This window comes from Kitasatospora sp. NPDC032757 (assembly GCF_055579305.1).
Genome location: NZ_JBVINN010000016.1, coordinates 32,354 through 88,717, shown reverse-complemented (window position 1 = coordinate 88,717; position 56,364 = coordinate 32,354). Strand labels below are relative to the sequence as shown.

Annotated in this window: 50 protein-coding genes, 1 tRNA gene and 1 pseudogene (1 of these 52 running past the window's edge); 29 read left to right on the top strand and 23 right to left on the bottom strand. The window is 73.3% G+C overall.

Annotated features, from left to right (window positions below; translation table 11 throughout):
- Both ACZ5WK_RS19625 and ACZ5WK_RS19620 read left to right on the top strand, forming a co-directional pair.
- Positions 1-944, top strand: partial view of a PP2C family protein-serine/threonine phosphatase gene (locus ACZ5WK_RS19625; RefSeq protein ID WP_465548647.1) — the 3' portion only. The gene continues 544 nt to the left of window position 1, outside the view; only the last 944 of its 1,488 coding nucleotides appear in the window; its start codon lies off the left edge, out of view; its stop codon occupies positions 942-944.
- A 130-nt stretch (positions 945-1,074) separates the two neighbouring features.
- Complete coding sequence (locus ACZ5WK_RS19620) at positions 1,075-2,577, top strand: aminopeptidase P family protein (protein ID WP_465548646.1); 1,503 nt, start codon at positions 1,075-1,077, stop codon at positions 2,575-2,577.
- A 188-nt stretch (positions 2,578-2,765) separates the two neighbouring features.
- On the opposite strand, the gene ACZ5WK_RS19615 is transcribed toward ACZ5WK_RS19620, so the two are convergent.
- Positions 2,766-4,196 carry a hypothetical protein gene (locus ACZ5WK_RS19615; protein WP_465548645.1) on the bottom strand — a complete coding sequence of 477 codons (1,431 nt, stop codon included), beginning with the start codon at positions 4,194-4,196 and terminating at the stop codon, positions 2,766-2,768.
- A complete protein-coding gene (locus tag ACZ5WK_RS19610; protein WP_465548644.1) occupies positions 4,193-4,876 on the bottom strand; it encodes an RNA polymerase sigma factor in 684 nt (227 codons plus the stop codon). Before ACZ5WK_RS19610 ends, ACZ5WK_RS19615 begins: the two co-directional genes overlap by 4 nt.
- 236 nt (positions 4,877-5,112) lie before the next feature.
- On the opposite strand from ACZ5WK_RS19610, the gene ACZ5WK_RS19605 reads away from it, so the two are divergent.
- Positions 5,113-6,165: a helix-turn-helix domain-containing protein gene (locus tag ACZ5WK_RS19605; RefSeq protein ID WP_465548643.1), complete on the top strand. Its 1,053-nt coding sequence runs from the start codon at positions 5,113-5,115 to the stop codon at positions 6,163-6,165.
- Positions 6,166-6,176: 11 nt separating this feature from the next.
- On the opposite strand, the gene ACZ5WK_RS19600 is transcribed toward ACZ5WK_RS19605, so the two are convergent.
- Positions 6,177-6,953, bottom strand: a complete 777-nt coding sequence (locus tag ACZ5WK_RS19600; RefSeq protein ID WP_465548642.1) for a MerR family transcriptional regulator — start codon at positions 6,951-6,953, stop codon at positions 6,177-6,179.
- A 274-nt stretch (positions 6,954-7,227) separates the two neighbouring features.
- On the opposite strand from ACZ5WK_RS19600, the gene ACZ5WK_RS19595 reads away from it, so the two are divergent.
- Positions 7,228-7,974 (top strand): aquaporin, encoded by a 747-nt coding sequence (locus ACZ5WK_RS19595; RefSeq protein ID WP_465548641.1) that lies wholly within the window; start codon positions 7,228-7,230, stop codon positions 7,972-7,974.
- 20 nt (positions 7,975-7,994) lie between these two features.
- Here the strand turns inward: ACZ5WK_RS19595 and ACZ5WK_RS19590 are convergent, their stop codons facing one another.
- The 8 genes from ACZ5WK_RS19590 to ACZ5WK_RS19555 all read right to left on the bottom strand — a co-directional run bounded on the left by ACZ5WK_RS19590 (position 7,995) and on the right by ACZ5WK_RS19555 (position 15,080).
- Entirely contained in the window at positions 7,995-9,221 is a 1,227-nt protein-coding gene (locus ACZ5WK_RS19590; RefSeq protein ID WP_465548640.1) for a hypothetical protein, read from the bottom strand.
- A gap of 194 nt (positions 9,222-9,415) precedes the next feature.
- Positions 9,416-10,621, bottom strand: a complete 1,206-nt coding sequence (locus ACZ5WK_RS19585; protein ID WP_465548639.1) for an LPXTG cell wall anchor domain-containing protein — start codon at positions 10,619-10,621, stop codon at positions 9,416-9,418.
- Positions 10,622-10,914: 293 nt separating this feature from the next.
- A complete protein-coding gene (locus tag ACZ5WK_RS19580; RefSeq protein WP_465548702.1) occupies positions 10,915-11,466 on the bottom strand; it encodes a flavodoxin family protein in 552 nt (183 codons plus the stop codon).
- A gap of 68 nt (positions 11,467-11,534) precedes the next feature.
- Positions 11,535-12,092 carry a GNAT family N-acetyltransferase gene (locus tag ACZ5WK_RS19575; RefSeq protein WP_465548638.1) on the bottom strand — a complete coding sequence of 186 codons (558 nt, stop codon included), beginning with the start codon at positions 12,090-12,092 and terminating at the stop codon, positions 11,535-11,537.
- A gap of 169 nt (positions 12,093-12,261) precedes the next feature.
- Complete coding sequence (locus ACZ5WK_RS19570) at positions 12,262-13,146, bottom strand: NAD(P)-dependent oxidoreductase (RefSeq protein WP_465548637.1); 885 nt, start codon at positions 13,144-13,146, stop codon at positions 12,262-12,264.
- Between the two features lie 177 nt (positions 13,147-13,323).
- Positions 13,324-13,746 (bottom strand): YunG family protein, encoded by a 423-nt coding sequence (locus tag ACZ5WK_RS19565; protein ID WP_465548636.1) that lies wholly within the window; start codon positions 13,744-13,746, stop codon positions 13,324-13,326.
- 44 nt (positions 13,747-13,790) lie between these two features.
- Positions 13,791-14,207 (bottom strand): PPOX class F420-dependent oxidoreductase, encoded by a 417-nt coding sequence (locus tag ACZ5WK_RS19560; protein ID WP_396324130.1) that lies wholly within the window; start codon positions 14,205-14,207, stop codon positions 13,791-13,793.
- A gap of 312 nt (positions 14,208-14,519) precedes the next feature.
- Positions 14,520-15,080, bottom strand: coding sequence for a GlcG/HbpS family heme-binding protein (locus ACZ5WK_RS19555; protein ID WP_465548635.1), 561 nt, complete (start codon positions 15,078-15,080; stop codon positions 14,520-14,522).
- Between the two features lie 386 nt (positions 15,081-15,466).
- Here ACZ5WK_RS19555 and ACZ5WK_RS19550 point away from each other — a divergent pair, with 386 nt between their 5' ends.
- Together ACZ5WK_RS19550 and ACZ5WK_RS19545 are read left to right on the top strand one after the other, a co-directional pair.
- Positions 15,467-16,726 carry a sensor histidine kinase gene (locus ACZ5WK_RS19550; protein ID WP_465548634.1) on the top strand — a complete coding sequence of 420 codons (1,260 nt, stop codon included), beginning with the start codon at positions 15,467-15,469 and terminating at the stop codon, positions 16,724-16,726.
- Between the two features lie 25 nt (positions 16,727-16,751).
- Positions 16,752-17,396 carry a response regulator gene (locus ACZ5WK_RS19545; RefSeq protein ID WP_396324121.1) on the top strand — a complete coding sequence of 215 codons (645 nt, stop codon included), beginning with the start codon at positions 16,752-16,754 and terminating at the stop codon, positions 17,394-17,396.
- 444 nt (positions 17,397-17,840) lie between these two features.
- Here ACZ5WK_RS19545 and ACZ5WK_RS19540 read toward each other — a convergent pair whose 3' ends face one another.
- The gene (locus ACZ5WK_RS19540; RefSeq protein ID WP_465548633.1) at positions 17,841-18,410 is read right to left on the bottom strand and encodes a hypothetical protein; all 570 of its coding nucleotides are present in this window, start codon (positions 18,408-18,410) and stop codon (positions 17,841-17,843) included.
- Between the two features lie 197 nt (positions 18,411-18,607).
- On the opposite strand from ACZ5WK_RS19540, the gene ACZ5WK_RS19535 reads away from it, so the two are divergent.
- The 5 genes from ACZ5WK_RS19535 (at position 18,608) to ACZ5WK_RS19515 (ending at position 23,520) form a co-directional block, all read left to right on the top strand.
- Positions 18,608-19,270 (top strand): TetR/AcrR family transcriptional regulator, encoded by a 663-nt coding sequence (locus tag ACZ5WK_RS19535; RefSeq protein ID WP_465548632.1) that lies wholly within the window; start codon positions 18,608-18,610, stop codon positions 19,268-19,270.
- Positions 19,271-19,467: 197 nt separating this feature from the next.
- Positions 19,468-20,247: an alpha/beta fold hydrolase gene (locus tag ACZ5WK_RS19530; protein ID WP_465548631.1), complete on the top strand. Its 780-nt coding sequence runs from the start codon at positions 19,468-19,470 to the stop codon at positions 20,245-20,247.
- Between the two features lie 203 nt (positions 20,248-20,450).
- A complete protein-coding gene (locus ACZ5WK_RS19525) occupies positions 20,451-21,143 on the top strand; it encodes an NAD(P)-dependent oxidoreductase (RefSeq protein ID WP_465548630.1) in 693 nt (230 codons plus the stop codon).
- A 96-nt stretch (positions 21,144-21,239) separates the two neighbouring features.
- The gene (sigJ, locus tag ACZ5WK_RS19520; RefSeq protein ID WP_465548629.1) at positions 21,240-22,118 is read left to right on the top strand and encodes an RNA polymerase sigma factor SigJ; all 879 of its coding nucleotides are present in this window, start codon (positions 21,240-21,242) and stop codon (positions 22,116-22,118) included.
- Positions 22,119-22,392: 274 nt separating this feature from the next.
- Positions 22,393-23,520, top strand: a complete 1,128-nt coding sequence (locus ACZ5WK_RS19515) for a glycosyltransferase (RefSeq protein ID WP_465548628.1) — start codon at positions 22,393-22,395, stop codon at positions 23,518-23,520.
- 73 nt (positions 23,521-23,593) lie between these two features.
- On the opposite strand, the gene ACZ5WK_RS19510 is transcribed toward ACZ5WK_RS19515, so the two are convergent.
- Entirely contained in the window at positions 23,594-24,247 is a 654-nt protein-coding gene (locus ACZ5WK_RS19510) for a TetR/AcrR family transcriptional regulator (RefSeq protein ID WP_465548627.1), read from the bottom strand.
- A gap of 123 nt (positions 24,248-24,370) precedes the next feature.
- Between ACZ5WK_RS19510 and ACZ5WK_RS19505 the strand changes: the two genes are divergently transcribed.
- Together ACZ5WK_RS19505 and ACZ5WK_RS19500 are read left to right on the top strand one after the other, a co-directional pair.
- The gene (locus tag ACZ5WK_RS19505; RefSeq protein WP_465548626.1) at positions 24,371-25,402 is read left to right on the top strand and encodes a medium chain dehydrogenase/reductase family protein; all 1,032 of its coding nucleotides are present in this window, start codon (positions 24,371-24,373) and stop codon (positions 25,400-25,402) included.
- 65 nt (positions 25,403-25,467) lie between these two features.
- Complete coding sequence (locus ACZ5WK_RS19500; RefSeq protein WP_465548625.1) at positions 25,468-25,974, top strand: nuclear transport factor 2 family protein; 507 nt, start codon at positions 25,468-25,470, stop codon at positions 25,972-25,974.
- A gap of 273 nt (positions 25,975-26,247) precedes the next feature.
- Here the strand turns inward: ACZ5WK_RS19500 and ACZ5WK_RS19495 are convergent.
- Positions 26,248-26,321: transfer RNA gene (locus ACZ5WK_RS19495), tRNA-Gly, on the bottom strand.
- Positions 26,322-26,603: 282 nt separating this feature from the next.
- Between ACZ5WK_RS19495 and ACZ5WK_RS19490 the strand changes: the two genes are divergently transcribed.
- Positions 26,604-26,825, top strand: coding sequence for a hypothetical protein (locus ACZ5WK_RS19490; protein ID WP_153461495.1), 222 nt, complete (start codon positions 26,604-26,606; stop codon positions 26,823-26,825).
- Positions 26,826-26,918: 93 nt separating this feature from the next.
- Positions 26,919-27,494 carry a dCTP deaminase gene (gene dcd / locus ACZ5WK_RS19485; protein ID WP_396324261.1) on the top strand — a complete coding sequence of 192 codons (576 nt, stop codon included), beginning with the start codon at positions 26,919-26,921 and terminating at the stop codon, positions 27,492-27,494.
- Positions 27,495-27,664: 170 nt separating this feature from the next.
- On the opposite strand, the gene ACZ5WK_RS19480 is transcribed toward dcd, so the two are convergent.
- The 4 genes and pseudogenes from ACZ5WK_RS19480 to ACZ5WK_RS19465 form a co-directional block, all read right to left on the bottom strand.
- Complete coding sequence (locus ACZ5WK_RS19480; protein ID WP_465548624.1) at positions 27,665-28,555, bottom strand: alanyl-tRNA editing protein; 891 nt, start codon at positions 28,553-28,555, stop codon at positions 27,665-27,667.
- Between the two features lie 120 nt (positions 28,556-28,675).
- The gene (locus ACZ5WK_RS19475; protein ID WP_465548623.1) at positions 28,676-29,722 is read right to left on the bottom strand and encodes a Yip1 family protein; all 1,047 of its coding nucleotides are present in this window, start codon (positions 29,720-29,722) and stop codon (positions 28,676-28,678) included.
- Positions 29,723-29,896: 174 nt separating this feature from the next.
- Positions 29,897-30,970 (bottom strand): annotated as a pseudogene (gene manB / locus ACZ5WK_RS19470) (mannose-1-phosphate guanylyltransferase); the annotation flags it as partial.
- Between the two features lie 481 nt (positions 30,971-31,451).
- Complete coding sequence (locus tag ACZ5WK_RS19465; RefSeq protein WP_465548622.1) at positions 31,452-33,671, bottom strand: (Fe-S)-binding protein; 2,220 nt, start codon at positions 33,669-33,671, stop codon at positions 31,452-31,454.
- 329 nt (positions 33,672-34,000) lie between these two features.
- Between ACZ5WK_RS19465 and dnaK the strand changes: the two genes are divergently transcribed.
- The 5 genes from dnaK (at position 34,001) to ACZ5WK_RS19440 (ending at position 39,643) form a co-directional block, all read left to right on the top strand.
- The gene (gene dnaK, locus ACZ5WK_RS19460) at positions 34,001-35,839 is read left to right on the top strand and encodes a molecular chaperone DnaK (RefSeq protein WP_396324265.1); all 1,839 of its coding nucleotides are present in this window, start codon (positions 34,001-34,003) and stop codon (positions 35,837-35,839) included.
- The gene (grpE, locus tag ACZ5WK_RS19455; protein ID WP_465548621.1) at positions 35,836-36,456 is read left to right on the top strand and encodes a nucleotide exchange factor GrpE; all 621 of its coding nucleotides are present in this window, start codon (positions 35,836-35,838) and stop codon (positions 36,454-36,456) included. The genes dnaK and grpE overlap by 4 nt, the downstream gene beginning before the upstream one ends.
- 286 nt (positions 36,457-36,742) lie before the next feature.
- Positions 36,743-37,900, top strand: a complete 1,158-nt coding sequence (gene dnaJ / locus ACZ5WK_RS19450; protein ID WP_465548620.1) for a molecular chaperone DnaJ — start codon at positions 36,743-36,745, stop codon at positions 37,898-37,900.
- Between the two features lie 7 nt (positions 37,901-37,907).
- Positions 37,908-38,441 (top strand): heat shock protein transcriptional repressor HspR, encoded by a 534-nt coding sequence (locus ACZ5WK_RS19445; protein ID WP_396324268.1) that lies wholly within the window; start codon positions 37,908-37,910, stop codon positions 38,439-38,441.
- Positions 38,442-38,644: 203 nt separating this feature from the next.
- Positions 38,645-39,643 (top strand): helix-turn-helix domain-containing protein, encoded by a 999-nt coding sequence (locus ACZ5WK_RS19440; RefSeq protein ID WP_396324269.1) that lies wholly within the window; start codon positions 38,645-38,647, stop codon positions 39,641-39,643.
- Between the two features lie 132 nt (positions 39,644-39,775).
- On the opposite strand, the gene ACZ5WK_RS19435 is transcribed toward ACZ5WK_RS19440, so the two are convergent.
- The gene (locus ACZ5WK_RS19435) at positions 39,776-39,976 is read right to left on the bottom strand and encodes a hypothetical protein (RefSeq protein ID WP_396324270.1); all 201 of its coding nucleotides are present in this window, start codon (positions 39,974-39,976) and stop codon (positions 39,776-39,778) included.
- 350 nt (positions 39,977-40,326) lie between these two features.
- Between ACZ5WK_RS19435 and ACZ5WK_RS19430 the strand changes: the two genes are divergently transcribed.
- Entirely contained in the window at positions 40,327-40,953 is a 627-nt protein-coding gene (locus ACZ5WK_RS19430) for a hypothetical protein (protein WP_396324271.1), read from the top strand.
- A gap of 22 nt (positions 40,954-40,975) precedes the next feature.
- Here the strand turns inward: ACZ5WK_RS19430 and ACZ5WK_RS19425 are convergent, their stop codons facing one another.
- The 4 genes from ACZ5WK_RS19425 to ACZ5WK_RS19410 all read right to left on the bottom strand — a co-directional run bounded on the left by ACZ5WK_RS19425 (position 40,976) and on the right by ACZ5WK_RS19410 (position 45,679).
- Positions 40,976-41,974, bottom strand: a complete 999-nt coding sequence (locus tag ACZ5WK_RS19425) for a LuxR C-terminal-related transcriptional regulator (protein ID WP_465548619.1) — start codon at positions 41,972-41,974, stop codon at positions 40,976-40,978.
- Positions 41,967-42,902, bottom strand: a complete 936-nt coding sequence (locus ACZ5WK_RS19420; RefSeq protein WP_465548618.1) for a LuxR C-terminal-related transcriptional regulator — start codon at positions 42,900-42,902, stop codon at positions 41,967-41,969. The genes ACZ5WK_RS19425 and ACZ5WK_RS19420 overlap by 8 nt, the downstream gene beginning before the upstream one ends.
- Positions 42,892-43,884 (bottom strand): helix-turn-helix transcriptional regulator, encoded by a 993-nt coding sequence (locus tag ACZ5WK_RS19415; protein ID WP_465548617.1) that lies wholly within the window; start codon positions 43,882-43,884, stop codon positions 42,892-42,894. Before ACZ5WK_RS19415 ends, ACZ5WK_RS19420 begins: the two co-directional genes overlap by 11 nt.
- A 679-nt stretch (positions 43,885-44,563) precedes the next feature.
- Complete coding sequence (locus ACZ5WK_RS19410) at positions 44,564-45,679, bottom strand: TDT family transporter (RefSeq protein WP_465548616.1); 1,116 nt, start codon at positions 45,677-45,679, stop codon at positions 44,564-44,566.
- A 71-nt stretch (positions 45,680-45,750) separates the two neighbouring features.
- Between ACZ5WK_RS19410 and ACZ5WK_RS19405 the strand changes: the two genes are divergently transcribed.
- From ACZ5WK_RS19405 to pyrE, 8 genes are all read left to right on the top strand, one after another.
- Entirely contained in the window at positions 45,751-46,698 is a 948-nt protein-coding gene (locus ACZ5WK_RS19405; RefSeq protein WP_465548615.1) for a LysR family transcriptional regulator, read from the top strand.
- Positions 46,699-46,825: 127 nt separating this feature from the next.
- Positions 46,826-49,447 carry an ATP-dependent chaperone ClpB gene (clpB, locus tag ACZ5WK_RS19400; protein WP_465548614.1) on the top strand — a complete coding sequence of 874 codons (2,622 nt, stop codon included), beginning with the start codon at positions 46,826-46,828 and terminating at the stop codon, positions 49,445-49,447.
- A gap of 227 nt (positions 49,448-49,674) precedes the next feature.
- Entirely contained in the window at positions 49,675-50,241 is a 567-nt protein-coding gene (locus ACZ5WK_RS19395) for a type III secretion system chaperone family protein (RefSeq protein WP_396324277.1), read from the top strand.
- Between the two features lie 117 nt (positions 50,242-50,358).
- Positions 50,359-51,519, top strand: a complete 1,161-nt coding sequence (locus ACZ5WK_RS19390; RefSeq protein ID WP_465548613.1) for a pyridoxal phosphate-dependent aminotransferase — start codon at positions 50,359-50,361, stop codon at positions 51,517-51,519.
- A gap of 476 nt (positions 51,520-51,995) precedes the next feature.
- Positions 51,996-52,523 (top strand): DUF2617 family protein, encoded by a 528-nt coding sequence (locus ACZ5WK_RS19385; RefSeq protein ID WP_465548612.1) that lies wholly within the window; start codon positions 51,996-51,998, stop codon positions 52,521-52,523.
- 223 nt (positions 52,524-52,746) lie between these two features.
- On the top strand, positions 52,747-54,318 hold the full coding sequence (locus ACZ5WK_RS19380) for a polyamine aminopropyltransferase (protein WP_465548701.1): 1,572 nt from the start codon (positions 52,747-52,749) through the stop codon (positions 54,316-54,318).
- Positions 54,319-54,470: 152 nt separating this feature from the next.
- On the top strand, positions 54,471-55,571 hold the full coding sequence (locus ACZ5WK_RS19375) for an SRPBCC family protein (RefSeq protein ID WP_465548611.1): 1,101 nt from the start codon (positions 54,471-54,473) through the stop codon (positions 55,569-55,571).
- Between the two features lie 99 nt (positions 55,572-55,670).
- Positions 55,671-56,207, top strand: a complete 537-nt coding sequence (gene pyrE, locus ACZ5WK_RS19370) for an orotate phosphoribosyltransferase (protein ID WP_465548610.1) — start codon at positions 55,671-55,673, stop codon at positions 56,205-56,207.
- Positions 56,208-56,364 lie beyond the last annotated feature (157 nt).

The window sequence follows — 56,364 nt, the reverse complement described above, 5'->3', positions numbered from 1 at the left end:
GCGAGCTCGCCGCCCACCTCGGCCTCGGCGGCTGCTACGGCCTGCCGCTCGCCACCGAGGAGGAGGGCCCGCTGGCCGCCGCCCTCTGGTTCTACGACGAACCCGCCGGGCCCACCGAGCGCCAGCGCGAGCTGGCCCGCCGGTACTGCGAGGTCGCCGCCCCGCTGCTGGCCAAGCAGCTGGACGCGGAGAAGGTCCGGCGCACCACCGAGGCGCTGCGCCGCGGGCTGCTGCCCGACCGCCTCCCGCAGCCCGCCGGGCTCAGGCTGGCCGCCCGGCTGGTCCCGGCCGGCCTGGACCACTCGTCCGGCAGCGACTGGTACGACGCCATCCCGCTGCCGGACGGCACCGTCGGCCTGACCGTGGGCAGCGTCTCCGGCGACGGCCCCGGCGCCGGACCGGGCTCCGCCCCCGGCGCGGCCGCCGCGATGGGCCGGATCCGGGCGGCGCTGCGGGCGTACGCGGTGCTGGAGGGCGAGGACCCGGTCTCCGTCCTCGGGGACCTCGAGCTGCTGCTCAAGACCACCGAACCGGCCCGCAGCGCCACCGCCGTCTACGCCTGGGTGGAGCCGGAGGACCGCCGGATCACCCTGGCCGGCGCCGGGCACTGCCCACCGGTGCTGGTCACCCGGTACGGCGCCGAGTTCGTGGAGACCTCGCTCTCCGCGCCGCTCGGCATGCTCTCCTGCTGGGAGGCGCCGGGCGTCGAGCTGACCGCCGAGCGCGGCGACACCCTGCTGCTCTACACCGAGGGCCTGGCCCGCCGCTGCGGCCCGACCCTGCACGCCGGGCAGGCCAACCTGCGCCGGGCCGCCGCCGACGCCCCGCGCGACGTGCGGATCGACCCGGACCGGCTCTGTGCCCACCTGCTGGCCGTCTGCCCCGACCCGGGCGCCGGGCCCGCCACCGACGACCTGATGCTGCTGGCCGCCCGCTTCACGTAGGCACCGGCGCCCGCTGTCATGACCCCGGACAGGCGAGCGGCCGGGCGTCCGTACCATGGACGCACGGCCGCCCACGCGCGTCGCGATCCGACGCGGCCCGGGCGGCACCACGCGCAAGGAGGCGACGTACGTGACCGAGGACCGCACCCCGGCGGTGGCCGAGAACCCCGAGGCCGCCGACGGCGACGAGACGCCGAAGTTCAAGGGTGGCCGCAAGAACGGCCTCTACTCGGAGGTCTCCGACGAGCTGGCCGCCTCGATGAAGTCCGGCTGGGCCGACACCGAGCTGCACGGCCTCACCCCGGTCGCCCAGGCCCCGTACGCCGCCGAGCGCCGTGCCCGGCTCTCCGCCGCCTACCCCGGCGAGCGCCTCGTCGTCCCGGCCGGCAACCTGCGGGTGCGCGCCAACGACACCGACTACGGCTTCCGCGCCGCCAGCGAGTACGTGCACCTCACCGGTGACCAGACCGAGGACGCGGTGCTGGTCGCCGAGCCCACCGGCGACGCCGGCCACGAGTTCGGGCTCTACCTGCTGCCCCGCTCGAACAGGGAGAACGGTGAGTTCTGGCTGGACGGGTACGGCGAGCTCTGGGTCGGCCGCCGGCACAGCCTCACCGAGCAGCGGCAGCTGCTCGGCCTGCCCGCCCGCGACGTCCGCAAGGCCGCCGACGAGCTGGCCGAGCGGGCCAAGGGCGGCTCCGTCCCGACCCGCATCGTGCGCGGCTACGACGCCGGGCTGGAGGCCGCGCTCGCCGAGGTGCTGGACGCCGACAAGGACGCCGAGCTCAAGGAGTTCCTGAGCGGCCTGCGGCTGGTCAAGGACGAGTGGGAGGTCGGCGAGCTGCGCGCCGCCTGCACCGCCACCGTCAACGGCTTCACCGACGTGGTCCGCGAGCTGGGCCAGGCCGTCGCCACCTCGGAGCGCTGGATCGAGGGCACCTTCTGGCGCCGCGCCCGGGTCGAGGGCAACGACGTCGGCTACGGCTCCATCTGCGCCGCCGGCGCGCACGCCACCACCCTGCACTGGGTCCGCAACGACGGCGAGGTCCGCCCGGGCGAGCTGCTGCTGCTGGACGCCGGCGTGGAGACGCACACCCTCTACACCGCCGACGTCACCCGCACGCTGCCGATCGACGGCCGGTTCAACGAGCTCCAGCGCAAGATCTACGACGCGGTCTACGACGCGCAGGAGGCCGGCATCGCGGCCGTGAAGCCGGGCGCCCGGTTCCGCGACTTCCACGACGCCTCCCAGCGCGTGCTCGCCGAGCGCCTGCTCGCCTGGGGCCTGCTGGACGCCTCGGCGTACGACGTCGAGAAGGTCCTGGAGCTGGGCCTCCAGCGCCGCTGGACCCTGCACGGCACCGGCCACATGCTCGGCCTGGACGTCCACGACTGCGCGCACTCCCGCACCGAGGAGCACGTCGACGCGCTGCTGGTGCCCGGCATGGTGCTCACCGTCGAGCCCGGCCTGTACTTCCAGCAGGACGACCTGACGGTGCCCGAGGAGTACCGCGGCATCGGCGTCCGGATCGAGGACGACATCCTGGTCACCGCCGACGGCAACGAGAACCTCTCGGCCGGCCTCCCCCGGCGCGCCGAGGACGTCGAGGCGTGGATGGCCTCGCTCGCCTGAGCCCGTGGCGACGGTGACGGCCCGGCTCCCCCGCGTCACGGGGAGCCGGGCCGCGCCGTCGTGGTCAGGACTTCACGGCGGGGTGCAGGACGACCGGCTCGGCGTACGGAGGTATCCCACGGCACGCGAGAGGCGCCGCGGCCGGGGCGAACCCTGCTCGCGGCGCCTCACCGGGCCGAACGGGCGCGCTACTTGACGGCCACCCGGACCGGGATGCTGCGGGTGCCGAGCGTGGTGAACGGGCCCTGATCCGGGATCATCAGCGCGTTCGCGGTCACCGGCATCACCCCGGCGCCGTCCTCGCCGGTCAGCTTCATCCGGTACTTCACCGTCACGCTCTGCCCGGGAGCCAGTGCGAAGGCACCGGCCGTGGTCGGCTTGCCCGCCGCCGGCTGGGCGATGTCCAGCGGGCTCCAGGTGGCACCGTCCTGGCGCTCCATCGCCCCGTGCACGGCCGGCTGGCTGCCGGCGTAGGCCTCCGCGTACACCTGGGGAACGACGGAGCTGAGGTTGGTCTGGCCGGTGTTCTTGAAGGTGACCGAGAAGGCCACCGGGTTGCCGTCGTTCAGCACCTGCTGGCCCGTTCCGAGACCGTCGACGGTGACCGCGACGGCCTGGCCCGTTGCCGCCGGCGGGGCCTGGCGGCCGCTGAGGTCGATGGTGTCGAGGATCGACACCAGGGCCGACTGGTACTCCGGCTTGAGACCGTTCGCGGCGATGAAGACCTGATCGGTCTTCAGCCCCCACAGCTGTGCGGTGAACTCGTCCCCGGGCTTGCAGGTGACCTGCCACTGCGTCTTGTTGATCGGCCGCCCGGCCACGATGTCGCGGCTGCGCACCGGCGTGCCGATCTTCATGGGGCCGTCGGGGACGTACGGGTGGCCCCAGACCGGGCAGTAGGGCTGGTGGCTGAAGCCGTCCGGCGCGTCCAGGTCGGACGCGGTGGGCCAGGTCGCGTGTTCGACCTCGTCCGCGGTGAGGTAGGACGCGATCAGCACGCCGTAGGGCGCGCACGTCTGCTCGGCGCCCGCGGGCGCCCCCGGGCTCAGGACGCACACCGAGGTCTGCGACGGGCCGGGCGGCACCACCTTCCACCCCGCCGGCACCTTGAACTTGACGCCACGGAAGGTGTACGGGACGGAGGCCGACTGCGGCGGCGCGCTGCTGGTCGGGGCGGCGGGCGACGTGGCGGCGCCGGCCGGCTTCGCGGGCTCGTCCCCCTCCCCCGGATCGGCCGCCGGGGGCGAGGCGGAGGTCGGGGTCGCGGTCGGGCTCTGCGAGGGCGTCGGCTCCGCCGTCGGGCTCGGGCTCGCCGTGACCGTTTCGGTGGCGGTGGCGCTGGCGGCCGGTCCCGGGTCCTGCTGCCCGGCGACGGAGTCGCCGCGGAATCCGAGCACGCCGAACGCCATCGCGGCGGCCAGGCCGAACAGCGGCACGGCGGCGATGTACGCCGGCCGCAGCCGGCGCACCCGGTTCTTCGGCGGCGCGGACGGGCGGAGGCTGTGCGCGGTGATCTGCGTCGCGCGGGCGTTCATCGCCTCGCGGAGCAGCAGTTCCATCGGGGTTTCGTCCGGCCCGCCACTGTCGCCGCCGGATAGGCGGGGAAGCTTGTCGGTCATCGAACCTTCTCCAGATGCTTTTCCAAGGCGTCCAATGCCCGGCTGGCGGTGGACTTCACGGCGCCCCGGGAGAGCCCCAGGGTCTCGGCTATCTGCGCCTCCGACAGGTCCGACCAGTAGCGCAGCACGAGTACCTCGCGCTGGCGTGGGGTCAGTTCCTGCAGGGCGACCAGGACCCGCCGGTGCTCGTCGTTGAGCACGGCGTGGTCCTCGGCCGACGGCGCATCGGCCTCGTGCGGAGGTACGTATTCGCGGGCCGTCTTCCGGCGCCGCAGCATCGACCGGGCACCGTTGACCACGGAGGTCCGCAGGTACCCGAGCGCGTTGTCCAAGTCCTCCAGCTGCTCCCCGTAGCGCTGGTAGAGCTGGGTGAAGGCCTCCTGGACCACGTCCTCGGCCAGGTCCTGATGGTCGACCAGGAGGACCGCCATCCGTACCAGGCCCAGCCGGTGCGCGTGGTAGAGGTCGGTCAGGGTCGGCCGCTCCTCCTCGGCCGCCTGCTTGCGCCCCCCGCGAAGCAGTCGGAAGCCCGAACGGCGCTGCGCCGCCTCCTGCTCCGGGCCCGCGCCGACCGTCGCACCGGCGGCCTCCTGAGCTCCGAAGAAGAGAACGGCCAGCCCGGCGAAGGAGAAGCCGCGGCCCCTCCCGGGTCCCACAATCGGCCCGATGGCCATGGACATGTACGTTCTGCTTTCCCCCAGGACGGCATCCGGCACCGGCCGGCCCGTCAGGACCTGTGATCAAGATCGTGATCTGCGGGAATCCTGCCAGTACCGCTCTTCCGGCTCCGGATGCCCCCCCATATCGATGGACGCGCGGGGGCGCCCGAGGTTGCAGTCGTCCTCGGAGAAATTCCGCACTGGCCGGAACAGCTACACTCACCGCCATCCCGCCACCCGTCAGCAGGGGGTCCCCCATGGCCGAGCAGCAGCAGCCCGACCGGCAGACGACCGGGCCGGTGGCCGTCGCGATCGGGCGGCGGCCGGAGCCGGTCCACGATGTCGCGGTGTACGCCTTCGACGGCATGACACCGTTCGAACTCGGCGTGGTGGTCGAGGTGTTCGGGCTGGCCAGGCCGGAGCTCAGCGGACTGCTGGCGGCCCCCTGGTACGGGCTGAAGGTCTGCGCCGACCGGCCGGGCACCGCCCTGCGGGCCGTCGGCGGCTTCTCGCTCACCGCCCATCACGGCCTCGACGACCTCGCCGCCGCCGACACCGTGGTGATCCCCGGGGTGCCGAACGCCTTCAGCGGCGAGGTCTCCCCCGGCCTGGTCGCCGCGCTGCGCACGGCGCACGAACGCGGCGCCCGGATCGTCTCGATCTGCTCGGGCGCCTTCGCGCTGGCCGCCGCCGGCCTGCTGGACGGCCACGAGGCCACCACGCACTGGCGGTACGCCGAACTGCTCCAGCAGCGCCACCCGTCGGTGCGCGTCAACCCGGACGTCCTCTACGTGGACGGCGGCTCCGTGCTGACGAGCGCCGGCAGCGCCGCCGGCATCGACCTCTGCCTCCACCTGGTCCGCCGCGACCACGGCGCCAAGGTGGCCAACAGCGTCGCCCGCCGCTTCGTGGTGCCGCCCCACCGGGACGGCGGCCAGGCCCAGTTCATCGAGGCCGCGGTCCGGCCGGTCGAGGGGGAGGACGACGGCATCGCCCGCTCCATGCAGTGGGCGATGGACCACCTCTCCTCCCCGCTGACCATCTCCCTGCTGGCCCGCGCCGCCCGGATGTCGGACCGCTCCTACCTGCGCCACTTCACCGCCCGCAACGGCACCAGCCCGATGCGCTGGGTCGTCACCCAGCGCATCGCGGCCAGCCTGCCGCTGCTCGAATCCCCGGACGGCTCGGTGGAGGAGATCGCCACCGCCGTCGGCTTCGAGAGCGCCGCGACCTTCCGTCACCACTTCGGCCGCGTGATGCGCACCTCCCCCACGGCCTACCGCCGCAGCTTCGGCCGTGGGGTGGCCTGAGCGCCGGGACGTTACGCCGACTCGCCGGTGCGGAAGGCCGCGTTGGCGAGCATGGCGTCGTGCAGCCACTGGGCGAGGCCCGGGGCGAGCTGCTCGTAGGTGGCGGTGAACCGCGGGTCGGCGACGTACATCCCGGCGATGCCGCGGTGGATCTCGAAGGTGCAGTCGTAGAAGTTGTCGCAGATGTGCTGCCGGTGGACCTCGGCGAGGTCCATGGCCGGGCCGCCGTCGGCGGGCTCGCCGGCGGTGAAGACCTCGACCAGGCGGGCGTTGAGCGCGTCCGTCTCGGCCTTGATCCGCTCCCAGTCGGCCTTGCCGTAGCCACCGGTGCGCCGCTGGGACTGCGCCCAGGCCGCGGTGTCGCCCCAGCGCTGCTCGGCCTCGGTCTCCCACTCCTCCTTGTAGGACTCACCGAAGAGCTCGAACTTCTCCTCCGGGGTCAGCTGAATACCCATCTTCTCTGCCTCCATGGCGTGTTCGACGGCCGCGGCCAGTTCCTGGAGGTGGGCGATGCGGTCGGTCAGCAGCCGGTGCTGGCGCCGCAGGTGTTCGCTCGGGGTGACCGAGTGGTCGTCCAGGATGGCCGCGATCTCCTCGAGGGGGAACCCGAGTTCGCGGTAGAACAGGATCCGCTGCAGCCGGTCGAGGTCGGCGTCCTGGTACCGGCGGTAGCCGGCCGGGGTCCGGCCCCGGGGGGACAGCAGTCCGATCTCGTCGTAGTGGTGCAGGGCGCGGACGGTGACCCTGGCGATCTTCGCCACCTCACCGACCGAGTATCCGCCGCTCATGCGCCCACCTCTCTGCGCCCGGCAGCCGGTTCGCGAGACGCGTGCCGTCCACCGGCCCGCTCGTTGCGCCCGCTCATACGAGTTGCTCCCTTCTTGCTGACCACGACCCTCCCGCCTCCCGTTGCGTGAGGGTCAAGCCCAGTGTCACGGGCCCCGCGCGCACCGGGGGCCGTCAGCCCCGTGCGACTCTCCGAGCCGAGGGCCGCGACCCGGCCCCAGGTTGGACGAAGCCGCCTATTGCCGGGCCGGGGCGGCGGCCGGAACCATGGGCGCCATGACCACCACCCCTGCGCCCCTGGTACGACGGCTGGCCGCGGAGGCGGTCGGCACGACGGCGCTGGCCGCCGTGGTGGTCGGCTCGGGCATCCAGGCCGCCGCACTCAGCTCCGACGGCGCCGTGCGCTTCCTCGCCAACGTCGGCGCCTCCGCGTTCGCCCTGGCGGTGCTGATCGAACTGCTCGGCCCGGTCTCCGGCGGGCACTTCAACCCGCTGGTGACGGCGGGTGCGTGGTGGACCGGCCGGCGCGACGGCAGCGGGCCGGCGCCGACGCTGCGCGAGCTGGGCGCGTACGCGGCGGCGCAGACGGCCGGCGCGGTGGCCGGGACGGGCCTGGCCAACGTGATGTTCGGGCGGCCGTTCGCCGAGCCGTCCGGGCACGGCCGGGACGGGACGGCCCTCTGGCTGGGCGAGGTGGTGGCCACCGGAACGCTGATGCTGGTGGTCGCCGGGCTGGCCGGCAGCGGGCGCGGGCGGCTGGTGCCGGCGGCGGTCGGCCTCTGGGTCGGGGCGGCCTGCTGGGCCACCTCCTCGGGCGGGTTCGCCAACCCGGCGGTCACCCTCGGGCGGACGCTGACCGACAGCTACACCGGGATAGCGTTCGGCTCCGTGCCGGGCTTCGTGCTGGCCCAACTGACCGGGGCCGCGGTCGGCGTGGCGCTGGCGGCGGTGCTGTTCGACCGGTCCCGGGCGGCCCGGCCCACCGCGGTGCCGGACGACGCGCGCCGCCTCGTCGCGGGCTGAGGAGGGCGCCGGACTCCGGCCTACGGAGCCGTCCCCACCAGCGTCCGTTCACGCCGCCGGGCCCCTCGGCCGCGGGCCGCCCCGCCGTCACCGCGGTGCGGACGGCGGCCCCGCCGGGTGGGCCAGAGCAGCACGTACCCGGCCGAGACCACCACGAACGCGAGCCGGACGAGGCCGCGCGCCGCGTCCGACGGGATCAGCAGCGTGCCCCCGTACAGCGCTGCCAGGGCGATCCAGCTCCACCAGGGCACCAGCCGCTTCTGTCCGACCGCGTCCCAGAGCAGGGTGCCGAGCAGGATCGAGGCGGTGTAGTAGGTGTAGACGCTGGGGTCGAGCAGGATCCGGGCGTCCGCCCCCAGCAGCACCACGGCCGGCCAGCGGCCGCGCCAGACGGCGATGGTACCCAGCCCCAGGCCCAGCGCGAACTGGGTGGGCCGGTCCCACCACGGGGTGGCCGGGTCGGTGACCCCGAACCAGCGCAGCGCCGAGGCCGGCTGGTTGGGGATGGTGAACTTGGCGGCGGCCACCGTGTCCAGATTGCCCAGGTAGAACGGCAGCCAGGCGACGGCCACGAGACCGGCGAACCAGAGCGCGGTCCGCAGCCAGGCCGGCCGCGGCAGGGCGAGGACCAGCGGGGCGAAGGCCAGCGCCCACGGCTTGGAGTCCACCGCCAGCGCCAGGTAGACCGCCACCTGGACGGCCCTGCCGCGGCTCAGCGCGTGCGCGGCGAGCGTGGTGAAGAAGAGCGCCAGCACGTCGTCGAGGTGCGCGAAGCGGACCGAGACCTCCACCCACATCGGGATGAACGCCAGACCGGCTATCAGCAGCCGCTGCTGGAGCCGGCGGTGGTTGGTACCGGTGCCGAGGTAGTACCAGGCGGCGGTGCGGCCCACCAGGACCAGCATCACCAGGCCCAGCCCGGACATCGCGGCCTCGGCCAGCACCTGGCCGGTGTGCGCGGCGAACGGGTCGAAGAGCCGGGCCACGGCCAGGCTGACCGGGCCGATCTGCAGCTCGGGGTGGTGGGCGTAGAGCGAGAGCCCGCCGTCGGCCTGACCGCTGAAGAGCAGTTCCTCGCCCTGGCGCAGGTAGTGCCAGGAGAAGCCGCCGCTGGGCTCGACCAGCAGGAACCAGAGCACCGTCCAGGCGACCAGCAGGACGTGGTGTCTGCGGAGCGGCAGGCCCGCGATCCGCCCGGTGGCGGCCTCGTAGTCGGTCCTGACCCGTGCCGAACGTGCTCCCCGCACCCCTGTACCTCTCCGCGCCGCTCCGCCCCCCTCCGGCCGGTCATCCTATGCGACCCACCGGAAGCGGAAACGCCCCTCGGGTGTCCGGCGGACGGACACCCGAGGGGCGCTTGAGCAGTTCGCCCGGGCCCTGCCCGGTCAGACCAGCCCGGTCAGCCCAGCCCGGTCAGAGCAGCCCGGTCAGAGCAGCCCGGTCAGCCCTGCGAGGCGGACTTGCGGCGGCGCAGCACCACGAGGGTGCCGGCACCGGCCGCGAGGACGGCACCGCCGGCGATCGCGATGGCGGTGGTGTCGTCGCCGCCACCGGTCTGGGCCAGCGCCTTGTCCGCGTTGTCGGCGGCGGCCTTGGCCTTGGTGACGGCGGCCGGGGTGAGCTTCGGCGCGGTCACGGCCGGAACCGCCACGGGGAAGTCGATCGGCTGCTGCACGTCGCTGCTGCTCGCGGCCGGGGCCGGGGCGGAGCTGGTGGCGGCCTCGGTCGGCGTGGTGGTGGCCGACGGCGAGGCGGTGGCGGTCGACGTGGCCGTCGCCGACGGCGAGGCGGTGGCGGTGGTGGTCGCGGACGGCGAGGCGGTCGCGGTCGTCGTCGCGGACGCCGACGCGGTGGTGGTCGCGGTCGCGGTGGCCGTCGCGGAGGCCGTCGCGGAGGGCGAGGCGGTGGCGGTCGCGGACGGCGAGTGGGTGGCCGTCGGGCTCGGCTTGCCGGTGGTCGGCTTCGCCGTGGTGGGCTTGCCGGTCGGGCTCGGCTTGGTGCCACCGGCCTTGATGGTGAAGCCGGCGCCGCGGATGCCGTCGCAGCTGAAGTGCCCCTCGCCGACCGGCTCGTGGGTCTTGTCGTCGAGCTGGGCGGAGAACACCACCGGGACCACGCCGGCCTTGCCGAGCGGGGCGTCCTTGGTGAAGGAGACCCGGACCTTGATGGTGAGGTTCTTGCCCTGGTTGACGACCTGGAGGGCGTCGTCGGCGACGTTCCCGTCCTGGCCCACGCCGCCGAGCAGGGTGAGCACCGCGTCGTCGTCGGAGTCCCCGCCGCCGGGGGCGACCGAGCCGGGCAGCCACTGGCCGCCGGGCAGCTGGTACTCGACCTTGAGGTCGCCCGCCTCCAGGCTGCCCTCGCGGTTCTTGAACTTGAGCAGCGGGATGAGGGCGAAGTCGTGCTTGGTCGAGTTGTCGATCTTGAACGTGAACTCGCGGGCGTCACCACCCGCGATGAAGGTGTCCGGCACACCGTGCACGGACAGGTCGACGCTCTGGTGCCCGGCCTTGTCGGCCTGCGGCACGGCCGCGGCGGACGGGGAGCCGGTGGTTCCGACGGCGGCGGCACCCTGGGCACCGGCCAGCACCATCGAGGACGCGAGCGCGGCGGCGCCGGCGAGGGCAAGACTGCGACGTATGGACATGGGCAAGGAAGACCTCACGAGAGTGTCCGGGCGCGGCCCGGGGGCGCGGCAGGGTGGGCTGTCCGAACAGCGGTCCCCCCGCGAAGCTGAAAGTCCGACGGAGACTACCGAAGGACCGACCCGCCCCGGAAGGCGGGTGCCACGCTTCGTACACGCCTCCGGCCTCACCCTGTCCGATGGGCCCAACTCCGTCACCTGACATGGCTTCTGCACCGCCCTGTGGAATGACCCCAGCGTGACCGGTACACGCCCGGAGGGGCCGTCCCGAACGGCCGCCGGGCCGGGCGCGCGGCTCAGCCGGCGAAGAACGACTCGGCGGCGACCAGCGCCTGCTCGTCCTTCAGCACGTCCCCCGGGCGGGTGCCGTTGCCGAGCAGCGCGCCGCCCCAGCGCATGCCCATGTAGTCCGCGCAGAGCCGCAGGGTGCCGATCAGCGGGTCGGCCTTGTCGGGCTCGGTCGCGAGGGCGGTGACGGACCAGACGGTGCCGCCGGCCATCCGGGCACGGAAGTCCGCGCCGGGCACCCGCAGCCAGGCCGACCAGTGGTCGAGGTAGAGCTTGGCGTTGGTCGGCAGCGAGTACCAGTACAGCGGCGCGACGAAGACGAGGTCGGTCGCGGCCAGCGTGGCGTCCAGCAGGGTGCGCTCGTGCCCCGCCGGCTCGCGGAAGCCGCCGTCGCCGGTGTGCCGGCGGTCCTCGAACGGCGGCAGCGGGTGGTCGCTCAGCCGCAGCCAGCGCTGCTCCGCGCCGGCCGGCAGGCTCGCCTCGGCGGCGAGCCGGGCGAGCTGCTCGGAGTTGCCGCCCGCCCGCGAGCCCGCGACCAGGAAGAGGAAGCTGCGCGGCACCTCGGCAGCGGCGTGCTGCTCGGACATCGGGACCCCCGTGGCTGTGTCGGCCGGCAAAGGGTTCGAGTCTACGACCCGGCCGGCGGCACCTGCCGGTCGGTGTACAGGTGCAGCAGTTCCCCGAGCGTCGGGTCCCGGCGCAGGCCCTGGTCGGTCAGGCCGAGCCGGGCGGCGACCCCGCGGGAGCCGGCGTTGTGGCTGTGGATCCAGGCCGCCACCGGCACCTCCGGCGCGTGCCGGTGGGCGGCGTCGATCGCGGCCCGGGACAGCTCGGTGGCGTAGCCACGGCCCCAGTGCGCCGGGTCCAGCCGGTAGTAGAGGTTCCAGAAACCGGAGTCGGGCTGGAAGGCGACGCCGCCGACGCCGACCACCGTGCCGTCGGCGGGCAGCCGGGCCGTCCAGTAGCCGAGTCCGCCCGACTCCCAGCGCCCGACGGCCCGTTCGATCCAGGCCCGGGTGGTCTCCTCGTCCCGGTGCCGGCCCTCGGGCACGTGGCTCCAGGTCCGGGGGTCGGTGTTGATCCGGAACAGCGCGGCGAGGTCGTCGGCGCAGACCGCGCGCAGCTCCAGCCGGCCGGTGCGGACCAGCCACGGCTCCTCGGAGCGGGGTTCGTGTGTGAGCGTCACGCCGCGATCGTAGGCAGCCGGTACGGCGGCGGGCACCGGGGTTTCGCACCGGGTCCGGGCGCGGGGTCCTGGCGCGGGGTCCTGGCGCCGGGTTGTCGCCCCGGGTCCTGGCACCGGCTTCGCACCGGCTCTTCGCACCGGGTCTTCGCCTTGTGGCCGATGAGGTCCGCTACTCCGGGAGCCCGGCCCGGCGGCGGGCGACGGCCGCGACGGCGGCCCAGTCCTTCTCGCCGTCCCCGTGCGCGAGCGCGTCGAGGAAGGCGTCCCGCAGGATGCTGCCGAAGGGCAGCGGTACGTGGGCGTCGGCACCCGCGGTGAGCGCGAGGTTGACGTCCTTGAGGCCGAGCGGCAGCCGGAAGCCGGCCGGTTCGTAGCGGCGCTCGGCGACCATCGCGCCGTAGCCGGAGTAGACCGGGCCGGGGAAGAGCGTGCCGCTGAGCATCTCGATCAGGTCGGCCGGCCGGACGCCGTTGGCCTCGGCCAGGCTGCACGCCTCGGCCATCGACTCGATCGCGCAGGCCAGCAGGAAGTTGGCGCTGATCTTGGCGGTGTTGGCCTGCGGCGGGCGCTCGCCGAAGTACCACGTCCGCCGGCCCATCGCGGCGAGCAGCGGCTCCGCGGCGGCGAGCGCCGCGGTGCTCCCGGCGGCCAGGACGTTGAGCTCGCCGGCCGCCGCCACCGGGGGCCGGCCGAGCACGGGTGCGGCGACGTAGCCGAGGCCGTGCTCGGCGTGCAGGGCCGCGGCGCGCTCGGCGAGCGCCACCGAGACCGTGGCCATGTTGACGTGGACGGACGCCGCGGCGCCGGCCAGCAGGGCCGGGTCGAGCAGCAGCCGCTCGACCGCCTCGTCGTTGGCGAGCATGGAGACCACCGCCTCGGCGGCGAAGGCGTCTGCCGGACCGTCGGCGGCCTCCGCGCCCTGGGCCACCAGCGCGGCCACCGGCCCGGGCGAACGGTTCCAGACCCGGACCACGTGGCCGGCCCGCAGCAGGCTGGCGGCCATGCCCTGCCCCATCGCGCCGAGCCCCACGAACCCGACCGTCATCCCGGACATCGCACACTCCCGTCATCGCCACGGCGCCCTGCCGCCTGTCGCCTGCCGCCTGCCGCCCGTCGCCCGTCGCCCGTCGCCCGTCGCCCGTCGCCCGTCCACGATCCGGCGCGCCCGACTGTACGTCAGGCCGGCCCGGCGCCGGGGTTCATGCGCGCCCGGGCGGGACGCACCGCCCGCTCAGGCGACCGCCCGCGCCGGCAGCACGGAGACCGGGGACAGGCCCGCCTCCAGCTCGGCGATCACCCGGTGGCGCAGCAGCTCGTACTGGGCCTGGAGCCGGCCGGGGCGCTGCGGTCGGGCGACCGGCCGGCCAGGGCCGACCCGCTCGTCCGGGCCGAACTGCTCGCGGGTGAGGTCGATCTCGACGCCGGTGGCGAACCTGTTCCACCAGTGGAGGTCCGTCCGGACCCCGCCGACGTGCACCTCGCCCATCATCAGCTCGCCGCCCAGCAGGTCGTGCAGCACCATCGCCGTCACCCCGCACTGGCCGCGGGCGGGATTGTCGGGACGCCAGTGGGCCAAGTCCTCGGGCGCACAGGTGTCGACACCCCAGGAGGAGCGGATCGCACGTTCGATGTCGTTGAGGGTCCACGCCGTCATACCGGGAAGCCTGCCACGGGCCACTGACAGCGGCACCCGGCTTTTCAGTCGGCCACCCCCTGTTCTGCGCCGACTTTCTCGATCTTCACCCGTACGAGCAGTTCGCCCGGCACGCCGTTGCGGGCCCCGTACTGCTCGGCACGGTGCTCGCCCATGTACCGGGCGGCGATCCGGGTGGCCCAGCTGCGCACCTCGGCCAGGTCGTCGCTGAGCCGGGCGGTGCCCTGGACCAGGACGCGGGCGAACGGGGGCCGCTCGTCGTCCACGCAGATCATCACCCGGCCGTCGCGGGCCAGGGTCCGGCCCTTGACGGTGTCGGCGCCGGTGTTGAAGAGGATCTCGTCGCCCTCCAGCAGGAACCAGACCGGCGCGACGTGCGGGCGGCCGTCGGCCCGGGTGGTGGCGATCTTGGCGGTTCGGGTGCCGGCGGAGAGGAAGGCGCGCCACTCGGCCTCGGTCATGTGTGCCATGCGGACATCCTGACCGCTCCGGTACGACGCCGCACCGGTTTCCGGGCGGGGTCCCGTGTACTCGGGGTCCCACGTACGCGGGGTTCCCCACTCGGGTTCCCCACTCGGGGTCCCCGCTACGGGGAGCTCCCGGTACCCGGGTGGCGGGCGAGGGGCGCAGGCGGGCGACGACGCGGTGGCCGGTGCGCCGGGACGGTCGGGGGCCCGCCCCGGCGCACCGCCGGCTGCTCACCGGCCTCGCACCGGCCACCCGCGCCGCCCGCGCCGCCCGCGCCGCCCGCCGTAGCCCGCCGTAGCCCGCTGCTACTTGGCGAGCTCGGCCACGCCCGCCTGGGCGAACTGCTCGTCGAGGTCGCCGCTGGGCGCGCCCGCGACACCGATCGCCGCGATCGGCGCGCCCTTGGCCTGGACGGGGGCGCCGCCGGCCAGGAACAGCGTGCCGGGGATGTCCTTGAGGTTCGGCGCCTGGGCGAGGCGCTTGGCCAGCTCGGAGGTCGGCGCGTTCCAGGAGACGGCCGTGAACGCCTTGCGCTCGGCGGACTCCGGCGACTGCGGGCCGGCCCCGTCGCCCTTGAGCAGCACCCGGGTGACGCCGTCGCGGTCCACCACGGCGACGGAGACGTGCTGGCCGGCCTTGGTGGCCGCGTTCAGGGCGGCCTCGGCGGCCTTGGTGGCGGCCTCGATGGTCAGACCGGTGGTCTGGGTGAGGTTCTTGTCCTGGGTGTCGGCCTTCACCGCGGTGGCGGCGGCCGGGGCCTCGGTGGTCTCGGCGCTGGCCGAGACGGCGCCGACGGTGGCGGCCGCCAGCGCGGCGGCGGCGACGGTACCGGTCAGCACGCGGGTGCGCACGGAGGTCTTCTTCATGGTCCAGCTCCTCGTCGGATCGCTCGGGGGGCCACGGCCGGAACCAGGGGACCGGATCGGGCTCGGCGGCTTCGGTACCGATCCTCCGGCCGCGGACCCCCTCCCCACATCGACGGTCCGGCCGCCGCCCGCGCGCATGATGGATGACGGACCCGTCAACCGATCGGCTGATGCGCGCCCCGCCCGGACGGGTCACCATCGAGGGATCGGCGCAGGTCAGCCCGGTCCGTACGCGGCCCGGGGAGGTCCCGGCCGACCCTGGGGCGGTCCCGGGCGGGGAAGGTCCCGCCGGCCCTGGGAAGGTCCCGCCGGCCCTGGGGAGGTCCCCGGCCGGCCCGGGTGGCGCGGCAACCGCCGCGTTCGGAAGCGGAGTGAGGAGCGAGCACGTGGAGCAGCCCGAGCCCGCCGCCGCGCCCGGAGCCGCCGCCGGTGATCCGGACGCCGGCCGGCTGGCCGTCCTGCTCGACTCCGCCTTCCTGCTGCTGCTCGCCACCTCGCTCGGCCGCTACCTCGGCCACCACCCCGGCAGCCCGCGCATCCCCTGGGTGATCGGCCTCGGCCTCGCCCTGGCCGTCGCCCAGCCGGCCGGCTCCTGGCTGGCGCACCGCCACCCGCCCGCCCCGGGGCAGCGCCGCCGGCTCTGGCCGCTGGCGCTGGTGGTGGCGCTCTGGGCGGTGCTGGTGCTGCTGGCGCCGAGCTTCGCCTGGTGCGCCGTCCCGCTCGTCTACACGGCCCTGCGCACCCTGCCCGCCCGGGCGGCGATCCCGCTGGTCGCCGCGCTCACGCTGCTGGTGGTGGTCGGCGAGGTCCGGCTGGGCGGTGTGGACGCCAACCTGATCCTGCTGCCGCCCGCCGTGGCCGCGCTGGCCACCGGCGTCTTCCTCTTCATGGAGCGGCAGGCCGAGCGGCAGCGCGCGCTGATCCGCGACCTGCGCCGCACCCGGCGCGAACTCGCCGCCACCGAGCGGCGGGAGGGCACCCTGGCCGAGCGCGAGCGGCTGGCCATGGAGATCCACGACACCCTGGCACAGGGCCTCTCCAGCCAGCAGATGCTGCTCCAGGCCGCCGACCGCACCTGGGACGCCGACCCGGTGACGGCCCGCACCCACGTCCGGACCGCCGCCGAGGTGGCGGCCCGCAACCTCGCCGAGGCCCGCCGCTTCGTCCACGACCTCGCGCCCGCCGAACTCGCCGACGGCCGCACGCTGGACCAGGCGCTGCGCGCGCTCGCCGAGCGGGAGTCCGCCGAGAGCGGCCTGCCGGTCCGCTTCCACCTGGACGGCGCCGCGGTGCCGCTGCCGGCCGCCGCCCAGTCCGCGCTGCTGCGGATCGCCCAGGGCGCGCTGGCCAACGTCCGTGAGCACGCGGGCGCCTCGGCCGCCGCGCTGACCCTCTCCTTCCTCGGCGACCAGGCCGTCCTGGACATCGCCGACAACGGCCGGGGCTTCCGGGCCGACGGGCCGGCCGGCGGTGCCCGGGCCGTCGCCCGGCCCGACAGCGGGCGCGGCCACGGACTTCCCGCGATGCGGGCCCGGCTGCGCCAGCTCGGTGGCACCCTGACCGTCGAGAGCACACCCGGCGAGGGCACCGTCGTCTCGGCCGCCATCCCGCTGGAGCCCCGACGAGCACCCCTGGAGCCCCGATGAACGAGCGAACGACCGGGAGGCGGCCATGAGTACCGCCCCCGCGACACCGCCGGTCCGCCTGCTGGTCTGCGACGACCACGCCGTGGTCCGGGCCGGCCTGCTGGCACTGCTGGCCAGCGCCGGGGACATCGAGGTGGTCGGCGAGGCGAGCGACGGGGAGGAGGCGGTCGCGCTGGCGGCCCGCCTCGCGCCGCAGGTCGTGCTGATGGACCTCCAGCTCGGCGAGGGCATCGACGGTGTGGAGGCCACCCGCCGGATCACCGCCGCGCCCGGCGCCCCGCACGTCCTCGTCCTGACCACGTACGACACCGACGCCGACATCACCCGGGCGATCGGCGCGGGCGCCACCGGCTACCTGCTGAAGGCGGAGCGGCCGGAGGAGCTGTTCGCCGCGGTGCACGCGGCGGCGCGCGGCCGTACCGTCCTCTCCCCGCCGGTCGCCTCCCGGGTGATGGCCCAGATGCGGGCCCCGGCGCCGCAGCTCACCGAGCGGGAGCAGGAGATCCTGGCCCAGCTGGCGCAGGGCCTGGGCAACCGGGAGATCGCCCGCGCGCTGTTCATCAGCGAGGCGACAGTGAAGACCCATCTGGGCCGGATCTACGACAAGTTGGGCGTGGACACCCGGGCCGGAGCGGTGGCCGTGGCCAAGGAGCGCCGGCTGCTGCGCTGAGCCCGCGCACTCTCCTGCGCGCCGACCCGAACGAGCGATCGGAATGTCGGATTCCGGTCACTCGAACGAGTGCGGGCGGATGCGCCGCGACACACCCCCGGTGCACTGTCGAGGCCTCCCGACGGGCCGGTGACGGCCGGTCAGACGGCTGCGCCCCGACCCGGATCCCCGGCCCGCAGATGTGGATGTTTCGTGGATCCCGATATTGACAAACCAACCACTCGGTTTGTTAGCGTGGAGATCAACGACGCCTCCGCCGACAGGGGGCTCGCCGAGGCCTGTGCGGACGACCCTCGCCGGAGGGTGGAGCCAGGGGGGACGGCGAGAGGCCGGGGAGTCGGGGGGAGCGACGCGCGTCGAAGCCGTGCGACGAGGCGGTGCGGAGCGTGTCTGGGGGGACTCGCTCCGCGCCTCCCCTATCCCACCCCGCACCGTCGCCCCGCCTCACCCCATGGCACTCCAGAACGGGCAGCACACCTCCGGCAGCCGGGTCGAGCAGCCCGAGGATCCCGGCACTTCGACCCCGCCGTCCGCCCACGGTTCCGAGCGGGCCACCCCCGGCGACAGCGCCGTCAGCCGGGCCTCGCCCAGTTCGCCGAACTCCAGCGCGAGCCGGTAGCCGTCCGGCGTGGTCGCGGCGAGGCCGGGCCGCTCGCGCCCGGCGTTCACCGAGGTGACGGTCCATCCGCGCCGCCGCCACCGCGTCTCGACCATGCCCGGCAGCGCCGCCCGGCGGGCCGCCGAGACGATGGTGACGATGTCCCGGCTACGGCCGACGTACCAGTGCACGGCCGCGTCGTCCGGGCCGGACCCGGGCACCGGAAGCCGCGCGCCCGCCCGGGCGGCCCCGTGCCGCCAGGTGAGCTGCGGCCGGACGGCGTCCAGCGAGTCCTGCAGCAGGAGTTCGCAGCGCACGGCCGCCGCCGCCTGGTCCACCGCCCCGGCGTGCGCGGACGGGGCGGACGACGGGGCGACCGCCGCCGGCCGCGGCTCGGCGGGAGTCTCGACGTTCACTTCGGTACCACCTGGCTGCACCGGGACCTCCGCCTTCTCCCGGGGTTCAACCCGGGACGGGATTTCGTTCCTCCGCACTCCCCTGGACGGCCGCCGCGCCGCGTCAGTTCCACGGCCGGCGCACCGGCCGCACAGCACGCCCCCCAGGCGTAAACTGCACCGAGTAGTGCAATCTTCAGCGAAGGAGAGACCGCCCGATGACCCCTGGGACCTCAGCGACCTCCGGAGCGCCCGCGCCGGCCACGGGCTCGCGCCGGATGCCCGAGAAGCGGCAGGCCATCGCCCGCGCCGCGAGCACGGTGTTCGGCCGCGAGGGCTACACCCGGGCCAGCGTGGACGCGATCGCCGCCGAGGCCGGCGTGTCCAAGCGCACCATTTACAACCACTTCGGCGACAAGGAGAAGCTGTTCCTCTCCGTCGCCCTGGAGACCGCCGGCGAGCTGACCGAGATCATCGCCGGCCTGGCCGACCGGCACCTGCACAAGATCGTCGACCTGGAGGCCGACCTCACCGCCTTCGCCCTCGACCGCGCCCGCGCCGTCCTCGGAGCGGGCGACCACTACGCACTCGGCCGGACGATCCGCGCCGAGGCCGGCAACATCCCGGCCGAGGTCCTGAACGCCTGGCTGGACGCCGGCCCGCTCGCCTCCCAGCGTGACCTCGCCGCGCACTTCGGCCGCCTCGCCGACCAGGGGCTGCTGCACGTCGAGGACACCGAGCTGGCCGCCACCCAGTTCACCCTGCTGACGTTCAGCGGCGCCGCCGACGCCACCTTCTACGGCGCGATCCACCTCCCCGAGGCCGAGCTGACGGCCGGCGTCACCGCCGGCATCCGGGCGTTCCTGCGCCTCTACGGCTGACGCGGCGCCACCGTCACGGCGAGGGCCGGTCCCACCCCGGGGCCGGCCCTCGCCCCACTCCCAGCCTTCGAGGTCGCGCAGCCGGGGCGAGGCCACTCCTCACATTGCACTGCACGGTGTAGTTGAATCCATCGCCTACACCGTGTAGTTTACTTTTTGCCAGCGCAGCACCCCGCCCGCCGAAGGGACCACCCGCCATGCCCAGCGTCACCGTCGACACCGCCCGCATCCCCTACCGCATCGTGGGCGACGGCCCCGAGACCCTGATCCTCGTCCACGGCACCGGCCCCGGCTCCGCCATGTGGGACCAGCTGCTGGACGCCTTCACCGACCGCTACACCCTGCTCCTCCCCGACCTGTCGGGCAGCGAGGCCGCCGAGGACGACGGCGCCGAGCTGACCATCGACACCCTCGCCGCCCAGGTCAACGCCGTCATCGAGGACGCCGGCCGCGGCCCCGTCCACATGGTCGGCTTCTCGCTCGGCGCCGTCGTCGCCACCGCCGCCGCGGCCCGACGCCCCGAGCAGGTGCGCTGCCTGGTCGCCACCGCGGGCTGGATCAACGCGGACGACGAGTACGTGCGCAACATGATGACCGTCTGGCTCGCCCTCGCCGGCGACGCCGCCGCCTTCGGCCGCTACGCCACCCTGACCGCCTTCAGCCGCGGCTTCCTCAACCGGATCGGCCGCGAGGGCGTCGAGGCCAGCGCCGGCTTCATGCAGCCGACCCCCGGCACACTGCGGCACATCGCACTCGACCTCCACCTCGACATCACCACCCTGCTCCCCCTCGTCCAGGCCCCGACCCTGGTGATCGGCTGCGCCCAGGACGCCACCATTCCGGTGGAGAACGCACGCCGCCTGCACGCGGCCATCGCCGGCAGCGAGTACGCCGAGTTCGACACCGGCCACGTCGTGATCGCCGAGCAGCCGGAGGCCTTCACCAAGACCGTCCGCGACTTCCTCGCCGCCGCCTGACCCGCCGCGGACCGGTGCGCCGTACAGGCCGGGGATCCGTACGGCCCGGGCGCCGTACGGCCCGGCCCCGCGACCCGGCCCCGCGACCCTGAATCATGTGACCTGCGTCACATTCACCGCCCCCGTCGTCACACTCCTGCCGTCCGATCCGCTCATAGGGTGTCGCCGCCGCACGCCACCCCTCGCAGACAGGAGGCAGCCCGATGAAACTCACCATCCTCGCCGCCACCGGCGGTATCGGACGGCAGCTCCTCGACCAGGCCCTCGCCGCCGGCCACGACGTCACCGCCGTGGTCCGCAACCCGGCCGGGCTGTCCGACACCGCCGGCCACGCCCCGGCCCCACAGACCGTCCGGGTCGTCCAGGCCGACCTGGCCTCCGCCGAACCGGCCGCCCTGCGCACCGCGATCACCGGTGCGGACGCCGTCCTCTCGACCCTCGGCCCCCGCTCCGGCGCCGAGGCCGGGGTCGCCTGGCGCGGCACCCGGTCGGTGGCCGCCGCGATGCGCGAGGTCGGCGTCCGGCGCCTGATCGTGGTCAGCGCGGCCCCGATCGGCGCCGTCCCCTCCCCCGCCCGCCCGCGACCGCCCCGGCACGACCCGGGCGACGGGTTCTTCATGCGCCACCTCGCCGCGCCGCTCACCCGGGCCGCGCTGCGCCGGCACTACGCCGACCTGGCCCACATGGAGGACGTGGTCCGCGACAGCGGACTCGACTGGACGATCGTCCGCCCGCCCCGCCTCACCGACAAGCCGGTCACCCGCGACTACCGGACGGCGTACGGGCGCAACGTGCGCCGCGGCCTCTCGGTCGCCCGCGCCGACGTCGCCCACTGCATGCTCGCCCTGCTGGAGCGGCCGGAGTCGGTCCACCGGACCGTCGGCGTCGCCACCTGACGCCCGCGCCGCCATGGCCGACCTATCGTCACATGTCAGACAGAGTCCAGCCCGTCACGACCGGACGGCCCCGACGACCGATTGCGACGGCGCCCGATGAACGAAATCGACTCCCTGGCCCGGCAGTTCGAGCAGCAGCGCCCCCGGCTCCGGGCGGTGGCCTACCGGATGCTCGGCTCACTGAGCGAGGCCGAGGACGCCGTCCAGGAGGCCTGGTTCCGGCTCAGCCGCGCCGACGCGTCCCGGGTCGACAACCTGGCCGGCTGGCTGACCACCGTCGTCGGCCGGGTCTGCCTGGACCAGCTCCGCTCCCGCGCCGCCCGGCGCGAGGAGCCGCTGGACACCCATGTGCCCGACCCGGTGATCGGCCGCCTCGACGCCGCCGACCCCGAGCAGGCCGCGCTGCTGGCCGACTCGCTCGGGCTGGCCATGATGGTCGTCCTGGACACCCTGCCGCCGGCCGAACGGCTCGCCTTCGTGCTGCACGACATGTTCGCCGTGCCCTTCGACGACCTCGCCCCGATCGTGGACCGCACCCCCACCGCCACCCGGCAGCTGGCCAGCCGCGCCCGCCGCCGGGTCCGGGGCGCGGCCACCCCGGAGAGCGACCTCACCCGCCAGCGCGTCGTCGTGGACGCCTTCCTCGCCGCCTCCCGCACCGGCGACTTCGAGGCCCTGGTCACCCTGCTCGACCCGGACGTCACCCTCCGCGCCGACGTCGGCGCCACCCGCTTCGGCACCCTGCCCCGCCTCGTCCACGGCGCCCCGGCCGTCGCCCAGCAGGCCCTGCTCTTCCGCGGCCTCGCCCCGCTCGCCCGCCCGGTCCTGATCAACGGCACCCTCGGCCTGGCCACGGCCCCCGACGGCAGGCTGTTCTCCGTCCTGTCGCTCACCGCCGTCAACGGCCTGATCACCGAGATCAACCTCCTCGCCGACCCCGACCGGCTCCGGACCCTCCCCCTCCCACCGCTCTGAGCGGCCACCCCGAACCGCCGCTCCGAACCGCCGCTCCCTCCGGCCGCTCCCACCGCCGCCCGCCCCACCGCGGAGCACACCGCCTCCCGGCCGGCAAGGCCGGCGGCAGAACGTCCGATTATCGATCCCCCGGGGAACAGGACTTGACCATTCGTCAGTTCCGATAGGGAGGAGGTGCGGGCGCATCCGAACGACCCGCACCAGTCCGGCGACCGCCCGACCGGCCGACGGACCGGCCCGCCCGGCCCGACTGCCGAATGATCAGGAGACACCCGTGCGCATACTCTTCACCGGCCCGCCCGCGGCCGGCCACCTCTTCCCGATGATCCCGACCGCCCAGGCCCTGCGGGCCGCCGGGCACGAGGTCCTCTTCGCCGGATCGAGGCCCCTGGAACCGCTCCGGGCGGCGGGCTTCCCGATCATCGAGATCGGCGACGGCCGCAGCATCCGGGAGACCATCGAGCAGTCCACCGGCGAGAAGATCCGCTACGTCGCGCTTGACCTGACCCAGGATCAGATCCTCGACAGGGCCGCCAAGGGCTTCGCCCTCGCCTCCCGCTCCACCGTCGACGGCCTGCTGGCCGCGGCCGGCGACTGGGGCGCCGACCTGGTGGTCCACGACTCCTTCCAGGCTGCCGCCCCGCTGGTCGCCACCAAGCTCGAGATCCCCTCGGTGATCCAGAACTTCGGCGTGGCCTCGGGCCTCGGCATGGCCGTGCGGATCGCCGCCAACTTCACCGAGGCCTACGAGACACACGGTCTGGCAGGCCCCGCCAAGGCCACCCCGGTGAACGTCGTCCCCGCCTCGCTCGGCGGCGACCCGGACGGCCTTCGGATGCGCTACCTGCCCTTCAACGGCGGCGGTGTGGTCCCCGCGGACCTGCTCCGCCGCGGCACCCGCCCGCGCGTCGCCGTCACCCTGGGCACCATCCTCACCGAAATGGACGGCGTCCGCGCGATCGTCCGCCTCATCGAGGCCGCCGCCTCGGTGGACGCCGAGTTCCTGCTGGCCGTCGGCGACGCCGACCTCGCCCCGCTCGGCACCCTGCCGGACAACGTCCGCCCGCTCCCCTGGGTCCCGCTCGCCGAACTGCTGACCACCTCCGACGCGCTGATCCACCACGGCGGCTCCGGCACCATGCTCACCGCCCTCCAGGCCGGCCTGCCCCAACTCGTGCTCCCCCAGGGCGCCGACCACTTCATCAACGCCGACGCCCTCACCGCCGCCGGCGCCGCCCTGCGCTCCGCCTCCCCCGACGTCGACACCCCGCTCCTCGACCGTCTCCTCACCGACCCGGGCCTCCGCGAGGGAGCCGCCCGACTCCGGGCCGAGAACGCGGCCCTGCCCTCCCCCGCCGCCCTCGTCCCCGCCCTCGAAGCCCTCGCCGCCGGCACCCACTGACCCCGGCACCCCCGAGCCGCCGGAGTCGCAGGTCAGCGGACCTGCGACTCCGGCGGTCGGGCTGCCCCGGGTGTCAGCCCCACCGGCCCCCGAGTGCTCGCACCTCGTCGGCGTAGAGCTCGGTGGGGTCGAATCCCATGCCGGTGAAGTGTCCGGCGAGTTCGAGCGAGAGGACGCCGTGCAGGCGGGTCCAGAAGGCGAGTGCCCGGCCGAGCGCCGATGACGGGGCCGGGTGCTCTCCGGCCCAGGCGCGGTGCTCGGCGAGGTGGGTGTCGAGCGGGCGCGGCGTGGCGGGCGGTTGCACGGCGGCGCAGGCGTCGAGGAGGTGCGCCATGATCTCGGCGGCGATGCGCGTGGTGTCCTCGGGTGCCCGGTACCCGGGCACGGGGGTGCCGTAGACGAGGAAGTACCGCTGGGGGTCGTCCAGAGCCCACCGGCGCAGCGCGTCCGCCAGGCCGCCGAGGTCGGTGCCGGCCTCGGCGCGGGCGGCGAAGGTGTCGGCCAGGCTGCGGTAGGCGTCCCTGACGAGCGCGGTGATCAGCTCGTCGCGGTTGGCGAAGTACCGATAGAGGGCCGGCCCGCTCATGCCCATCTGCTTGGCGATGGCGTTGAGGGACAACGCCGAGGCCCCGGCGGTGGCGATCTGCCCCCAAGCGTGCCGCTTGATCTCCTCCTGCACCTGTACCCGGTAGCGCTCCCTCGGTGTCCTCGTACCCGATTCGCCCATGACCCGCCTTCTTCTCTCCAGCCGTTGCTAGTTAGAGGTTATCACCATCGCTCTTGACTCTTGCGTTCAGATAGAGCTATAACTTCTAACGAACGCGAAAGCATCTACGAGAAAGAGGCGATCATGAGCACCCAACGTCGTATCGAGGTCGTCCTGCCGGGCATCGTCGCGCCGGAGGGCCTGGAGATCCGCGAGAGCGCCGTTCCGGAGGCGGGCCGGGGGCAGATCGTGGTCGCCATGGAGGCGACCGGCGTCTCGTTCGCCGAGCAGCAGATGCGCCGCGGGCGGTACTACGACCAGCCGGCCTTCCCGTTCGTGCCCGGCTACGACCTGGTCGGCCGGGTGCTGGCAACCGGCGCGGGTGTCGACCCGGCCCTGGCCGGGCAGCGGGTGGCCGCACTGGTGAAGGTCGGCGGGTGGGCCAGCCACGTCGTCCTCGACGCCGACGACGCGGTCCGAGTCCCGGAGGGCCTCACGGCGGCGGAGGCCGAGACCGTCGTGGTCAACGGCATCACGGCCTGGCAGATGCTGCACCGCAAGGCCCGGGTGCGCACCGGACAGACCGTCCTGGTGCACGGCGCCGGCGGCGGCGTCGGCTCGGTCCTGGTCCAACTCGCCCGCGCGGCGGGCGTGAAGGTGATCGGCACGGCCTCCCCCCGGCACCACGACGCCCTGCGGGAACTGGGCGTCGTCCCGGTCGACTACCGCGCCGGCGACGTGCCCACCCAGGTCCGCGAACTGGCACCCGGCGGGGTGAACGCCGTCTTCGACCACGTCGGCGGCCGGAGCGTCGTCGACTCCTGGCACCTGCTCGCCCCCGGCGGCACCCTCATCTCCTACGGCAGCGCCTCCACCCGCGACGACACCGGCTCCAAGCAGTGGCCCGTCCTGAAGATCCTCGCCCGCACCTGGCTCTGGAACACCCTGCCCAACGGGCGCCGTGCCCACTTCTACAACATCTGGGCCGGTCGGCCGCTGAACAAGGACCGCTTCCGGGCCCGGCTGCGCGCCGACCTCACCGAGGTCTTCGCCGCCGTCCGCCGCGGCGAGGTCACCGCCCGCATCGCCGCCCAACTGCCGCTCGCCGAGGCCGCCGAAGCCCTGCGCCTGGCCGAGTCGGGCACCGTCTCCGGCAAGGTCGTCCTGACCCCCTGACCCCCGACGCGCACCCGCCCCACGCACCCGCCTCTCGACCCGCCCCCACCCGAAGGAGTCCCACCGTGAAGTCCACCCCGCGCCGCACCCTGACCGCACTGATCGGCGCCACGGCCGTCTGCGCCGTACTCGGCACCACCGCCGCGGCCGCGCAGCCCACCGGGCAGCACCTCCCGAAGGCCGTCGCCGGATGGGCCGGCGCATGGAACGGTGCCGACCCCCAGGCGCTCGGCGCCCTGTTCACCGCGGACGGCACCTACACCGACCAGGGCCTGGGCGTCACCTTCCACGGCCGCCAGGAGATCGCGGGGTGGAAGGCCCGCACCGACAGCCTCATCGACGACGTCCACGTCACGGTGAAGGCCACCCACCAGGACGGTTCCCACATCACCGTCGAAGCCGTCTACTCCGGCCACCTCAAGGGTGCGCCCAAGCCGTTCGCCGTGCCGATGGCCACCCTCCTCGACCTCGGCGAGCACCACCGGATCGCTTCCGACCAGGACTACTACAGCCTCAACTCCGTCCTCGCCCAGTCCGGCCTGCCCGCCGACTGGACCCCGCCCACCCACTGAGCCGACGCACCGACCACCCACCGGTTCGGCACCCGCGCGAGGGCCGGCCGGGGCTTTCGCCCGCTGGAACGGAGGCTTCGACCGGGACAACGTCCGCATCGACTTCGACCGCCGACAAGTCGCCTGCCCCCAGGGGCGGGTGAGCCATGCACGGAAGTTCGGAACAGACGCGCCTGACCAATAGGGTCCGCGGGGGGCACGGAGCCTGGAACGGCTCCACCAACGCAAAAGGCCCGGGTCGGGGATCATGCCCCTGACCTGGGCCTTTACTGCTGGAGCGGGCGACGAGAATCGAACTCGCGCTATAAGCTTGGGAAGCTCATGTTCTACCATTAAACTACGCCCGCCTGATGAGCCGTCAGAGACCGCTCGATCCGCCATCACTGTACCCCATCCGTGACGCCGGTTGCACAGGTGGCAGGAGGTCGTGGCGGAGGCGGCCCGGGGCGGGGCGGAGGCGTACTGTGTGGGCCGCGTGAGAGTGCTCCGGCGGGGTGGGTTTCGGGGCGGCGAGCCGTGGTGTGGAATGTCCGGAACTTCCCCTAATGTGACGCTGTCCCGGGGGCCCCGGCCCGTCCGGGGCGCGATGAGTACGGGTGAGTACTGGGGTAAGGATGGGAAGGGGACCGATGGAGCAGCGCGCCGTCGTTCGTTGTGCCGAGGGGCACCTGTTCAGCACCACCACGTTCCCGATGCAGAACCTCGGGCCCGGTCGGCTGGGGCCCGGCCGGTTGATCCGTTGTCCGCAGTGCGGACGGCTGCGGAGTTCGGTGCTGGCCGACGTGCAGGAGCTGTCCGCTCCGCAACTGGCCCGGGCGATGCGGCTGGAGGCCGCGGAGTTCCTGGCCTGACCGAGGCGGAAGCGGCGCGGAAGCGCGGCGGGAGTGACGGGTGCGGCCCCGGGCGATTCGTCCGGGGCCGTGTCGTGCACGTAACCTCGAAGCGTGCTGCTCTCTGACAAGGACATCCGGACCGAAATCGACAAGGGCCGGGTCGTGATCGACCCGTTCGACCCTGCGATGATCCAGCCCTCCAGTATCGATGTGCGACTGGACCGCTTCTTCCGGGTCTTCGAGAACCACCGTTACCCGCACATCGACCCCTCCGAGGAGCAGCCGGACCTCACCCGGCTGGTCGAGCCGGAGGGCGACGACGCGTTCATCCTGCACCCGGGTGAGTTCGTGCTGGCGTCGACGTACGAGGTCATCACGCTGCCCGAGGACGTCGCCTCGCGACTGGAGGGCAAGTCCAGCCTGGGCCGGCTCGGCCTGCTGACGCACTCCACGGCCGGCTTCATCGACCCCGGCTTCAGCGGGCACGTCACGCTGGAGCTGTCGAACGTCGCGACGCTGCCGATCAAGCTCTTCCCGGGGATGAAGATCGGGCAGCTCTGCCTGTTCCGGCTCTCATCGCCGTCCGAGCACCCGTACGGCTCCGCGCGCTACGGCTCTCGTTACCAGGGCCAGCGCGGCCCGACGCCGTCCCGCTCGTTCCTGAACTTCCACCGTACGAAGATCTGATCCGGGGGTCCGAGAAGGATCCCGGGAGGATCCGGGACGAGGACCACGGAGAGCGCACGCACAGCGGGCGGCCACCCCGGACGACGGGGGGTGGCCGCCCGCGGTGTTACGGGCCCGGCTCAGGGCTACCAGGGCTGCTCAGGGCTGCTCAGAGCCCGCTCAGGGCCCGCTCAGCCGCGCTTGGGGCGGGTGACGGCGACCAGCTCGCTGCCGTCCTCGGAGAGGCGCAGCTCGGTGCGGAGCTCGGCCAGCTCGCCGAGGTGGTGCAGGTGGGTGCCGCCGCAGAAGATCTGCGCGGGGCCCTCGGGCAGCTCGCAGTGCCACTGGCGGCGGGCGGTCAGCTCGGGACCGGGGACGTCGATGCGGACGGCGGCGTCCGCGGCGACCCAGGCGGCCAGCTGCCGGTTGACGGCCTCGGTGAGGGCGGGCAGGGCCTCGGCGAGGGCCGGGAAGTCCTCGGTCGCCTCGGTGGTGAAGCCCTTCTTGCGCAGCGACTTGCCGAGCCGGTAGGTGTCGGTGCTCGCCTCGGTGTCCATCACGGAGGTGGCCATCGCGAGGCTGTCGAAGTCCGGGTGACCGAAGGCGTCGGCGCGGCCCGGGTCCTTGCGCCAGCGCGGGGCCAGCGCGGCGTTCAGGGCGAGGGCGAGCAGGTGGCACCCGCTGTGCGAGGCGCAGAGGGCGGCGCGGCGCTCGGCGTCGACGGCGAGCACCGCGACCTTGCCGGCCAGGTCGCCCGGGTCTCCGTCGACCACGTGAAGGACCAGCCAGGACCACTCCTCGTCGCCTCGGCGGACCGGGATGCCGGCGCCGACCAGCGGCGCGCCGCCGTCCGGGCCGACCGCGCCGGTCAGGCAGTCGACGACGGCGAGCTCGGAGCCGTCGACGGTGAGGGTGCCGAGGTCGGCGGGCTGGTCGGGCCAGGTGTGGTCGAGCGGGTGGAACGGGGTCGCCTCGGTGACGACCGCGTACCGTCCGCCGTCCAGCGGGTGCACCGCGAGCACCGGGGACTCGCCGGTCACCGCCCCGGCCGGGAAGCTGACGTGGGTGGTGGGGAGGGTCATTCCTGGCTCCGTGCGCGTGAGGGTGGTGGGAAGCGGAACGGGCCCCGCAGGCGGGGCCCGTCGTCCATTCTCTCCCGGCACGGCGCCGCGCGGGCAGCGCCCGGCCCCCGGCCGACGGGCTCAGCCCAGGGTCGGCAGCTTGATCAGTACCAGCAGCGCCAGGAGCTGCAGCGCGGCCGCGCCGGCCGCCTTGCCCCAGGGCAGGTCGTGCAGCCGGCGGACCATGGTGGTCAGCAGCACGGCGCAGAGCACCCAGGTCGCCCAGCCGACGACCTGGACCACCATGTTGTCGGAGGGCAGCACCAGGGCCAGCAGCAGCCGGGGCGCGTCCGTCGTCCAGCCGATCAGCACGGCCAGGCCGACCGTCGACTTCCACGGGCCGTCCCCGCCGAACTGGCGGGCCAGTGCGTACGTCACCGCCCCGAGCGTGGCGCCGGCCAGGGTGAAGCCGATCGCGGCCACGAGCATGGCGGTGAGTGCGACGGTGAAGGTCGAGTTGACCACGTCGTCGTGGGTCAGGCCGATGCCGAGCACGGCCATCGCGCCGTACAGCAGCGAGACGGTGAGCGCGGGGAGCCAGACCTGGTGGTCGCGGGTGCGGTCGAAGGTCGCGGTCGGGTTGCGGAAGAGGCCGACCAGCAGCTCGCGCCAGGTCGGGCGCGGGCCGGAGACGTGCGGGGCGGACTGGCCGCCGGCCCGGTAGACGCCCACGTTGTCCTGGGCGTAGCCCTGCTCCTGGCCGTAGCCCTGGTCCTGGCCGTACGCCTGGTCCTGGCCGTAGCCGTGGGGCCCGCCCTGGTCGTAGGCGCCGTCCGGATAGGGCTGCCCGTACTCCTGCGGGTACCCCTGCCCCTGGTACGGGTACGGCTCGCCCGCGTACGGGTCGCCGCCGGTCGGGAACGCCCGGGTGTGGCCGGGCTGGTCGGCGGCGTACGGGTCGTACCCGCCCTGGCCGCCGTGGGCCTGACCGCCCCCGTGCCCCTGGCCGCCGTGGGCCTGGGCGCCGTGTCCCTGGCCGCCCCCCGGCGCCCCCCGGTGCGGGGCGGTGAAGTACTCCGGCCCGTCCACCTGCCCGTACCCCCCGGGCGCCCCCGCCGAGGGCGGAGGAGCCGACCACCCGCCGTGGGGGTCGGCGCCCTGACCGCTGTCGTATCGATTACCAGCCACGTTCCGAAGGTACCCGTCCGGCTGACCCCGCGTCGGCCGTGCACCCGGGCCGGGGCACGTTTGCAGCGAGCCTGTGACGGCCGGGCGGCCCGCTCGCACTCAGCGCTGCGCGGACACCTTGGGCGCGTGCACCGCCGCGGCGGCCGTGGTCCCCGCCGGGCAGCCGCCCGGGCCGGCCGAGGTGCGGACGGCGCCGACCGGCAGCAGCGTGCCGCAGGCGATCCGGACGCCGCTCGGCAGCTCGTTGTCGGCCTCGACGATCGCGCCGTCGCCGATCACCGCGCCGTCCAGCGCCGTCCGGTCGCCGATGGAGGCGTACGCGCCCACGATCGAGTCCTTGACCAGGCTGTCCGGGCCGATCACCGCGCCGGGCAGGATGACGCTGCCCTCGACGATCGCGCCGGCGTCGACCACCGCGCCCTCGGCGACGACGCTGCCGCCGCTCAGCACCGCGCTCGGGTGGACGGTCGCGCCGGGCAGCAGCAGGGCGTCGCCGGTCGGGCCGGGGACGGCCGGGGAGTCGACCTTGCCGAGCACCAGGTCGGCCGAGCCGCGGACGAAGGCGGCCGGGGTGCCGAGGTCCAGCCAGTACGAGGTGTCCACGACGCCGCGCAGCAGGGCACCGGTGGCCAGCAGCTCGGGGAAGGTCTCGCGCTCGACGGAGACCTCCCGGCCGGCCGGGATGCGGTCGATCACGGACCGGGTGAAGACGTAGCAGCCGGCGTTGATCTGGTCGGTGACGATCTGCTCCGGCGTCTCCGGCTTCTCCAGGAACTCCAGCACCCGGCCGTTCTCGTCGGTCGGGACCAGCCCGAACGCGCGCGGGTCCTCGACCCGGGTGAGGTGCAGGGTGACGTCGGCCCCGGCGGCCACGTGGCCGTCGCGCAGGGCGGCGATGTCGACGCCGGACAGGATGTCGCCGTTGAAGACCAGGACCGGCTCGTCGGGGCCGCAGGTGAGCCCCGAGGCGGCGTTGCGGATGGCGCCGCCGGTGCCGAGCGGCTCGCGCTCGGTCAGGTAGACGAGCTCGATGCCGTACGGGGTGCCGTCCTGGAAGTGGTCCTCGAAGACCTCGGCCAGGTAGGAGGTGGCCAGCACCACGCGGGTCACCCCGGCGGCAGCCGCGCGGGCCAGCTGGTGCGCGATGAACGGGACGCCTGCCACGGGCAGCATGGGCTTCGGGGTGTGGGTGGTCAGCGGACGCAGTCGCGTGCCCTTACCACCGACCAGCATGATCGCCTCGGTCATGGTCTGCGCTGTTCCCCTTGTGGTCTCTGCGGCCCGGCCCGGCGGGCCGATACCTCCGTCGGTGGTCTGGACGCCCGTCCGGTGGGCCGGAACGGGTCGACCGGCGCAGGGCCGGTCAGGCGCCTACTGTATTTCCTTCCAACCGGGATGCCTCCCGGTGGTCCGGCGGTTGGCGCCCCGGCCGGACCGGTCCGGCCTGCGACGCAGGGCGGAAAGCCGGGCGAGGGCCCGGTGAAACCCGGTGGAATGCCCGCCGCCGGGCCCGGCGAAAAGCCCGGCCCGGCGGGCGCTCGTGGCACCCACCGGGCCGGGCAGTTGTAACAGAACTGTCGAACACCGGGACGGTCGCCCGCCCTGTGCGGGCGCCGGCCGTCCCCGTCCGTCGGGCCTCGGGCCTCAGGCCGCCGACCTCGGTCGGCGGCACCTCGGACCCGAGACCTCAGGCCGCGGACCCGAAACCTCAGGCCTCAGGCCTCAGGCCTCAGGCGTCGACGGTCTCCGGCTCCGCCGCGGCCGGCGGGGCCGCCTTGACGGAGTCGAGCAGCAGCTGGGCGACGTCGACCACCTTCAGGTGCTCCTTGGCCGCGCCCTCGTTCTTCTTCCCGTTGACCGAGTCGGAGAGCATCACCAGGCAGAACGGGCAGGCGGTGGAGACGATGTCCGGGTTGAGGGACAGCGCCTCGTCCACGCGCTCGGTGTTGATCCGCTTGCCGATCCGCTCCTCCATCCACATCCGCGCGCCGCCGGCGCCGCAGCAGAAGCCGCGCTCCTTGTGGCGGTGCATCTCCTGCTGGCGCAGACCGGGGACCTTGTCCATGATCTCGCGCGGCGGGCTGTAGACCTTGTTGTGGCGGCCCAGGTAGCAGGGGTCGTGGTAGGTGATGAGGCCCTCGACCGGGTTGACCGGGACGAGCTTGCCCTCGTCGATCAGGTGCTGCAGCAGCTGGGTGTGGTGGATGACCTCGAAGTGGCCGCCCAGCTGCGGGTACTCGTTGGCGATGGTGTTGAAGCAGTGCGGGCAGGTGGCGACGATCCGCTTCTTCGGAGCGTCCTCCAGCGCCGCGTTCAGGGTCTCGACGTTCTGCGCGCCGAGCATCTGGAAGAGGAACTCGTTGCCCAGGCGGCGGGCGGAGTCACCGGTGCAGGACTCCTCCTTGCCGAGGATCGCGAACTGCACGCCGGCGGTGTGCAGCAGCTCCGCGAAGGCCTTGGTGGTCTTCTTGGCGCGGTCCTCCAGGGCGCCGGCGCAGCCGACCCAGTAGAGGTACTCGACCTCGGCGGGGTCGATGTCCTCACCGATCACCGGCACCTCGATGCCGGTCTCCTTCTTCAGCTCCTTGACCCAGTCGAGGCGGGCCTTGGTGGCCATGCCCCACGGGTTGCCCTTGTTCTCCAGGTTCTTGAGCATCGTCCCGGCCTCGGTCGGGAACGAGGACTCGATCATCACCTGGTAGCGGCGCATGTCGACGATGTGGTCGATGTGCTCGATGTCCACCGGGCACTGCTCGACGCAGGCGCCGCAGGTGGTGCAGGACCACAGGACGTCCGGGTCGATGACGCCGTTCTCCTCGGCGGTGCCGATCAGCGGGCGCTCGGCCTCGGCGAGGGCGGCGGCCGGGACGCCGGCGAGCTGCTCGGCGGTGGCCTTCTCCTCGCCCTCCATGTCCTTGCCGCCGCCGGCCAGCAGGTACGGCGCCTTGCCGAAGGCGTGCTCGCGCAGGCCCATGATCAGCAGCTTGGGCGAGAGCGGCTTGCCGGTGTTCCAGGCGGGGCACTGCGACTGGCAGCGGCCGCACTCGGTGCAGGTGGAGAAGTCGAGGATGCCCTTCCAGGAGAAGTGCTCGACCTGGGAGACGCCGAAGACGGCGTCGTCGGCCGGGTCCTCGAAGTCGATCGGGGCGCCGCCGCTGGTCATCGGGCGCAGGGCGCCGAGCGCGGTGCCGCCGTCCTCCTCGCGCTTGAAGTAGATGTTGAAGAAGCCGAGGAAGCGGTGCCAGGCCACACCCATCGAGGGGTTGATGCCGATGGTGGTCGCCCACGCGAACGAGATGCAGATCTTCAGCATCGCGAAGAAGTAGATCAGGTTCTCCAGCGTGCCGTGCTGCAGCCCGCTGAGCGCCGAGACCAGCGGGTACGAGACCAGGTGCTCGGGCCCGTACGAGTCGACGCCGTTGAGGGCGCCCTCCAGGGCGCGCAGCATCAGGATGCAGAGGCCGATGCCGAGGATCGTGTACTCGACGTAGAAGGCCTGCCAGGCGATCGAGCCGGCGAACCGGGACTTGCGGCCGGACCGGGACGGCAGGCTGAGCAGCCGGATCACCATCAGGGTCACGATGCCCACCGTGGTGAGGGTGCCGATCAGTTCGACGAAGAGCTGCCAGAGCATCCAGTGGCCGATGATCGGCAGCGCGAACTCGGCGTCGAAGAGCTGGCCGAAGGCGTTGACGATGGTCAGCACCAGGCTGAAGAAGCCGACCGCGACGAACCAGTGCGCGATGCCGACGACGCCCCAGCGGTTCATCCGGGTGTGGCCGACGAACTCGACCGCCACGGTCTTCACCCGCTGTACGGGCTTTCCGAACCTGGTGGGGTCGGACTGGCCGGTCCGCACCACCTTGAAGATGTACAGCGCCCCACGTGCGGCGAGCGCGGTGCCGATCACAAACGTGACCAGCGAGATGACGATCGCTGCTAGTTGCATCGGCTCTCCGTCTCCTGCGGCTTTGCTGGGTTGGCGGTCTCTCCGGATCGATTGTACTCGTCGGTAACTTCCTGGGCCGACGGCCCGGACATTACCGTTTGTCAACTCTTCTCCAGAAGGTGTTCAACGTATGGCGGCAGTCACGTGAGTCCACACTCACCACGCCAGCCCACCGGGTCCACCCGGCCCCATCCCCGCGCGACACCCGGAAGTCTCCGCGCAACCGCTCAGCAAAGTTGAGCGCCACCGACTCATGGCTGTTGACGCCCCCCGCCGAGTCGTGCATCCTTGAGCCCGTAAAGCTCAACTCTTCCGTGGAGGTACCAACGATGGCACGCGCGGTCGGCATCGACCTCGGTACGACGAACTCGGTCGTCAGCGTCCTTGAGGGTGGCGAGCCCACCGTCATCACGAACGCCGAGGGTGCGCGGACCACGCCGTCCGTCGTCGCCTTCGCGAAGAACGGCGAGGTGCTGGTCGGCGAGGTGGCCAAGCGTCAGGCGGTCACCAACGTCGACCGGACCATCCGCTCGGTCAAGCGCCACATGGGCACCGGGTGGAAGATCAACCTGGACGGCAAGGACTTCAACCCCCAGCAGATCAGCGCCTTCGTGCTGCAGAAGCTGAAGCGCGACGCCGAGGCGTACCTGGGCGAGACGGTCACCGACGCCGTCATCACCGTCCCGGCGTACTTCTCCGACTCCGAGCGCCAGGCCACCAAGGAGGCCGGTGAGATCGCGGGCCTCAACGTCCTGCGCATCGTCAACGAGCCGACCGCGGCCGCCCTGGCCTACGGCCTGGACAAGGACGACCAGACCATCCTGGTCTTCGACCTCGGCGGCGGCACCTTCGACGTCTCGCTGCTGGAGATCGGCGACGGGGTCGTCGAGGTGAAGGCCACCAACGGTGACAACCACCTCGGTGGTGACGACTGGGACCAGAAGGTCGTCGACCACCTGGTGAAGGTCTTCCAGGCCGGCCACGGTGTCGACCTGTCGAAGGACAAGATGGCCCTCCAGCGTCTGCGCGAGGCTGCCGAGAAGGCCAAGATCGAGCTGTCCTCGTCCTCCGAGACCTCGATCAACCTGCCCTACATCACGGCCTCCGCCGAGGGCCCGCTGCACCTGGACGAGAAGCTCACCCGGGCCCAGTTCCAGCAGCTGACCGCGGACCTCCTGGAGCGCTGCAAGGTCCCGTTCCACAACGTCATCAAGGACGCGGGCATCGCCCTCTCCGAGATCGACCACGTCGTCCTGGTCGGCGGCTCGACCCGCATGCCCGCCGTCGCCGAGCTCGTCCGCGAGCTGACCGGCGGCAAGGACGCCAACAAGGGCGTCAACCCGGACGAGGTCGTCGCCATCGGCGCCGCGCTCCAGGCCGGTGTCCTCAAGGGCGAGGTCAAGGACGTCCTGCTGCTCGACGTCACCCCGCTGTCCCTCGGCATCGAGACCAAGGGCGGCATCATGACCAAGCTGATCGAGCGCAACACCACGATCCCGACCAAGCGCTCCGAGATCTTCACCACGGCCGAGGACAACCAGCCGTCCGTGCAGATCCAGGTCTACCAGGGCGAGCGCGAGATCGCCGCGTACAACAAGAAGCTCGGCATGTTCGAGCTGACCGGTCTCCCGCCGGCCCCCCGCGGCCTGCCCCAGATCGAGGTCACCTTCGACATCGACGCCAACGGCATCATGCACGTCGGCGCGAAGGACCTCGGCACGGGCAAGGAGCAGAAGATGACCGTCACCGGCGGCTCCGCGCTGCCGAAGGACGACATCGAGCGCATGATGCGCGAGGCCGAGCAGTACGCGGAGGAGGACCACAAGCGCCGCGAGTCGGTCGAGACCCGCAACCAGGCCGAGCAGCTCGTCTACTCGACCGAGAAGTTCATCGCCGACAACGCCGACAAGCTCCCGGCCGACGTCAAGACCGAGGTCGAGGCCGCCATCGGCGAGCTCAAGGAGGCCCTGAAGGGCGAGGACATCGCGGCCATCCGCGACGCCTCCGAGAAGGTCTCCACCACCGCCCAGAAGCTCGGCCAGGCCCTGTACGCCAACGCCGACGCCGCCGGTGCCGCCCCGGCCGGTGACGCCGCCGGTGCCAAGGACGACGACGTCGTCGACGCCGAGATCGTGGACGACGAGAAGCCCAAGGGCGGTGCGGCATGACGGAGAAGCCGCAGGGTGCTGAGCCCGGCGACGACTCCGCCGCCGAGGAGGCCGTGATCAAGGCCGCCGAGGAGGCCGCCGCGGCCGGTGACAGCACCGACGGCGCGGGCGACGCGGCCGCGGCCAAGCGCGAGCTGGCCGAGCGGACGGCGGACCTCCAGCGCCTTCAGGCCGAGTACCAGAACTACCGCAAGCGGGTCGAGCGCGACCGTCTGACGGTCCGTGAGATCGCCGTCTCCAACATCCTGGAGTCGCTGATCCCGGTCCTGGACGACATCGGCCGGGCCCGCGAGCACGGCGAGGTGACGGGCGGCTTCAAGTCCGTCGCCGAGTCCCTGGAGACGGTCGTGGCCAAGCTGGGCCTCCAGCAGTTCGGCAAGGAGGGCGAGCCCTTCGACCCGACCATGCACGAGGCGCTGATGCACAGCTACTCCTCGGACGTCACCGAGGACACCTGTGTCCAGATCCTCCAGCCCGGCTACCGGATCGGCGAGCGGATCATCCGCCCGGCGATGGTGGCGGTCGCGGAGCCCCAGCCGGGCACCCAGACCACCGCCGCGCCCGACGCCGACAAGGCCGAGGACGCCGACAAGGCAGACGGTGGCTCGGAGAGCTGACAACCCGTGCGCTGCGGAGTCGTACGTCGTCCAGTACGACGGCCGGCTCCGCAGCGCCGTCTCCGTTGACAGCACCCTGTCCCTGTCTCTTGACAGCACATTGACTATGGATCGTGGGAGGTGGCGGCAGCCATGAGCCAGCGCAGCGAGCGAATCGACCGGGGGCGCGCGTTCCGCGAAGCGGCTGCCGAGCGAAGCGAGGTGGGCGCATGAGCGAGCGCAGCGAGCGAATCGACCGGGGGCGCGCGTTCCGCGAAGCGGCTGCCGATCGAAGCGAGGTGGGCGCATGAGCGGCAAGGACTACGTGGAGAAGGACTACTACAAGGTCCTCGGCGTGCCCAAGGACGCCTCCGCCACCGAGATCAAGAAGACGTACCGCAAGCTGGCGCGCGAGTTCCACCCCGATGCGAACAAGGGCGACAGCAAGGCCGAAGAGCGCTTCAAGGACATCTCCGAGGCCTATGACGTCCTGTCGGACGAGAAGCGCCGCAAGGAGTACGACGAGGCGCGCACCCTCTTCGCCAACGGCGGCTTCCGCTCCGGCGGCCCCGGCGGCGGCAACTACAGCTTCGACTTCGGCGACCTCTTCAGCGGTAGCCAGGGCGGCGGCGGCGCCGGCGGCGGCGGGATCGGCGACGTCTTCGGCGGCCTCTTCAACCGCGGCGGCCGCCAGCCCCAGCCCCGGCGCGGAGCCGACGTCGAGACCGAGGTGACGCTCTCCTTCGAGGAGGCCGTCGACGGCGCGACCGTCCCGCTCCGGATGACCAGCCAGGCCCCCTGCCGCACCTGCAGCGGCACCGGTGCCAAGGCCGGCACCACCCCCCGGGTCTGTCCCACCTGTGTCGGCGCCGGCACCGTCAGCCGCGGCCAGGGCGCCTTCGCCCTCTCCGAGCCCTGCCGGGACTGCCGCGGCCGGGGCATGATCGTCGACGACCCGTGCCCCGACTGCCACGGCAGCGGCCGGGCCAGCTCCGCCCGCACCATGCAGGTCCGGATCCCGGCCGGCGTCCAGGACGCCCAGCGCATCCGCCTCAAGGGCAAGGGCGCCCAGGGCGAGCGCGGTGGCCAGGCCGGCGACCTCTACGTCACCGTGCACGTCGACACGCACCCCGTCTTCGGGCGCAAGGCCGACAACCTCACCGTGACGGTGCCCGTCACCTTCCCCGAAGCCGCTCTCGGCGGCACCATCGAGGTGCCGACGCTCAACGGCCCCTCGGTGAAGCTCAAGCTGCCCCCCGGCAGTGCCAACGGCCTCACCCTGCGGGCCCGCGGCAAGGGCGCCACCCGCAAGGACGGCACCCGCGGCGACCTCCTGGTCACCGTGGAGGTCGTGGTGCCCCAGCACGTCACCGGCGACGCGCTGACGGCCCTGGAGCAGTACCGCGAGGCCACCGCCTCCGACGACCCACGAGCCGCCCTGTTCCAGGCGGCGAAGGGAGCGTGACGACCAGATGACCCCCGACAGCAGCCCGCTCGGCCCCCTTGGCCCCGGCGGCCCGATCGGCCCCGGCGTGGGCGAAGGCCTCCCCGGCAGCGCCCCGCGCGCCCGCCGGGCCGCCCCGCCCCCGCAGTACGTCCTCACCGAGGACACCCCTGTCTACGTGATCTCGGTCGCCGCCGAGCTCTCCGGCCTGCACCCGCAGACGCTGCGCCAGTACGACCGTCTCGGCCTGGTCTGCCCCGACCGCACCGCCGGCCGCGGCCGCCGCTACTCCGCCCGCGACATCCAGCAGCTGCGCGAGGTCCAGCGCCTCTCCCAGGACGAGGGCATCAACCTGGCCGGCATCAAGCGGATCATCGAGCTGGAGAACCAGGTCACCGCCCTCCAGTCCCGCATCGCCGAGCTCGCCGACTCCCTCGAAGGTGCCGCCACCACCCTCCAGCAGCGCGAGGCCACCATCCACGCCTCCTACCGCCGTGACCTGGTGCCCTACCAGCCGCCCACCCAGTCCAGCGCCCTGGTGGTGTGGCGGCCCAAGCGCTGACTTGCCGAGCCTGGACACGGCCGCCGGTTCCCTCTGGTCGGGGGGGTGCCGGCGGCTGTCCGTTGGTGAGAGGGTGCCAGTCAACAGGTTCGCCACGCAGCAGTGGAAGAATGCCCGATCCTGCATCCGCCTCACGATCTAGGATCGCGGTGAGGTGCCAGTACCACCATGGGGCCAGTTCGGTCATCGAGAAGGAGCCGTGAATGAGCGGGAGGAACGACTCCGGTCCGGATGTTGTCAGCGCGGGCACGCTGTCCGCCGCCGCCCACGATCTCTACCTTTTGATTATCCGCACCCGTGGCCGCATCAACCGCAAAGAAATCCACGACAGCAGCTACGGCCATCTCGGCGAACTGCTCGATATCGGCCTGCTCATTCCCGACACCGATGACCCCCAGGTCCTGGTGGCGGTCGACCCTCAGCAATTGGCCACCAGACTGAGCACCACGTGGCAGCGGCAGGCGCTTGACCTCCTGGCGCGCGCCATAGCCGTCCCGAGCGACCTACAGGGCCTTGCCGAGGCATTCCACCGGCCGGAGTCGACCGGCGGGATCATCGAATACGTGCACGGAAAAGCACTGATCGCCCAACGGATAAACCACGCCGTGACCTCGGCAAAGGAGGAGATACTCGCCGCCCAGCCCGGCGGACCTCGGCCTCCGGAGGTCCTCTCGCGAGCCATCTCCGACGATCTGGGTGATTTGAAGCGCGGCATATCCACGCGCACCATCTACCACCCGAGCACCCGGTACCACGCGCCGACCCGGGACTACGTCGCAAAAATCACCGAGGCGGGAGGCAAGTTCCGCACTCTCGACGAGCCCTACACGCGGCTGATCATCGTCGACCGGCTCCTCGCCGTGATTCCGGTCGCGGAAGACCTCAACGTCGCTGCCTTCATCTACGATCCGGCAGTCATCCACTTCCTCTTCCACGAGGTGTTCGAGCGCAACTGGAACCGCGGCCTCGATTTCACCGGCGGCCGGACCGTTCCACAGCAGGTGGTATCCCGACTGCGGCAGACCATTATCGATCTGCTCCTCGAAGGCACCAACCACCGGGTGATAGCCCGACGTCTCGGCATCAGCGAACGGACACTGGCCCGCCATCTCGCCGAGATGCGCGAGGACTACAACGTCGAATCGCTGTTCCAGCTGGGCTACGCACTCGCGCGCCTGCAGCACGAGTCCCACGACGGCTAGCCCCCGCCGCGCCGCATCCGGCGACAGCACGAGCCCCCGCCGGCTGCCGGCCGCGGGTACTCCTCACCCGTGCCGCATCGCCCGGCCCACAGTCACCACATCACAGGATTCGCCACAAGCCGGGCGAAACTGTCATGTCCACTGGTGGTCATTCTCCAAAAAGCTGAGCGACGCCTGGGCCGACTGGTCATTGGAATCGACTCCGGTGACCGATCGATTGACATGGACAGAACTATCGGCATCATGTCCACTGACGCCAATGCCGAGCACGGCAACGAAGCCAACGGATATCGCCACCATGGCCGCACTGGCGACCTGACGCAGACGAGACATGCACACCCCAATCTCTCGTGGCATGTCCGATCGAAAGCGCATACGACATGCCATCAAACGCTCAGATGGTGCCACATAGAGCTTGCGACTGTCACGGACGAACTCATGCAGAGGGTGGCATCTCTGTGCCATGCAGACGGATGACACTGTGCGTCAGTGGACTGCCGGCTCTGCTCGGTGGACGATCAACTCACGCCCTCCTCACCTCAACGCCGGATCCTCCCGTTCGGCGCCGGTATCACTGGGCGGCGAAACAACGATAAATCGGCCCAAATTCTCTGAGCAGCAACCTCCACGCCACGCGTCGGCCGTGATGCAGCCACCACCGACGCCCTCCCCCGGAGTCGACAATGACCGAGCCCTACCTGCGTCACCACGACAGCCAGGCCCCCGAGGGCCGGCGTGCACGAGTCTTCCTGGCCGCGCCGTTGATGCGACTGACCGGGCCGGCCGACAGTGTGGTGACCCTGGCCAGCCGGACGCGACTGACGACGCTTCGCACCACGCTCCTGCGCAGCGGTGCCGCCGTGTACAGCGCGCACCACAGCGACGCCTGGACCGTCGCCGGCCGGGCCCCCGAGCCGCGGGTGCCGTCGGACTTCCGGGCCCTGCAGTCCGCCGACCTGGTCTTCGCGTACGTCGGCGCGCCGTTGTCCGCCGGGGTGAGCCTCGAGCTGGGGTGGGCGTCGGCGCTGCGCAAGCCGATCGTCCTGCTGGTGGACGAGGCGATCACGCACAACCCGCTGATCGCCACCATCGAGCAGGTCGCCCCCGTGCTGCCGCTCGTCTTCGACGACACCTGGTCGCAGGAGGCCCTCCACCACACCGTGGAGACGGCCCTCGACTGGGCCGGCATGGCGCTCTCCCTGCGCGAGGGCTTCTGGACCGCCCCCGGCGAGCAGTTCACCGTCCCCCGCCAGCAGCCCCCGGCCGTCGGCCCGACCGGCTACTGGCCGAGCAACGCCGCCACCGGCTGACCTCGGCTCGCCGCCCGGCCGCTCACGCATCGGACTCCCGCGTCCGGGCTCCCCGCATCTGCCACCCCAGCTGGAACAGGGTCTCCGCGTCGTACAGCTCCCGCAGCCGCGCGATGTGGCCGGCCACCGTACGCTCGCTGAGGCCCAGGCGGCCGGCGATCACCCGCTGGGTCAGCCCCTGGGAGAGCAGGCGGCCGACCTGATCGTGGACGGCGGGCTCGGCCGGCCCGGCAACCAGGCCGGCCCAGTTCACCCCGTCCGCCAGCTGCCAGTGCTGCTCGAAGACGTCGACCAGGAAGGCCACCGTCGCCGGGTCCTCCACGAAGGCGGCACTGCTGTTGTCCGGCGCGGCCGGGATGACGGCGACGGTGCGGTCGAAGATCAGCATCCTCTTGAACGGCACGGCCAGCACCCGGATCGCGCACCCGAGCCTGGTGGCCTCGACCGCGTACTCCACGGTCGGGCCGTCCAACCGGGCAGCCGGTTCGTAGATCGTCCGCATGGTGCCACCGCGTTCGAGGTAGCGGCGGGACCGGTCGAGCGAGTCGGGCAGCAGTCCGGCCGGCCGGGCCCCGCCGGGCTGTGCGGTCAGCCCCTCCGCCCGGTACGCCTGGGCCAGTTGCTCGATCTCGTGGCGGATCTGTGCCATGTCCGCGAGGTACCTGACGCCTGCCGGGCCGTCATGGCGACGCAGCGCGGAATCGTAGGCCCGGGTGAGGTCGTCCATCAGATCGGGCAGCTGCTCCGCCTCCCGCAGGAGCCGCGCGCTCATCAGCCGGATGTCCACCCCGATCCGGTCGGTGACCGAGCGCGGGTCCACCGCGCTGTACGAGGCGTCCATCAGCAGCGGCACCAGCAGGCCGACTTCGACCAACCGGTCCAGCGCCGCGGCGTCCGCCGGGCCGACCTCGGCGGCCCGGATGCGCCCGCCCTCGCGGAGGATGGCGCGGTACAGCTCCCGGGCGGCGGCGTCCGGCAGGGCCGCGGTCAGCAGGTCGGACGCGGTACGGGGTTCAGTCATCGCCGCCGCCCCTCATCTGCCAGCCCAGCTGGAACAGCGTCCGGGCGTCGTGGCGGCGGCGCAGGCGCGCGATGTGGGCGGCGATGCTGCGTTCGCTGAGGTGGAGCCGGGTGGCGATGGTGCGCTGGGTGAGGCCTTGGCGGAGCAGGTGGCCGACGCGGGTGGTGGTGGGGTGGGGCGCGGCGGCGGTGGTGGGGTGGCCGGCGGGGGTGGCCCGGGACCAGTCGCGTTCGAAGACGGCGACCAGGAAGGCGACCACCGCGGAGTTGTGGACGAAGGCCGCTCGGCTTTCGTCGTCGGCGGCGGGGATGACGGCCACCGAGCGGTCGAAGACGAGCATCCGCCGGTAGGGCTCCTTCAGCACCCGGACCCGGGCGCCGTGTCCGGCCATCGACCGCACATGCTCCGCCACCGCGCGGTCGGCGAAGGCCAGCGGCTGGTAGAGGGTCCGCATGGCGCCGCCGCGCCTGAGCAGTGCGAGGTCCTGGGGCATCGCCATCCGCAGGCCGACGACCGGGCGGGGGCCGGGCTGGGCGGCGAGCAGCTCCTCCGTGCAGTCGGAGAGGAGTTCGGCGACGCGCTGCCGGATCTCGGCGGTGCCCTCGACATGGACGGCTTCCGGGGGGACCGCCGGGCGGGGCACGGCGTCGTACGCGCGGGTCAGGTCGTCCAGCGCGGCCGGGAGCCGTTCGGCGTGGACGAGCAACCGGGTGGCCTCGGTGCGGAGTCCGGCGCCGACGCGGTCGCTGACGCAACGCGGGTCGACGGCCGTGTAGCCGGCGGTGGCGGGGACGAGCAGGCCGTGGCCCAGCAGGCCGGTGAGGGCGGGGGCGTCGGCCGGGGTGAGGGCGGCCGCGCGCAGGTGCCCGCCGGCCGCGAGGGCGGCCAGGTAGAGGGCGTGTTCGGCGCTGGTGGGCTCATCGGTCATCCGGGCCGCCTCGCATCAGCCAGCCGAGCTGGAACAGCGTCTGCGCACCGTGCCGTTCGCGGAGGCGGGAGATGTGGGCGGCGACGGTGCGTTCGCTGAGCCCGAGCCGGGTGGCGACGGCGCGCTGAGTGAGGCCGCGGGCGAGCAGGCGGCCGACCCGCTCGGCGGCGTCGCGGGTGGGGCCGTGGGCGCGGGCGGCGGCCCAGTCGGTGGTGTCGGCGCGGGCCCAGTCGCGTTCGAAGGTGTTGACCAGGAAGGCTATCGCGGCCGGGTCGGAGATGAAGGCGGCGGTGCTGTTGTCCTCGCTGGCGGAGAGCACGGCGACGGAGCGGTCGAAGACGAACAGCCGCTGGAACGGCTCGTCCAGGATCCGGATCAGCGAGCCGTGCCGGGTGACCTTGTCGGCGTAGGCGAGGGCGGCGGGCTCGGAGACGGCCACCGGCTGGTAGATGGTCCGCAGCGAGCAGCCGCGTTGCAGGAGTTGGACGTCCTGAAGGAGGGCGATCTGCAGGGCGTCGGCCGGGCGGTGGCCGGGCTGGGCGGTGAGGACCTCGCTGCGGCAGTCGGAGACCAGCTGCGAGATGCGGTGGCGGATGTGGACGTGGCCCTCGATGTAGACGGCGCCGCCGGAGCGCTCGGGCGGCCGGGGCATGGCGTCGTAGGCGCGGGTGAGGGAGTCGAGGGCGCCGGGGAGGTTCTCGGCGCGGACCAGCAGCCGGGTCGCCTCGCTGCGCAGTTCGGCGCCCAGCCGGTCGCTGACCGAGCGCGGGCTGACGGCGGTGTAGCAGGCGTCCATGGGGTTGGGCATCAGCAGGCCGGTGTCGACGAGCCGGCGCAGCGCGGCCCGGTCGGCCTCGGGGACATCGGCGACGGGGATGCGGCCGCCGCCGTCGAGGATGGCCAGGTAGAGCCGGCGGGCCTCGTCGTCGGGTTCGCCGGACGGCCCGGTGATGCCCGGAGCGGCCGTCGGGTCCGCCGTCACCTCGAACACTCCCTGCCGGATGGATCTCGGATACGCCTGTGCTTCGGGTACGCAGGTGCCGCGGCTGCCATGTGTTCCCGCACGTCGCGGGCATGATCCCGGCACCGCGCGCCGCACGCGATCACGGTACTGCGAGCCGGCGGACCCCGAGGTCCCGGGTGCCGTCGCACGCCGGGAGGCCCGGGGGCCGCCGGTGTCACGCCAGGGTCTGGACGATTCCGGCGAGGCGGAGCAGCAACGCCTCGCCGGATCCGGTCCCGGGGGCCATCACCACACATGGCGTCCCGGCCGGCGCTCTTCCCCCCGATATGCAGGCACGGACGTACCGTTCGCATCCAGTTTTGAAGAGCAAATCGCCACCATCGGGCTGCGGTTGCCCGGACGACCTGGCGTGACTCCACCCTCACAGCGTGACGGCCGGTGAACAAGTGCCGCCCGAGTGCATGTTCTCGCAATTGCAGGAACCTGCAGCGGACGGTCGGCGCGGGCTCCCGCGCGATGCTCCGGCGGTGTGCAAAACCGCTGGTCACGCCGGTCGGCCCGTGGAGTCCGACCGTCCGGTCATTCGGTGGCCGGGTGTCTTCCGGGCAGGTGGACGGACCTCCGGCCCACCAGCGGGCGGGCAGGCGGACGGACAGCCGGCCCACGAGCCAGCGGCCAGGCGCCCGGCGCCCGGCGCTCAGCGCGCCAGCAGCCGCCCGGCGGCCAGGCCGGCCACGGTGCCGGCGGCGGCGACGGCCCAGGCGGCGACCAGCAGGACGAAGAGCCCGGCGGCCAGCCCGGTGAAGCCCGCGAAGCCGGTGTGCCGGGCGAGGGCGGCGGCGCCGGTGACGCAGGTGCCGATCGGGAAGGTGTACGCCCACCAGGTCATCGCGAAGGTCATTCCCGCCCGGCGGGCGCGCAGGTTGGCGGCGGTGGCGACGGCGAGCCAGAGCATCGCGACGCCGAGCACCGCGACGCCGTACAGCTCGGCGAAGGCGAGGGCGGCGGGGGCGAGCCGGGGGGTGACCGGGCGGGCGGCGTCGGCGAGTTGGTGGACGGCGGTGGTGGACTGGCCGAGCGGGCCGAGCACCAGGAAGAGCGCCGGGGTGAGCGCCGGCGCCGGGATCTTGCTGTGCAACAGGCCGGTGAGCACCACCGGCAGCAGGGCGAGGGTGGCCAGCAGGCCGACCCCGAGCAGCGCCCAGCAGCCGTACAGCATGGCCTGCTGCGGGGTGCCGGCCGGCAGGTGCGGGACCAGCGCGGGGCCGGTGGAGGCGGCGACCAGCGGGGCCACGACCGGCAGCAGCCAGGTCGGGTTGGCCTCCAGCGGGGAGACGGCGTGCCGGGTGATCATCAGGTACGGGATGCCGGCGGCGACCGTCAGCGCGTACAGGGTGCCGGCGCCCCAGAGCACCGCGTCCAGGGCGACGGCGGGGCCGGTGCCGATCACCCGCGAGCCGAGCACCAGGGTGCCGAACCCGACCGAGAGCAGGGCCATCGGCGGACAGCCGTAGAAGACGGCGGTGGCCGGGGTGTCCAGCAGGTGGGTGCGGGCGGCGGCCCGGTGCCGGGTGAGGTGGACGACGCGGGCGGACCCGAGCACCACCAGGGCGGCCAGCCCGAGGCCCCACATCACCTCGCCGAACCCGGTCAGCCCGGGCAGCGCGACCGGGAGGGCGGCGGCGCCGTTGCCGACGATCGCGGTGCCCATGACCGCCGCGTACCAGTTCGGGCCCAGCTGGGCGAGATCGGGGCGGGCGGGGCGGGTACGGAGGAGGGGTCGTGGGGCAGGGGTGTCGATCAGGGTGGCCATGGGATCCACCGTGCCGTCGGCGGGCGGGTACCGGTAGCGCCGGGCGCTCTATGAGGACATAGCCTGAACCTATGGCCCTCTCTCCGCGCGTCCCCGAACTCGGTGCGCTGGAGCTGCTGCTCGCGGTGGCCCGGCTGGGCAGTGTCGGCCGGGCGGCGGCCGAGCTGGGGGTGAGCCAGCCGACCGCCAGCGCCCGGATCAAGGGCATGGAGCAGCAGATCGGCGTCCCGCTGCTGGACCGCTCGCCCCGGGGCAGCCGGCCGACCGAGGCGGGCCGGCTGGTGGTCGAGTGGGCCCGCCAGGTGGTGGAGGCGGCGCAGGCGCTGGACGCCGGCATCGATGCGCTGCGCGAGCGGCGGGACGCCCGGCTGGTCGTGGTGGCCAGCCTGACCGTCGCCGAGTACCTGATGCCGGGCTGGCTGCTTGCGCTGCACGAGACCAGCCCGGGGACGGCGGTGACGCTGCGGACGGCCAACTCGGCGGACGTCGCCGGGCACGTGCTGGCCGGGGAGGCGGACCTCGGCTTCGTCGAGGGCCCGTCCACCCCGCCGGGGCTGGCCGGCGCGGTGGTGGCCGCCGACCGGCTGGTGGTCGTGGTCGCTCCCGGCCATGCCTGGGCGCGCCGCCGGGCCCCGCTGACCGGCACCGAGCTGGCCGCGACCCCGCTGGTGCTGCGCGAGCCGGGTTCGGGCACCCGGGAGGTCCTGGAGATGGCGCTGGCGCCGTACGGGGGTGCGGCGCGGCCGCGCATGGAGCTGGCCTCGTCGACGGCGCTGAAGGCGGCGGCGATGACCGGCGCCGGTCCGGTCTGCCTGAGCGAGCTGGCGGTCGTGGAGGAGCTGGCGACCCGGCGGCTGGTGGAGGTCCCGCTGGCGGAGGGGCTGGACCTGCGGCGCCCGCTGCGCGCGGTCTGGCCGGCCGGGCGGCGGCCGAGCGGGCCGGCCCGGGAGCTGCTGACGCTGACCCGGCGCACCCCGGAGCGAAAGCCGGGGCCCCACCATCGTTCATCCAGACGTTGAGTCGGGATAAGTTGAGCGGAATAGACTCAACTTAGTGCATGCTGTACTCGGCAGGATTCGGCACCAGCATGCGGATCCGCTCATCAGCTCGCACGATCCGCCCCCCAGCAAGGAGGACACCCCAGCAGTGGACGCCAGCAAGTTCACCACCAAGACGCAGGACGCCCTGTCCGCCGCGATCCGGCAGGCCGGCTCCGCGGGCAACCCGGACGTCAAGCCGGTGCACATCCTGACCGCCCTGCTGGAGCAGCCCGAGGGCATCGCCAGGCCGCTGCTGGAGGCGGTCGGCGCGGACGTCAGCCGGGTCGACGCCGAGGCCCGCCGGCAGCTGGCCGCGCTGCCCAGCGCGATGGGCTCCACCGTCGCCGCCCCGCAGCTGGCCCGCGACACCCTGGCCGTGCTCACCGAGGCCGGCAAGCGCGCCGACGACCTCGACGACCAGTACGTCTCCACCGAGCACCTGATGGTCGGCCTGGCCGCCGAGGGCGGGGCCGTCGCCGAGCTGCTGGTGCAGCAGGGCGCCACCCCGAAGGCCCTGCTCGCCGCGTTCAAGGACGTGCGCGGCAGCGGCAGGGTCACCTCGCCCGACCCGGAGGGCACCTACAAGGCGCTGGAGAAGTACGGCACCGACCTCACCCAGGCCGCCCGGGAGGGCAAGCTCGACCCGGTGATCGGGCGGGACCAGGAGATCCGCCGGGTCGTCCAAGTGCTCTCCCGGCGCACCAAGAACAACCCCGTGCTGATCGGCGAGCCCGGTGTCGGCAAGACGGCCGTGGTCGAGGGCCTGGCCCAGCGGATCGTCGCCGGCGACGTGCCGGAGTCGCTGCGCGGCAAGCGCCTGGTCGCGCTGGACCTCAGTGCGATGGTCGCCGGCGCGAAGTACCGGGGCGAGTTCGAGGAGCGGCTGAAGGCCGTCCTGAACGACATCAAGCAGAGCGACGGCCAGGTCGTCACCTTCATCGACGAGCTGCACACCATGGTCGGCGCGGGCGCCGGCGGGGACTCCGCGATGGACGCCGGCAACATGCTCAAGCCGATGCTGGCCCGCGGCGAGCTGCGGATGGTCGGCGCCACCACGCTGGACGAGTACCGCGAGCGGATCGAGAAGGACCCGGCCCTGGAGCGCCGCTTCCAGCAGGTGCTGGTCGGCGAGCCCAGCGTGGAGGACTCGATCGCGATCCTGCGCGGCCTCAAGGGCCGCTACGAGGCGCACCACAAGGTGCAGATCTCGGACGCCGCCCTGGTCGCCGCCGCGACGCTCTCGAACCGGTACATCACCTCCCGCTTCCTGCCCGACAAGGCGATCGACCTCGTCGACGAGGCGGCCTCCCGGCTCCGGATGGAGATCGACTCCTCCCCGGTCGAGATCGACGAACTCCAGCGCTCCGTCGACCGGTTGCGGATGGAGGAGCTGGCCCTGGAGAAGGAGTCGGACCCTGCCTCGGTCGACCGGCTCGCCCGGCTGCGGCGCGATCTCGCCGACAAGAACGAGCAGTTGAGCGTGCTCACCGCCCGGTGGGAGCAGGAGAAGAAGAGCCTCAACCGGGTGGGCGAGCTGAAGGAGCGCCTGGACGACCTGCACGGCGCCCTCGAACGCGCCCAGCGGGACGGCGACTTCGAGCGCGCCTCCAAGCTGATGTACGCCGAGATCCCGGCCGCCGAGACCGAGCTGACCGAGGCGCAGGAGCGCGCCGCCGGGGAGGACACCAGCGACTCCATGGTCAAGGAGGAGGTCGGTCCGGACGACGTCGCCGACGTGGTCGCGTCCTGGACGGGCATCCCGGCCGGCCGCCTGCTGGAGGGCGAGAGCACCAAACTCCTGCGCATGGAGGACGAGTTGGGCCGCCGCCTGATCGGCCAGCGCGAGGCCGTCCAGGCCGTCTCGGACGCGGTGCGCCGCACCCGCTCCGGCATCGCCGACCCGGACCGCCCGACCGGATCCTTCCTCTTCCTCGGCCCCACCGGCGTCGGCAAGACCGAACTCGCCAAGGCCCTGGCCGACTTCCTCTTCGACGACGAGCGGGCGATGGTCCGCATCGACATGAGCGAGTACGGCGAGAAGCACTCCGTCTCCCGCCTGGTCGGCGCCCCGCCCGGGTACGTCGGCTACGAGGAAGGCGGCCAGCTCACCGAGGCGGTCCGCCGCCGCCCGTACAGCGTGGTGCTGCTGGACGAGGTCGAGAAGGCCCACCCCGAGGTCTTCGACGTGCTGCTCCAGGTGCTGGACGACGGCCGGCTCACCGACGGCCAGGGCCGCACGGTGGACTTCCGCAACGCGATCCTGATCCTCACCTCCAACCTGGGCAGCCACGCGTTCAACGAACCGGGCCCGGTGGACCAGGCCTCCTCGGAGGACCGGAAGAAGGCGCTGGTGCTGGAGGCCGTCCGGGCCGCCTTCAAGCCGGAGTTCCTCAACCGGCTGGACGACATCGTGGTCTTCGACCCGCTGGGCACCGCCGAGCTCAGCCGGATCGTCGACCTCCAGGTGGCCCGGCTGGGCGAGCGGCTGCGCGAGCGCCGGCTCACCCTCCGGGTCAGCGAGGCGGCCCGGGACTGGCTGGCGCTCACCGGCTACGACCCGGCGTACGGCGCCCGCCCGCTGCGCCGTCTGGTGCAGTCGGCGATCGGCGACCAGCTGGCCCGGGCGATCCTCTCCGGCCAGGTGCACGACGGCGACACCGTCGTGGTCGAGCGGGACGAAGAGACCGACCGCCTCACCGTCCGTGGCCGCGGGCCGCTGGAGAAGTAGCGCACCGGGGCTCTCGCCGGAGCCCCGCCCACGGTGGGCCGCCCCTTCCACGGGAGCGGCCCACCGCCCTGTTCACCCTCGGTGTCCGCCGCCCCCGGCAGACGCTCCTCCAAGATCCTTCCCGGGCCGCCGCCCCTGTGAGGCAGGGCCCGAATGAGGCAGGATGGGAGGTGGAAAGGGCGGCCTCTCATTGCCGGCCACCACGTGCACTGAGGAAGAGGACCCCCATGAGCATCGACCCGTCGTCCATCCCGTCGTTCGGCGTCCCGCAGGGCGGCCAGCCCGGCGGTGGCCAGGGCGGCCGGCCGGCCGGCCCGCCGCCGATCATCGTTCCGGACCAGGCCCTGGTGACCCAGCTGCTGGACCAGATGCAGCTCAAGCACGTGGTGGACGAGGAGGGCGACCTCACCGCCCCCTGGGAGGGCTTCCGCGTCTACTACATGTTCCGCGGCGAGCAGAAGGAGCTCTTCGCGGTCCGCGCGTTCTACGACCGCGCGTACCCGCTGGAGGACAAGGGCGAGATCCTCGACCTGATCGACGAGTGGAACCGCGAGACCCTCTGGCCCAAGGTCTACACCCACACCCACGAGGACGGCGTGGTCCGCCTGATCGGCGAGGCCCAGATGATCGTCGGCACCGGCGTCAACCTGGACTACTTCGTCACCACCACCGCCAACTGGACCCAGGCCGCCGTCGGCTTCGAGCAGTGGATCGTCGAGCGCCTCGGTCTCCAGAAGGAGATCGAGGGCGAGGAGGGCGACGGCGAGGCCCCCGAGGGCACCGACGAGGCCTGACCCCACCGGCTTCCCACGGCACGGCCCGCCACCGGCAGACCCCGGTGGCGGGCCGTCCTTGTCTCCGGCCGCCGCCGGGCCGAGGATGGGGCCGACGACGAGGCGTAGGGAGCCGCAATGGGTACGAGGCCGCTGCTGAACCGCAGGCTGCACGGGATGGGCACGACGATCTTCGCCGAGATGTCGGCCCTCGCCACCGCCACCGGTTCGATCAACCTCGGGCAGGGCTTCCCCGACACCGACGGGCCCGAGGAGATCCGCGAGGCCGCCGTCCGGGCGCTGCGCGACGGCCGGGGCAACCAGTACCCGCCCGGCCCCGGCATCCCCGAACTCCGGCAGGCCGTCGCCGAGCACCAGCAGCGCTTCCACGGCCTCACGTACGACCCGGACACCGAGGTACTCGTCACCGCCGGCGCCACCGAGGCCATCGCCGCCGCCCTGCTCGCCCTGCTGGAGCCCGGCGACGAGGTCATCGCCTTCGAACCGTTCTACGACTCGTACGCCGCCTGCATCGCCATGGCCGGCGCCACCCGCGTCCCGCTCACCCTCCGGGCGCCCTCGTTCCGCCCCGACCTCGACCGGCTCCGCTCGCTGATCACCCCGCGCACCCGGCTGCTCCTGCTCAACTCCCCGCACAACCCCACCGGCCTCGTCCTGACCCCGGAGGAGCTGGCCGCGATCGCCGCCCTCGCCGTCGAGCACGACCTGCTGGTCGTCACCGACGAGGTCTACGAGCACCTCGTCTTCACCGGCGCCCACCACCCCATCGCCGCCCTCCCCGGCATGCGCGAGCGCACCGTCTCCATCTCCTCGGCCGGCAAGACCTTCTCCTTCACCGGCTGGAAGGTCGGCTGGGTCACCGCCACCGCCTCGCTGGTCGCCGCCGTCCGCACCGCCAAGCAGTACCTGACCTACGTCAGCGCCGGGCCCTTCCAGTACGCCGTCGCCGAGGCCCTGCGGCTGCCCGACGACTACTTCGACACCCTCCGCGCCGACCTGCTCCGCAAGCGCGACCTGCTGGCCGAGGGGCTCTCGGCGGCGGGCCTGCGGGTCTTCACTCCCGCGGGCACGTACTTCATCACCACCGACATCACCCCGCTCGGCGAGAAGGACGGCATCGAGTTCTGCCGCACCCTCCCCGAGCGCTGCGGTGTGGTCGCCATCCCCAACGCCGTCTTCTACGACGACCCGGAGGCCGGCCGCCCCCTCGTCCGGTTCACGTTCTGCAAGCGGGTCGACGTCCTCCAGGAGGCGGTGGCCAGGCTCAGCCGGATCTGACGGATCGGCGGAATGGCCCGAATGTCCTGACGATTCGTCAACTTGCCCGACGGGCATGGGCGTTTACTGCCTGGCGGGAATTCGCCATGCCTGCCCGGCAGGTCCGGGCGCTTCGCGTGCCACCGCGCGCCGGGCGCATGGGAGGGCAGGGGCGCAAAGGGCCTGCGGACGGCGTGCGCGCGGAGTGCACGGCACGTGGACCGGTGCGAAGGGCGCGCGCTGTGCAGAGTCGCACACCGGGTCGATCAGAGCCGGGAAGCAGGTGTGCTCGAAACGGTGAATGCTTGACAAAGTTGGGTAAATCACCGACGGACCCGGCGTATTCATGCTTCTCTGCTGCTGAATCTCCAGCCGGAATCCTTCCTTCCACGGTCGGCCGCGCCCTGGACCGCACAGCCACGAACAGCCTCGCCTCTGCCTGGCCTTACTCGCTGCTGCTCGGCGGGCGCGCACGGAGCTGAAACGCGGAGCCGAGCATGCTCACCACACTGCAGACCTCCTACACGGACACCCGCGCGGGTGACCTGGCCTGGTGCCTGGGCGGCGAACCGCTGCCCGCTCTCGCGGTCCGCGACCTGAGACTGGACGGGGCCGGACGTCCCGGTCCCCCCGGCTCCCTGCAGCTGCGGCTGCTCGGCGCCTCCCACCAGGTGGTGATCGCCGCCGGGCCGGGCAAGTGCCTGGAGACCGTCGCCTGCCTGCCCGGCCGCCGGACCCCGCTGCCCGCCCGGGTGGCCAAGCAGGTGGACGGCTGGGAGTACGAGTTCGCGGCCCGGATCGAGGCGCTGCCGCCGCACGACTTCGCCGCCCGCGCCCAGGAGTTGCTGGCCCTGGTCGAGGGGCACCCGCGCGGCCTGGCAGGCGTCTTCCCGGGGGACCCGAGCGCCTTCACCGCGCTGGTCACCCAGGGCAGCGCGGACCGGCTGCTCTGGCGCACCTGGCACGCCTATCCGCAGGAGGGACAGCTGGTCTGCACCCGCTCCTCGCTGGTGCTGGCCCGGTGAGCACGGCAGCCGCGGCCGAGGCGTGCATACGCCCGCAGACCTCCCTCCCTTCGCACGCAGGAACGATCCGTCAACCCGACGTATCGCACTGTCCGTCGAATGGACGCAGCCGTCCGTACCGAACGTCGCCTAGCGTTTGTTCGTGATCAATCATCCGGCCGGTCCCCCCGCTCAGTCGGGACTCGACCTCGACGACGGCAGCCCACCCCGGCTCGGGCGGAGCCTGACCCCCCTGCCCGCCCGCCGTCGGTGCCGGCTGCGTGCCCGCCCCCGGCTCGCCCGGCTCACCGTCCTGCTGGCCGCGTTCGTCTGCGCGGCCTGCGGACTCGTCTACGAGCTCGAACTCGTGGCCCTCGGCAGCTACCTCCTCGGGGACTCCGTCACCCAGACGTCGGTGGTGCTCTCCGTCATGGTGTTCGCGATGGGCCTGGGCTCACTGCTCGCCAAGCGCTTCACCCGCCGCCCCGCCACCGCCTTCGCCCTGGTCGAGTGCGCGCTCGCACTCGCCGGCGGGCTCTCCGTCCTCGCGCTGTACTCCTGCTGGGCCTGGATCGGCCGGTACCAGACCGCGATGGTCGGCCTGACCTGCCTGATCGGCGTCCTCATCGGCGCCGAGATCCCGCTGCTGATGACGCTCATCCAACGGATCCGCCGCGAGGACGCCGGCCGGGCCGCGGCCGACCTCTTCGCCGCCGACTACGTGGGCGCGCTGATCGGCGGGCTGGCCTTCCCATTCCTGATCCTGCCCACGTTCGGGCCCGGCACCGGCGCCCTGGTCACCGGCGCGGTCAACGCCGTCGCCGGGGCCGCCGTGGTGCTCTGGCTGTTCCGCGAGGAGCCGGTGCCGAGGGTCCGGCTGCTGCTCTGGGGGTGCTGCGGGCTCGTCCTGGCCGCCCTCGCCGCGGCCGCCGCCTGGTCCGGCGCGATCGAACGGGCCGCCCGCAGCGCCCTGTACGGCGCGCAGGTCCGCCTGGCCACCCACGGCCGGTACCAGGAGATCGTGCTCACCGGCCCGGCCGAGGGCCCGCTGCGGCTCTACCTGGACGGGCGGCTCGCGGTCTGCGGCCCCGACGAGTACCGGGGCAGCGAGGCGCTGGTCCACCCGGCGATGGCGGCCGGGCCGGACGCCCGGGTGCTGCTGCTCGGCGGCGGCGACGGGCTGGCCCTGCGCGAAGTGCTGCGGCACAGCGGGGTCCGCTCGGTGCTGGTCGTCGACGCCGACCCGGCGCTCACCCGGCTGGCCCGGACCGACCCCGGCCTGGCCGCGCTCTCCGACCGCTCGATGGACGACCCCCGGGTCCGCACCGCCGACGCGGACCCGCTGGAGTGGCTGCGCAGCGTCCGCCCGAGCGACCGCGCCTTCGACGTCGTCCTCGCCGACCTGCCCGCACCGGCCGACGGCGGCACGGTGAAGTTCCACTCGCAGGAGTTCTACGGCCTCGCCACCCGGCTGCTCTCCCCCGGCGGGCGGCTCGCCGTCCGGGCCGGCGACGAGCGGAACAGCCTCTGGCAGGTCGAGTCCGGCCTGCGGGCGGCCGGCCTGCGGACCGTCCCGTACGCCGTCCAGGGCGGCGCCGCCGCGAGCTGCCGGCCCGGGCCGGACGACAGCGGCGACAGCAGCGACAGCCAGGCCTTCCTGCTCGCGGCCGCCGCCCAGCCCCCGCTGGGCCTCGCCCCGGACGCCCCGCCGCCCCGCGCGCTCACCCCGGACGCCCTCCGCGTCGCCGCCGCCCGCCTCACCGCCCTCCGCCCGGCACGCCCCCCGGCGGCGCTCAGCCTCCTGGGGCCGCAGTGAGACCCGGGGCGGGATGCGGCCGTGCGCCGCCGCACCGCGGGCCAGGTCCGGCGGGCCGGTGGGGGCCTGGCCGGGGCGGGCCGGAGAAGTCGGCGCGACAGGTAGGGGCCGCAGCAGGGACCACCGGGGGTTCGGTCGGTAGGCTCCGTCACATGGAGCATGAGGTTGTCGTCCCGTTGCCGGCCGAGCAGATCCGGCAGGCCCTGCAGGATCCGGCTCTGCTGGCCCGTTGCGTGCCGGGTCTCAGCACCGAGCCCGCCGCCGTCGGCAGCGGCCCCGCCGAGGAGATCGGCGGGCGGCTGAAGCTGCGGATCGGCACCTCCACCATCACCTACCGCGGCGTGCTGTCGTTGATCGAGGGCCGCGAGGGCGTGCTCACCGTGTTCGCCGAGGGCCAGGAGGCCCGTGGCAACGGCGAGGCGACCGCAACCGTCCGGGTCAGCGCCGCCGATGGCACGGAGGACGGCACCGCGCTGGTCCGCTTCACCGGCGACCTGTCCGCCACCGGCCGGCTGACCGAGTTCGACGAGGAGACCCTCACCGCGACCGGCCGCCGTCTGCTGGACCGCTTCGCCGCCGCCCTCGCCTCCCCGGACGCCGCCGGCGCGGACGCGGACACGGACACGGACACGGACGCCGAGGAGACCGAGGAGGCCGGGACGGACACCACCGCACCGGCCGAGGCCGAGGAGACCGCGGAGACCGAGGGGCCTGAGGACGAGGACGCCGAGGAGCCCACCGCCACCGTGCTCTTCCTGGAGGACCACCAGAGCGAGCCCGGTGAGGACCTCGACGACGACCTCTCCGACCTGATCGCCTTCTCCGACGCCGACGCCGAGCGCTTCGGCCTCCCCACCGGCGACCCCGGCGGCCGCGACGACGATGACGATGACGAGGAGCCCGCCGGCACCGACGTCCCCGCCGCCTCGGCCGAGGAGGAGCTGCCCACCGACCTCCCCACCGAGCTCCCCTTCGAGTACGAGCAGGAGCCGGTGCTCAGCGGCCCGGTCCGCCGCAGCATCGTCGGCCGCTCCGCCGAGGAGGTGGACCACGCCCCGCCGCGCGGCCGCTACGCCCCGGCCCTCCCGGCCCGCAGCGCCCGGGCCCGGGCGGCGTCCCGCTGGGGCGGCGAGGCCGGCGGCATCGTGGTGCCGGGCCCGGGTGGCCGCAGCGCCGTGCCGTGGATGATCGGCGGCGGTGTGGCGCTGGTCGGCGGCGCCGTGGTGCTGGTCAGGGCCCTGCGGCGACGCTAGCCGGACCCTCCCCCCGCCAAGGGCGTGGCGTGTCTGACGATTCCCGCCTGGCGCACGGGTGCGCCGGGAATTGTCAGACACGCCCTAGACTGAACGCTCATGAGCAACGACCGCGACGCCCTGCTGGCACAGATCAAGGACAAGGCCGTCGTGCACGGCAAGGTCACCCTTTCCTCCGGCAAGGAGGCCGACTACTACGTCGACCTTCGCCGGATCACGCTGGACGGCCAGGCCGCCCCGCTGGTCGGCCGGGTGATGCTGGACGCGACCGCCCACCTGGAGTACGACGCCGTCGGCGGTCTGACCCTCGGTGCCGACCCGGTGGCGGCCGCGATGCTGCACGCCGCGGCCGCGCGCGGCCAGCAGCTGGACGCCTTCGTGGTCCGCAAGGCGGGCAAGGCGCACGGCCTGCAGCGCCGGATCGAGGGCCCGGAGGTCAAGGGCCGCCGGGTGCTGGCCGTCGAGGACACCTCCACCACCGGTGGCTCGGTGCTGACCGCCGTCGAGGCCCTGCGCGAGGCGGGCGCCGATGTGGTCGGTGTCGCGGTGATCGTGGAGCGCGGCGGCGCCGCCGCGGTCGAGGCGACGGGCCTTCCGTACGTGACCGCCTACAACCTGGACGACCTGGGCCTCTGACGGCCCCGGGCACCGGGAGCCCGAGTACACCTCGCACTCCGGACAGACGGCAGGGGCCGGGGGTTGGCTTGACCTGGGCGGAAAGCCAGCCCCCTCCCGCCCCCCCTTTCTGTTTTTTGATCACGGGCGGTGGTAACCCGGACTCGAGGGGTTTCCA

Bases quoted from the DNA above. Each gene is read 5' to 3' on its own strand.
- ACZ5WK_RS19615 (WP_465548645.1), bottom strand. From the start codon at position 4,196: ATGACCGACAAGCTTCCCCGCCTATCCGGCGGCGACAGTGGCGGGCCG.
- ACZ5WK_RS19610 (WP_465548644.1), bottom strand. From the start codon at position 4,876: ATGTCCATGGCCATCGGGCCGATTGTGGGACCCGGGAGGGGCCGCGGC.
- ACZ5WK_RS19605 (WP_465548643.1), top strand. From the start codon at position 5,113: ATGGCCGAGCAGCAGCAGCCCGACCGGCAGACGACCGGGCCGGTGGCC.
- ACZ5WK_RS19600 (WP_465548642.1), bottom strand. From the start codon at position 6,953: ATGAGCGGCGGATACTCGGTCGGTGAGGTGGCGAAGATCGCCAGGGTC.
- ACZ5WK_RS19595 (WP_465548641.1), top strand. From the start codon at position 7,228: ATGACCACCACCCCTGCGCCCCTGGTACGACGGCTGGCCGCGGAGGCG.
- ACZ5WK_RS19585 (WP_465548639.1), bottom strand. From the start codon at position 10,621: ATGTCCATACGTCGCAGTCTTGCCCTCGCCGGCGCCGCCGCGCTCGCG.
- ACZ5WK_RS19570 (WP_465548637.1), bottom strand. From the start codon at position 13,146: ATGTCCGGGATGACGGTCGGGTTCGTGGGGCTCGGCGCGATGGGGCAG.
- ACZ5WK_RS19565 (WP_465548636.1), bottom strand. From the start codon at position 13,746: ATGACGGCGTGGACCCTCAACGACATCGAACGTGCGATCCGCTCCTCC.
- ACZ5WK_RS19560 (WP_396324130.1), bottom strand. From the start codon at position 14,207: ATGACCGAGGCCGAGTGGCGCGCCTTCCTCTCCGCCGGCACCCGAACC.
- ACZ5WK_RS19555 (WP_465548635.1), bottom strand. From the start codon at position 15,080: ATGAAGAAGACCTCCGTGCGCACCCGCGTGCTGACCGGTACCGTCGCC.
- ACZ5WK_RS19545 (WP_396324121.1), top strand. From the start codon at position 16,752: ATGAGTACCGCCCCCGCGACACCGCCGGTCCGCCTGCTGGTCTGCGAC.
- ACZ5WK_RS19535 (WP_465548632.1), top strand. From the start codon at position 18,608: ATGACCCCTGGGACCTCAGCGACCTCCGGAGCGCCCGCGCCGGCCACG.
- ACZ5WK_RS19530 (WP_465548631.1), top strand. From the start codon at position 19,468: ATGCCCAGCGTCACCGTCGACACCGCCCGCATCCCCTACCGCATCGTG.
- ACZ5WK_RS19525 (WP_465548630.1), top strand. From the start codon at position 20,451: ATGAAACTCACCATCCTCGCCGCCACCGGCGGTATCGGACGGCAGCTC.
- sigJ (WP_465548629.1), top strand. From the start codon at position 21,240: ATGAACGAAATCGACTCCCTGGCCCGGCAGTTCGAGCAGCAGCGCCCC.
- ACZ5WK_RS19510 (WP_465548627.1), bottom strand. From the start codon at position 24,247: ATGGGCGAATCGGGTACGAGGACACCGAGGGAGCGCTACCGGGTACAG.
- ACZ5WK_RS19505 (WP_465548626.1), top strand. From the start codon at position 24,371: ATGAGCACCCAACGTCGTATCGAGGTCGTCCTGCCGGGCATCGTCGCG.
- ACZ5WK_RS19490 (WP_153461495.1), top strand. From the start codon at position 26,604: ATGGAGCAGCGCGCCGTCGTTCGTTGTGCCGAGGGGCACCTGTTCAGC.
- ACZ5WK_RS19480 (WP_465548624.1), bottom strand. From the start codon at position 28,555: ATGACCCTCCCCACCACCCACGTCAGCTTCCCGGCCGGGGCGGTGACC.
- ACZ5WK_RS19465 (WP_465548622.1), bottom strand. From the start codon at position 33,671: ATGCAACTAGCAGCGATCGTCATCTCGCTGGTCACGTTTGTGATCGGC.
- dnaK (WP_396324265.1), top strand. From the start codon at position 34,001: ATGGCACGCGCGGTCGGCATCGACCTCGGTACGACGAACTCGGTCGTC.
- grpE (WP_465548621.1), top strand. From the start codon at position 35,836: ATGACGGAGAAGCCGCAGGGTGCTGAGCCCGGCGACGACTCCGCCGCC.
- dnaJ (WP_465548620.1), top strand. From the start codon at position 36,743: ATGAGCGGCAAGGACTACGTGGAGAAGGACTACTACAAGGTCCTCGGC.
- ACZ5WK_RS19445 (WP_396324268.1), top strand. From the start codon at position 37,908: ATGACCCCCGACAGCAGCCCGCTCGGCCCCCTTGGCCCCGGCGGCCCG.
- ACZ5WK_RS19440 (WP_396324269.1), top strand. From the start codon at position 38,645: ATGAGCGGGAGGAACGACTCCGGTCCGGATGTTGTCAGCGCGGGCACG.
- ACZ5WK_RS19435 (WP_396324270.1), bottom strand. From the start codon at position 39,976: ATGTCTCGTCTGCGTCAGGTCGCCAGTGCGGCCATGGTGGCGATATCC.
- ACZ5WK_RS19430 (WP_396324271.1), top strand. From the start codon at position 40,327: ATGACCGAGCCCTACCTGCGTCACCACGACAGCCAGGCCCCCGAGGGC.
- ACZ5WK_RS19425 (WP_465548619.1), bottom strand. From the start codon at position 41,974: ATGACTGAACCCCGTACCGCGTCCGACCTGCTGACCGCGGCCCTGCCG.
- ACZ5WK_RS19420 (WP_465548618.1), bottom strand. From the start codon at position 42,902: ATGACCGATGAGCCCACCAGCGCCGAACACGCCCTCTACCTGGCCGCC.
- ACZ5WK_RS19410 (WP_465548616.1), bottom strand. From the start codon at position 45,679: ATGGCCACCCTGATCGACACCCCTGCCCCACGACCCCTCCTCCGTACC.
- ACZ5WK_RS19405 (WP_465548615.1), top strand. From the start codon at position 45,751: ATGGCCCTCTCTCCGCGCGTCCCCGAACTCGGTGCGCTGGAGCTGCTG.
- ACZ5WK_RS19395 (WP_396324277.1), top strand. From the start codon at position 49,675: ATGAGCATCGACCCGTCGTCCATCCCGTCGTTCGGCGTCCCGCAGGGC.
- ACZ5WK_RS19390 (WP_465548613.1), top strand. From the start codon at position 50,359: ATGGGTACGAGGCCGCTGCTGAACCGCAGGCTGCACGGGATGGGCACG.
- ACZ5WK_RS19385 (WP_465548612.1), top strand. From the start codon at position 51,996: ATGCTCACCACACTGCAGACCTCCTACACGGACACCCGCGCGGGTGAC.
- ACZ5WK_RS19375 (WP_465548611.1), top strand. From the start codon at position 54,471: ATGGAGCATGAGGTTGTCGTCCCGTTGCCGGCCGAGCAGATCCGGCAG.
- pyrE (WP_465548610.1), top strand. From the start codon at position 55,671: ATGAGCAACGACCGCGACGCCCTGCTGGCACAGATCAAGGACAAGGCC.